The sequence below is a fragment of the Rhodanobacter umsongensis genome (genome assembly GCF_042654965.1).
Taxonomy (GTDB): Bacteria; Pseudomonadota; Gammaproteobacteria; order Xanthomonadales; family Rhodanobacteraceae; genus Rhodanobacter; species Rhodanobacter umsongensis.
Window position 1 is genome coordinate 343,518 of record NZ_JBHSMK010000004.1, and the last position, 49,339, is coordinate 392,856.

Below are 49,339 nucleotides of genomic sequence, written 5' to 3' on the forward strand. Positions count from 1 at the left end.
AAGGCGGCACCATGCACAACAAGGTGGTGACGATGGCCGAGCGGGCGCTGCGCGAGTCCGGCCTCGATACGCTGCGTTTCAACTTCCGCGGGGCAGGTAGCTCGCAAGGCGCCTACGACAAGGGCCAGGGTGAGAGCGACGACCTGGCCGCAGTCGTCGACTGGGTGCACCGCGCGCGTCCGCATGATGCGCTGTGGCTGGTCGGCTTCTCGTTCGGCAGCTACGTGACCATCCGCAATGCCGTGCGGCTGCACGCCGATGCGCTGATCAGCATCGCGCCACCGGTCGGGCGCTGGGAGTTCGAGGGCGTGACGGTACCGACCTGCCCTTGGCTGATCGTGCAGGGCGAGGCCGACGAGGTGGTCGAGCCGCAGGCGGTGTTCGACTGGGTCGATGCGCTGGAGCACAAGCCCGAACTGGTGCGCATGCCGGACACCAGCCATTTCTTTCATCGTCGGCTGATGGATCTGCGCGGAGCGATCAAGCATGCCGTGCGCGGCTGGTTGCCGCCGCTGCGGCATGGCTGAGCCCTGCGTTCGCCCCTCTTCAAGAACCATGCGCCATGAGTGAAACCCTCTCGCCTGCGCCCAGCGCGCGTTATCAGGAAGGCGTCGCCGCGCATCGCTGGGAATCCGATCCCGCTCAACTGGCGCTGCTGTCCGAGTTCGACCGCATGCATGCGGCGCTGTCTGCGCAACCGGCCAATGGCAACGGCCTGTTTGGACGGCTGAAAACCCTGCTCGGCAACGATCCGCCCGAAGCGGTGCCAGGGATCTATCTGTGGGGCACCGTCGGCCGCGGCAAGACCTTCCTGATGGATCTGTTCGTGGCGAGCCTGCCGCACGGCATCGCGTTGCGCCGGCACTTTCACCGCTTCATGGGCGAGGTGCACGATAGCTTGCGCACCCTGGGTGAGCGGCAGAGCCCGCTGATCGAAGTCGCCGCCGGTATCGCCGCGCGCTGCCGCGTGCTGTGCCTGGACGAGTTCCTGGTCAACGACATCGGCGATGCCATGATCCTGTCCGGCCTGCTCGACGAGCTGTTCAGGCGCGGCGTGAGCCTGGTCACCACCTCCAACACCGCGCCGGCAAACCTGTACCGGGACGGCCTGCAGCGCGCGCGTTTCCTGCCCGCGATCGCATTGATCGAACAGCGCTGCCGCGTGATCGAGATGGCGTCGTCGCACGACTGGCGCCTGCGCGCGCTGACCCAGGCGCGGGTCTATCTCACGCCGCCCGGCGCCGAGGCGCATCGCGCGCTGGAGCGCATCTTCGCCGGCCAGGCCAGCGGCACGGTGCAACAGGATGGCGTGCTGCAGATCAACGGCCGCGATATCCCGTTCCGCAAGCGCGCCGACGACATCCTGTGGTTCGACTTCGTGGCCCTGTGCGAAGGCCCTCGCGCCGTGGCCGACTACATCGCGCTGGCCAAGGCCGGCGCCACCATCATCCTTGCCAACGTGCCGCAGTTCACCCTCTACAGCGACGACGCGGCCCGGCGCTTCGTGCAGCTGGTGGACGAGTTCTACGACCATCGCGTCAAGCTGGTGCTGTCCGCGGCCGCACCGGTCACCGAGCTGTACGATGGCGAACGCCTGCGCGCCGAGTTCGGTCGCACCGAATCACGGCTGATCGAGATGCAGAGCGAGGAGTACCTCGCGCAGCCACATCGGACGCAGTGACGGCCCCGGCCAGCCCGTGCATGTATCGGCGGCGGTCCCCCGTACGCGCCGGACCTCCGGAAATCGACGAAATGACGGCGGCAGCTGCTAACGTGCGGACGCCCCCGCGCCGGAGTTCCGCATGTCCATCATCCTTGCCCTCGCCCTGCTTCTGGCTTCGCCGTCCGCTGCCCGGGACGACGGTTTCGGTGCACGCGTGCTGCGTGGCCGGCTGGTGGAAGCCGGCCCCACAGGTGCGGCCTACCAGAAGGCGCTGTGGCAGCAGATCAACGATCCCGCCGCCGCCGCGCTGAAGGGATGCATCGCCCGCCATGCCCCCGCGGACAAGTCACCCTTCACCGTGGTCGCCAACGTGCTGCCGGATGGAAAGCCCGACCAGGTGCAGGCCCAGCCGGGCACGCCGGTCGCCCAATGCTTCGCCGACTGGCTGGCCACGAACACCTTGCCGGCGCCGCCGGCACTGGCCAGCGAGCCGGCCTATCCGATCGAGATCGACGTCAGCATCGTGCCCTGAGCCGGCGACCCCGCCTCATGCCGGCTGCAGCCGGGCTTGCTGGAAACGGCGGTGATGGATCAGCAGGCCGCTGAAGTAGACAAGGTAATAGCCCACCAGCAGGCCGATCACCAGCATGGTCAGCGGACTGCTGGTGTAACCCGCCAGCGGCATGCCGGGGGCGGCGCCCGTTGCCGCCGGCGTAGCCTCCATCTGCGGCAGCAGCACCAGCAACCGCCAGCCCAGCCGGCCGAGCAGCAGCACCGTGAGCAGCGCGCCGATCCACGGATTGGGCACGTAGCAGTCGCCCCTGAGCGGATCGACCTCGAAGCGGGTCAGGCGCAGTCCGAGTAGGCCGAGCGCGCCGCCGATCAAGCTGCCACCTACCAGCCCTTCGGCCAGTTCGATCCGGTGGAACCCGCTGAGCGCGAACACGACACCGAGCACCGAGAACACCGCGATGCGGAAGATCATCCGCTTGCGCTGGATCGGCTGGCGGCCGAACTGGCGGCTCACCCGCCGCCAGACCACCCAGGCCAGCAGCGGCAGCATGACGAGGTATTGAGTCAGGTGGACAGGCATAGGCATCGCCGCATGGAGAACCGGGGGCAGCTTAGTCGAGTACCGGGCGATGCACGACTGGCGTTCGTCATGCGTCGGCCGGGCGGAACCGCTCAGTCTCTGGCCAGTTGCTCGGCCAGCGAACGCGTTCGGGCAGTCACCACGTTGCCCGTATGCAAGGTGGATTTGCGCTCGATCAACATCAGGCAGCACTCCTGCTCGGCAACCGGATTGTGCCTGACGCCCTTGGGCACCACGAACATCTCGCCTTCGGCAAGCTCGACCGGGCCGGCCTCCATCTCGATACGCAGCCGGCCAGCGAGGATCAGGAACATCTCGTCCTCGTCCTCGTCGTCGTGGCTGTGCCAGCCGAACGTGCCCAGCACCTTGGCGACCTTGATGTAGGAATCGTCCACCTCGCCCACGACTCGCGGCGACCAGTAGTCGGTCAGCGCGAAAGCGGCGTCTTTTGGAGAAATCGCCTGCGGCATGGGCACTCGGTGCTATTTCGCCTTGCCCTGGTTCGCCACCGCGGCCATCTTCGCGGCGATGTCGGCGGCGTCGCCCAGGTAGTAATGGCGCAGCGGCTTGAGGTGCTCGTCGAATTCGTATACCAGCGGAACGCCGTTGGGGATGTTCAACTCGACGATCGCCTCGTCGGAGATGCCGTCGAGATACTTCACCAGCGCGCGCAGCGAATTGCCGTGTGCGACCACCAGTACGCGCTGGCCGGCACGGATCGCTGGCGCCAGCACCTCATGCCAGTACGGCAGCACGCGCTCGACGGTGTCCTTCAGGCACTCGGTGTCGGGGATATCTTTCGGATCGAGCGTGGCGTATCGCGGATCGTGCACCGACTCGTTTTTGCTGCGCTCCAGCGGCGGCGGCGGGATGTCGTAGCTGCGGCGCCAGATCTTGACCTGCTCCTCGCCGTACTTCGTCGCGGTCTCGGCCTTGTTGAGCCCGGTCAACCCGCCGTAGTGGCGCTCGTTGAGGCGCCAGTCGGTAAGCACCGGCAGCCACATCAGATCCATGGTGTCCTGCACGCCCCACAGCGTGCGCACCGCGCGCTTGAGCACCGAGGTGTGCGCCACGTCGAAGCTCAAGCCGGCCGCCAGCAGCAGGCGGCCGGACTCGCGTGCCTCGGCCATGCCCTGCGCGGTGAGGTCGACGTCGGCCCAGCCGCTGAAGCGGTTGTCGAGGTTCCACTGGGACTGGCCGTGACGGATCAGAACGAGCTTGTGCATGGATGCGTCCAGCGCATGAGATGAACCGGGAATGGTGCAGGCACGCCGGGGCAGCGTCAAATGCGTCCCCTGCCACAGGTCATGCTAAACCCGCGGCACCGGGGCGGCATCCTAATGCGCACCACTCATCCGGAGATTGCCATGCGTCATTATTCGACGATTTTCATCCTCGCCGCTTTCACGCTCGGCCTGCCCCTGCGGGCGGCCGCGCAGGACAGTGATATCGACAAGATCAACGGCACCGCGCGCGTGGAAGCCGGCCAGCACGCCGGCGACGTCAGCTCGGTCAACGGCTCGGTGGACATCGGCGACAACGCCATCGTGCAGAAGGCCAGCACGGTCAACGGCTCGGTCGAGCTCGGCGACAAGGCGCAGGCCAGCGAACTGGGTACGGTCAACGGCGCCATCACGCTCGGCCGCGGCAGCCGTGTCCGCGGTGAGGTCGAAGCCGTCAACGGGCATATCCGGCTGAACGACGCCGCCGATGTCGGCGGCAAGGTCGACAACGTCAACGGCGGCATCGAACTCGACGCCGCACATGTCGGCGGCGGCATCGAGACCGTCAGTGGCGACATCACGGTGGGCGCCAACTCGCGCGTCGAAGGCGGCATCCTGGTCGACAAGCCGCACGGCTGGTTCAGCGGCAGCAGCCGCACACCGGAAGTGGTGATCGGCCCGCACGCGGTGGTCCAGGGCACGCTGGAGTTCCGCCGCGAGGTGGTATTGAAAGTCAGCGACAGCGCGCAGATCGGCCCGGTCAAAGGCGCCACGCCGGTGAAGTTCAGCGGCGCCATGCCGTAAGGCTTGCCGTGGAAGGCCGCCCGCCGGCGATGTTCTTCTTCCGGGACTCGGGAGAGCATCGTCCGCTGGCGGACTCCTACAGCCAGTCGCGCGGCTTCAGGTAGTCGGCCAGCTTCGCTTCGGCGGAGCCTTCATCGGGCTGGTAGGCGTACTCGAAGCGCACCCGCGGCGGCAGGCTCATCAGGATCGACTCGGTGCGTCCGCCGGACTGCAGCCCGAACAGCGTGCCGCGGTCGTAGACCAGGTTGAACTCCACGTAGCGGCCGCGCCGGTACAGCTGGAACTCGCGCTCGCGCTCACCGTACGGCGTGTCCATCCGGCGCCGGGCGATGGGCAGGTAGGCGTCGAGGAAGCCTTCGCCCACCGCGCGGGTGAAGGCGAAGCAGCGCTCGAAGCCACCCTCGTTCATGTCGTCGTAGAACAGCCCGCCCACGCCGCGCGTCTCGTCGCGATGCTTCAGATAGAAGTAGTCGTCGCACCATTGCTTGTAGCGCGGATAGACGTCCATTCCGTACGGCTCGCACAGGTCTCGCGCCACCGTGTGCCAGTGCCTCACGTCCTCGTCCACCGGATAGAACGGGGTCAGGTCGAAGCCGCCGCCGAACCACCACACCGGCTCCACGCCTTCCTTGCTGGCCTCGAAGTAGCGCACGTTCGCATGGGTGGTCGGCACGTGCGGGTTGTTCGGGTGCAGCACCAGCGAAACGCCGGTGGCAGTGAAGCTGCCACCGGCCAGCTCCGGCCGATGCGCGGTGGCGCTGGGTGGCAGCTGGGTGCCCGACACGCGGGAGAAGTTGACGCCGGCCTGCTCGAACACCGCGCCGCCACGCAGTACGCGGGTGCGTCCGCCACCGCCCGCCGCGCGCTGCCACGCGTCCTCCTCGAAATGCGCCGCGCCGTCGAGGCGTTCGATCGCCGAGCAGATGCGGTCCTGCAATCCGCGCAGGAAGGTTTCGGCGCGGTCGGCGTGTTCGCTCATCGTCAGACTCCTCGATTCGATGCCGAAAGCTTAGCAAGGCCAAGACCGCCGGCCCTGCGGCGCGGCGCCGCGGCGACGTGAGCCAGGTCAGCGCTCAGCGCAGTCGCGCCACCATCCGCCGATGCCCGACCAGCTGCGCCCAGCGCAAGCCCAGGTCGATCCACATCAGATAGCCGGACTCGAGCAGCAGTCGGCCAACATAGCGCGCGTGCCGCGGCAGCACCGGCTCGGCGGCCACCGGCAACCCGGTGAAGCCGAGCTGGCGCGCCAGCAACAGGCAACGCGCGAGATGGTAGCGGCTGGTCACCAGCGCCACCGGCGGCAGCTCGGCGCCGTCCGCCTGCAGCAAGAGCCGTGCATGGCGCAGGTTCTCCAGCGAGTCGGCCGAGTCCTGTTCCAGCTCCACCCGCACATGGTCCGGCAGGCCATGTTGCTGCAGCCAGGCGTGGCCGGCGGAGGCTTCGCTGCACTGTCCATCGCTGGAGCCGCCAAGCAGCAGCACGTGATCGACCTGCGATTGCTGCGCCAGCATCAGCGCGCGGCCGAGGCGCTGCTGATAATCGTGTTCCGGCGCATCGCCTTCGAGCCGCCGCCCGAACACCAGCGCGACCATCCGTCGCGGCGGCACCAGCGGGCTGCGCGCGGCGATCCGGCAGACGTGGACCAGGTAGGCCAGCCAGATCAACCCCGCGCTCAACACCAGCGCCAGCGCGGTGACCATCGCCGCTTGCTGCACGTCGCGGTCGCGCAGGTAGCGCCAGGTGCGTGGGTTCGATGGCATGCTGGCCGCAGCGTGATGGAGAGGCGCCAGTCTAGCCGGCGCGGCGGGTGTTCGCGGCACCTTCATGCCGCTGTCGGCACCATGCGGCACCGCTTGCGGGCCGGTCGGCCGCGGGCTAGGCAAGATATGGGGCGACCGCTAGGCTTTCTTGATGCCCATTCCAATGACACCACTCGCGGTCACCGCGTACACCGCCACGTCCGCCATCGGCGGTGGTCAGGCCGCGCAACTCGATGCGCTTCGGCGGGGCCGCAGCGGACTGCGCCCGAACGACATCAGCAGCGCGCCGCTGACCTGCTGGATCGGCCGCGTCGAGGGCGTCGAAGAGGCCACGCTGCCCGCCGCGCTGGCCAGCTGGGAGTGCCGCAACAACCGCCTGGCCTGGCTGGGCTTGAACCAGGACGGCTTCCTCGAACGGGTACGTTCGGCGCGCAGTCGTTACGGTCCAACCCGCGTGGCGTTGCTGCTGGGCACCTCGACTGCCAGCATCGGCGCCACCGAGGAGGCCTATCGACGGCTCGATGCCGATGGCGGATTTGCCGATGACATGCTGCGACCGCAGATCCATGCACCGCATTCGCTGGCCGCCTTCGTCGCCGCCGCCCTGGCGCTGGAAGGCCCATGCCTGACCATCTCCACCGCCTGCTCGTCCAGCGCCAAGGTGTTCGCCAACGCCGAGCGGATGATCCGGCTCGGCCTGGTCGACGCGGCGGTGGTCGGCGGCGTGGACACCTTGTGCGACAGCGTGCTGTTCGGCTTCAACGCACTGGAGCTGGTGTCGCCCTCACCCTGTCGGCCATTCGATGCGGCGCGCGACGGCATCTCGATCGGCGAGGCGGCCGGCTTCGCGCTGCTGGAGCGCGCCGCCATGGCGCCGGACGCGCCGCAGTTGCTGGGCTACGGCGAGGCCAGCGATGCGTATCACATGTCCACCCCGCATCCGGACGGGCTCGGTGCCGAACTGGCATTGAACGATGCGCTGGCCCGCGCCGGTCTGGACGCGGCGCAGGTCGACTACATCAACCTGCACGGCACCGCCAGCCAGAAGAACGACGAAGTGGAAGCCGCACTGGTCAGCCGCGCCTTTGCGCCGCATACCCGGGCGAGCTCGACCAAGGGTTTCACCGGCCACACGCTGGGCGCCGCCGGGATCGTGGAAGCGACCATCGCGTTGCTGGCGATCGAGCACGGCCTGATTCCCGCCAACCTCGGCGGCGACACGCCCGATCCGGTCTGCGGCACGCAGTTCGCCTGGACCGGCGAACAACAGCGCGTCGATGTGGCGCTCAGCAATTCGTTCGGCTTCGGCGGCAACAACGCCTGCCTCGCGTTTGCGCGCGCCGGGTTTGCCGCATGAGTGCATCGCCGCCGGGGGTGTCGCGCATCTACGTGGAGGGCGTCGGCCTGTGGTCGCGGCAATTGGCCGATTTCTCCAGCCTGCGGAGCCTGCTTGCCGGCGTTGCGCCAACGCCGCCGCCGGCCCGGCCAGCCGCCGCCACACTGCCGCCGAACGAGCGCCGCCGCGCACCGGAAAGCGTGCTGCTGGCGGTCGAGGTGGCGGCCCAGGCAGTCGCGATGAGCGGGCGCGATGCCGCCACGCTGGCGTGCGTGTTCGCTTCCTCGCATGGCGATCAGCCGATCACCGACTACATGTGCGCCACGCTGGCGCGGGCGCCGGCCGAACTATCACCGATCCGTTTCCACAATTCGGTACACAACGCGCCGGTTGGCTACTGGACGATCGCCACCGGCTGCCACGCGCCCTCCACCGCGGTAGCCGCGCAGCACGCCAGCTTCGGCGCCGGCCTGCTCGAAGCGGTGAGCCAGGTGCTGGCCGAACACCGTGCGGTGCTGCTGGTGTGCAGCGACACCGGCGGCAGCGGGCCGCTGGACGAAGTCACCGGCTGCCGGCAGCCTTTCGGTTGCGCGCTGGTGCTGGCGCCGCAGGCCGGTCCATCGACGCTGGCCCGGCTCGATCTGCAGCTGACCGCAGCCGGCGTCGACCCGCCGCTGGAGGAACCGCTGGCAGGATGGCGCGCAGGCAATCCCTCGGCGGCGGGCCTGCCCTTGCTGGCCCTGCTGGCCGGCGGGCCGGGCGGCTGCCAGCTGGCAGCCGCCGCTACACTGGGCGTGCGGATCGACAAGGAGAATGTCGCTTGAACACTGCTGTCGCGCGCTGGTGCGTGCTGATTCCCTGTCTGAACGAAGAAGCCGCCATTCGCTCGGTGGTCGAGTCCGTGCTCGCGCTGGGCGCACCGGTGATCGTGATCGACGACGGCTCCGACGACCGCACGCCGGAGATCGTCGCCAGCCTGCCGGTGACCCTGCTGCGCAACACCGAACGCTGCGGCAAGGGCGAAGCCCTGCGGCGGGGTTTTCGCGAGGCGCTGCGGCAAGGCTACGAGGCGGTGCTGACCATGGATGGCGACGGTCAGCACCTGGCCAGCGACATCCCGCGCATCGTGGCGGCCGCCGCGCAATACCCCGAGCACATCGTGATCGGCGCCCGCCTGCTCGATCGCGAACAGCAGCCCAAGGGTCGCCGCCGTGCCAACGCGGTGGCCGACTGGGGCATCTCCTGGGCGTGCGCGCAGCCGATCGCCGATACGCAGAGCGGGCAGCGCTGGTACCCGCGCCAGGCACTGGACCTGGTCGATCTGCCGGCGGAGAACTTCGTGTTCGAGGCGGCCATCCTGATCGCCGCCTCGCGCGAGAAGAAGCTTGGCGTGGTCTCGGTGCCGATCGCCTCGCGCTATCACGGCGAGTTCCGCCTGAGCCACTTCAATCCCGTCGGCGATGTCACCCGCATCAGCACGTATACCGTCGGCCGGGTCCTCCACTACGGCAACCTCATTGCCAGCTATCGCCGCTCGCGCGCCGCACCGATCGTCATCACCAACGCGACCGGCTGACGCCATGGGCCACGCGCTGCTGCTGGTGCAGCTGGTGGTGATCCTGCTCACCGCGCGCGGGCTGGCGTGGCTGTTGCGCTGGATCGGCCAGCCGCCGGTGATCGGCGAGATGATCGCCGGCCTCGCGCTGGGCCCGCTGGTGTTCGGCGCGCTGGCGCCGGCGTGGCAGGGCTGGCTGTTCGCACCGGCCAGCCTGCCGGCCCTGGACGGCCTGAGCCAGATCGGACTGGTGCTTTTCATGTTCATCGTCGGCGCCGAACTGCGCCTGCCGGGCGGCATGCGGCAGACCCTGCGCGCGGCCGGCGCGGTGGGCGGCCTCGCGGTGATGCTGCCGATCGGCCTGGCCCTGCTGATCACGCCGATGCTGCATGCGCGCTACGCGCCGGCCGGCATCGCGTACTGGCCATTCGCGCTGTTCATGGCCGGGTCGCTGGCGATCACCGCGATGCCGGTGCTGGCGCGCATCCTGAAGGATCGCCATCTCACGCACACACCGGTCGGCCAGCTCGCGCTCACCGCGGCCGCGATGGCCGACGTGCTGGCGTGGATCCTGCTCGCACTCACCGTCGCGCTGATTTCCGCACATGGCGACTGGAGCCCGTTCTGGCGCAGCGTGCTCGGCGCGGGCGCGGTGCTGGCGCTGTGCTTCGGTGTGCTGCGTCCGCTGCTGCGGCGCTGGCTGGCGCGGCATGCGACGGATGGCCGGCCGGCCGGCGGCGTGCTCGCCGTGCTGCTGATCGGCGCGCTTGGCTGCGCCGCCCTGACCGAGTGGCTGCATCTGCACGCGGTGTTCGGCGCGTTCGTGTTCGGCCTGTGCCTTCCGCGCGACGACACGCTGCTGGCCGGGCTGATCGAACGGCTCGAACACGTCGCGGTGATTGCGCTGATGCCGGTGTTCTTCGCGCTGACCGGTCTCAGCACCAGCGTCGATGCGCTCCATGGCGAGGCGCTCGGCGCGTTCGCACTGATCCTCGCCGTGGCCGTGATCGGCAAGGTGTTCGGCGGCGCGTTGGGCGCGCGCATGGGCGGCCACGGCTGGCGCGACAGTTTCGCGGTCGGGTCGCTGATGAATGCCCGCGGCATGGTCGAGCTGATCGTGCTGAAGATCGGCCTCGACGCCGGCGTGATCGGCCGCGAGATGTTCACCCTGCTGCTATTGATGGCGATCGTCACCACCATGATGACCACGCCGATGCTGCTGTGCTTCAGCAATCGCCAACGAGGTGCAACCCCGGCGAACTCACGCCACCCCAACCCGCGCTGAGTCACCATCCACTGCCTGCGACACCCCCAAACCGCACCCTGGAGCTGCGCCTGCATGAGCGAGACGACACACGAAGCGGTAATCCTCGGCGGTGGACTGGCCGGCCTGTGCCTGGCGCTGCAATTGCGCGGCGAGTTTCCGGACATGGACATCCTGGTGCTGGAGCGCAACCGCCATCCGCTGCCGGCCGCCGCGCACAAGGTCGGCGAGTCGACGGTCGAGATCGGTGCGCATTACTTCGATCACACGCTGGGCCTCCGCGAGCACATGGATACGGCGCACATCCGCAAGTTCGGGCTGCGCTACTTCTTCTCCGACGGGCGCGCGGATGTGCAGAACACCACCGAACTGGGGGTCAGCCGGATCCTGCCGATTCCCAGCTACCAGATCGACCGCGGCATTTTCGAGAACTTCCTCGGCGAGGAAGCGCGCCGACGCGGCATCGACTTCCGCGACGGCGCCACGGTCAAGGGCTTCGCCGTCGGCGAACACGGCGCGACGCACACGGTGCGCTTCATCGACGCAGACGGCGAGCACGCCGTCCGCGCGCGCTGGTTGCTGGACGCCTCGGGCCGCGCCGCGCTGCTGCGCCGCCGTTTCGACCTGACCCTGGACAACGGCCACCATGCCAACGCGGTGTGGTTCCGCATGGGCGCGAAGCTCGACATCGATAGCTGGAGCGACGATGCCGACTGGCGCGGCCGCGTTTCGCCACCGGAGCGCTGGCGCTCGACCAACCACCTGATGGGCGCCGGCTACTGGGCCTGGCTGATTCCGCTGGGCTCGGGCGCGCATTCGGTGGGCATCGTCACCGACGCGGCGATGCATCCGCTGGAAGGCATGCGCGATTTCGACCTCGCGCTGGCATGGCTGCATGCACGCCAGCCGGCGATGGGCCACGCGATCGCCGCCGAGCGCGACAGCCTGCTCGACTTCCGCTTCCTGCGTGACTACTCGCACAGCAGCAGGCAACTGTTCTCGGCCGACCGCTGGGCGCTGACCGGCGAGGCCGGCACCTTCCTCGACCCGTTCTATTCGCCGGGCAGCGATTTCATCGCCATCGCCAACACGTACATCGTGGCGCTGATCGGGCACGACCGCGCCGGCCGCAACATCGCGCCGTATGCGCACTTCTACGAGAAGCTGTACTTTTCGTTCTACGAGAACACCCTGGCCCTGTTCCGCGACCAGTACCCGCTGTTCGGCAACGCCGAAGTGCTGCCGGCCAAGGTGATCTGGGACTACGCGTACTACTGGGGCGTGCTGTGCCAGTTGATGTTCCAGCAGCGGCTGACCGACCTGAACCTGCTCGGCGACATGCGCCCCGAACTGGAGCACGCCCAGGCATTGAACACGCGCATGCAGCAACTGTTCCGCCAGTGGCATGCCGCCGGCGGCGGGCAGAGCCGGCGCGAAATGCTGGACCAGTGCGCATTGACGTGGTTCGCCGACCTCAACGCCACGCTGACCGACCCGCTGGACGATGCCGGCATCCGCTCGCGGCTGCGCGACAACGTGCGCCTGCTCGACGGCATCGCCGACGCACTCACCCTGCAGGCCGGCGGCGCCGACGCGCGGCTGCACGCGCCCCTGTCAGGCCAGCCGCGGCCGGCGCTGTTCACTGCGCTGGCATGACGCGTCAGCCCATGCCGCCGTTGACGCCGATCAGCTGACCGTTGATGTAGCCGGCCGCATCCGAGCACAGGAAGGCGACCAGCGCGGCGACTTCCTCCGGCTTGCCGGCGCGTTGCGCAGGCACCATCTCGCGAATGCGTTCGGGCGGAAAGGCCGCATCGGCCATGCGCCCTTCGATCACGCCGGGCGCGACCACGTTGACGGTGATCCCGCGCGAAGCCATCTCGCGCGCCAGCGACTTGCTGGCGCCGACCAGTGCGGCCTTCGCCGCCGCGTAGTTGGTCTGGCCGCGATTGCCCAATTGCGCCGCCGCCGAGCCGATCGAGACGATGCGGCCGAAACGCGCGCGCGCCATCGGCAGCAGCAGCGGCTGGGTGACGTGGAAGAAGCCGTGGAGCGAGACATCGATGACCCGGTGCCACTGCTCGTCGCTCATCCCCGCCATCGGCGCGTCGTCGTGGATGCCGGCGTTGTTGACCAGCGCGTGGATCGGCCCTTCGGACAGCAGTACGTCCAGCGCGGCGCGGGTCACCTCCGCATCGGTGACGTCGAATGCCAGCGCCTGTGCGCTGCCGCCGCCGGCGACGATCGCCGCCACGGTTTCCTCGGCCCGGGTCAGGCTGTGATGGCCGTGCACGAGGACGTGCCAGCCCGCCGCGGCAAGCGCATGGCAGATCGCCCCCCCGAGCTCGCCACTGCCGCCGGTCACCAGAGCGCGGCGCGGAACGGGTACTTCGGGCATGGCGGACCTCGCTGGAGGATCAGGGGGAAGAATGAATGACAGTGGCGCGGCCACTGGCGAGCAGACGGCCGCGATGCTCCACGCGGAACGCGTAGAGCGCACCACCGACGTCGGCGCTTACACACTCGGCATGGACGTCCAGACGGCCATCCGGATCGACGTATTCCATCTGCAGTTGCACGCTCCGCAGGCTCACCAGCATGCCGGGGCGCACCGTCTCGTCGCCGCGCGCACGCGCCCGCAGCGCGCCATGCACCGCCATCGCCTGGGCGCCGTATTCAGCCAGATGCACGGCGTGCAGGCCGCCCGGGCCACGCAACGGGTTGTCGGCGCGCGCGTGGCCCGCGCTGATCGCGTGGATGCGGTGTTCGTCCCACGTCAGCACCGCGTCGAGCAGGCACATCGCGCCCGCGTGCGGAATCAACGGCGCCCAGTCAGTCTTGTCGAGCATGCGGCGCCATCAGGATCGAAAGGCAAAAGTGGAAAGCCACGCCAAGGCTCACGGTGAGCCCGATCGCGCGCAGCACGGGAATGGTCGCCCACGCCAGCATGCCGAACACCAGCAGCGCGGACAGCACGCAGACGAGGGTCGCGTGCAGCGTGCGCCGCTGCTCGGCCGGATCGCCGGTGTCGCGCTCGAAGAACAGCGCGTAATGCAGGCCGAGGCCGCCAGCGAGGATCAGCGCGACCAGATGGAACAGCGAGATCTCGATGCCGGCCACACGCTCCACCGCCAGTACCAGGAAGGTCGCCAGCGTCATCGGCGCCAGCACGTGCCAGGCGCGGCGCAGGCTGCGCAATGCGAAGGTGATGGTCAGCACCAGCAAAACCGCAGCGGCCAGCAAGGCCTGCAGAATGCGCGTGCGGTAGTCGACCACCAGCGATTCGGAGGCCGCCTTCAGGTCGAGCAGGCGCACTGCGCCATTGCCGTTCCCGCCGAGCGACTGCAACGCCGCCACGTCGTGCACGCCGCTGACCGTACCCAGTCCCAGCCAGTGCCCATCGCGCTGCAACAGCATCGCGGCGAGCCGCTGGCCCAGCGGCGTCTGTGCGTAGCGTTGCGGCGTCAGGGGCGGCAACCGACGTGCGACCTCCACGTCGTCGACGAACGGCTGGAACAGCTCCGCGCGAAACGGCAGACCCTGCAGCGCGTTGGCGAGCTCGCGCTGCAGGCTGGCGCGATCGGGCAGCTTTGCCTGGCGCGCCTGCTGCAGCGCCACCGTCGGCAGGTAGCGCGACGGCAGCTCCAGCGCGTCCACCGCATGCTTCGCGACCAGCGCGTCGACGTGCGGCTGCAGCCTCTCCGACAGCGCCAGCACGCCCTGCTCGGTCGGCGCCTCCAGCACCAGCAGGTAGCGCACGTCGGGTGCGCCGAGCGCTTCGCGCAGGCGCGCGTCGTGCTGCAGCAGGTCCTGCGGCAGCGGGGTCAGCGCGGCGAGGTTGTTCTGCCAGAACGGCGCAGGTGCAAGCGCCAGCATCAGCACGATCGCCGCGGCGACCGCGGCGGGAATCCAGCGCGGCCGCGGCAGGCGGTCGACCATATCGCGCGCGCGCGCCAGCCAGCGCATGTCGGCGACGTCGCGCACGCGCCGCGGCAGCAGGTGCGGCAGCAGGTAGCGCGTGCTGAAGCCGGCCACCAGCAGGCCGACGATGGTGAACACTGCCAGCTGCTTCAGCCCGTTCACGCCGGAGGCGTAGAACGCCAGGTAGGCGATGCAGGCCGAGGCGATCGCGGTCAGCAGCAGCGGCCACAGGGCGCGCACGCTGTGCACCGCATCCTCGCCCGCGCGGCGGTGGCTCAGCACGCGGATCGGGTATTCCTGCGCCACGCCAAGCAGGGTGAAGCCGAACGCCAGGGTGATCCCGTGTACTTCAGGGAAGGCGAGCGTCAACGCGGCGATGCCGGCCAGCGCGGCGCTGGCGATCGGCAGCGCCGACAGCAGCAGCGAGCTGAAGCTGCGATACGCCAGCAGCAGCAGCGCGATGAAACCCACGGTGGAGACGCGCCCTATCCAGTCGGCCTGGTGCCGCGTCTGCGCGCCGACCACCACGCTGAAATAGCCCGGGCCACTGAGGTCGAACTTCGCGCCGGCACTGCCGGGCAAGGCGTGGAAGGCCTGGCGGATGCCGTCGATCGCCTGCTGCTGCGCGCCCGGATCGAAACCGGCGGCGACCGTCTGCACCAGCAGCAGGGCTTCGCCCTGCGGCGAAAACCAAACGCCCTCGCGCAGTTCCGGCGATTTCGCCGGCGCCCACAACTCGGCCAGCTTCAGCACTTCCAGCGTCGGGTCGCGCGGCAACAGGCCTTTCAGCAGACTGGCCGCCGGCGAGGAAAGGTCGTCCAGCCGCTGCTGCAGCTGGTCGGCGAGGTATGGCTCGTCCAGCGGCTGCGTGTCCAGCGTCGGCGACAGCAGGTAGCGATACGGCAGCAGGGTGGTGTCCAGCGCGCCGAGATCGAAGCTGCCATTGAGCACCTGGCTGTAGCGCCGATCATTCTTCAGCGCGGCGGCGAGGCCCTGGCTCAGCGCGGCCAGTTGCGCGTCGGGCTGGCCCGAGATCGACAACAGCAACAAGCGCGAGCCCGGACCTTCGCCGACCTGCTCCATCAGCAGGCGCTGGTCCGGCGTGGTCGGCGCGGGCATGAAGCTGCGCAGGTCGGTGCTGACGTGCAGCCGCTGGCTGACTACCCAGCCGAGTCCGGCCAGCGCCAGCAGCCATCCGATCAGCAGCGTGGCGCGTGCGCCCCGACCCATGTCAGGGCACGCTCTGGCACAGCGCCTGCAGCGCCTCGCGGGTGGGTTGCGCCGGCATCTTCGCGGCCAGCGGGCCGAGCAGGTCGACCGCCAGGTCGCCGTCGGCTTCCTGCATGTGCATGCAGCGCGATTCGTTGGCGTAGCCATCGATGCGGATGCTGGCCACGGTCTTCGCTACCTTCGCGTCGCGCGGGGTGAGGGCAAGTGTCCACGCGCCGGCGGCGGTACCCTCATGGCGGATCTCGAACGCCTGCTGCAATCGGGCGGGGTTGCCGCTGAGCAGCGCGACGAAGCTGTCCAGCAACACCTGCAGCTGCGGCGCGCGCTTCAGCGAGAAATGGCGCGGGCTTTTGCTTTCGCGCTGCTGGGTTACCTGGTCGCCGGCGATGGTGAAGGTTTCCGCATGCGGCCGGTCGACACGGCGCTGCAGCTCGTCGTCGCCCAGCCACGACAGCTCGCCGGAGACCACCAGCGGCTGCTCCAGCATCTGCAGGAAGCGCGCTTCGGCGAACGCCGTATGCGCGGGCGCCGGGCGGGCCAGCGACGCGATCAACGCCTGTGCCGACGACGAGGCGGTGGCCGGCTCAGACGCCGACGTGCTCGCGCACAGCGGCAACAGCAGGCCCAGCAGCAGGGGCGTCTTGCCAGAAATCATAGAAGTTGAACCAGTTGTAGGGGGCGACATGGACGTAATGCTCCAACCGTTGCGCGTACTGCGCGATCAACGCATCCAGTGCCGGGCCGCGGTTGTGGCGGGGAATCTCGACCCGATCGGCCAGCGGTTCGAAGATCAGGCGGTAACGATTGCCGCCGAGATACAAGCCGAAGCACAGTACCACCGGCACCTGCAGCGTATGCGCGAGCAGCCAGGGACTGACCGGAAACGGCGCCGACGCGCCGAGAAAATCCGTCCGCCGCAACACCTCATGGCCGCGGCCGCGATCGGCCAGCATCGCCACCACCGCGCCGTTCTGGCAGGCCTCGGCCATGGCCAGCGCGATCGAGGTGCCGTCCTGCGCCGCGTCGATCACGCACATGCCCACGTCCGGCGCCAGCGCCTCGAGCAGCTCGGTCATCGCCGGCGTTTTCTGCTTGTCCAGCACCACCCGCAGCGGCATGCCGGGACGGCGCGCGCCGATCGCCCGCAACGCTTCGAAGCTGCCCTGGTGCGAGCCGAACAGCAGCACGCCGCGGCCGGATGCCACCCGCTGGTCGAGCAGATCCAGCCCCTGTGTCTCGATCTGGAACGGCTGCTCGCCATGCGCCAGCAGAAAGATGCGGTCCAGGATCGTGGCAGCGAAGCAATGGATGTGCTTCAACACCTGCCACGTTGTCGCGGGGCGGCCGAACGCGCGTTGCAGATAACGCCGCGAGGCCAGCCGTTCGGGCCCGCGCCGCACGAAGAAATACAGCGTGATCGGATACAGGCACAGTCGGCCCACCCGGCGGCCGCCGTACAAGGCGATCGAACGGATCAGCCAGATCGCGAATCGGCCACCGCCTTCGGGACGGCTCTGCCAGTGTTCGTCGGTGCTCATGGCGCTCCCTCGACCACGCCGCGCGCCAGCAGCGTGCCGTCGCGCTCGATCTCGAAACGCACCCGCGCCCGGTCCGTCGCCGACGCGCTCAGGCGCAGCACGGCCGCTTCATCCGGCCGCAGGGGTGCCACGAACTTCGCTTCCAGCACGTGCGCAAGCCGCTGTCCGCGCCACGCACGCAGCGCCAGCGCCACCTGCTCCAGCAGGATCACCGCCGGCACCAGCGGTTGCGCCGGAAAGTGGCCGGGCAAAGCGGGATGATCGGGGTCGATGCGCAACGCCTGCTGGAAACCGGGAGCATCCATCATGTCGTTCCGCCGTGGCCGCGCAGCAACTGCGGCCAGTGCAGCGCCAGTTGCAGCAGCATGTCGTGGAGCCCGAGATGGCTGAGATGGCGCAGCCGCCAGCGGCGGTAGCCGTATTCGAGCAGGAACGCTGCGCCGAGCAGCGCGTAGCAACCCAGGTGGAGCCATGCCGCGGCCCAGCGTTCAGGCACCTGCAGCGGCGAGGTCACGCCGAAGCGCGCCAGCAGCCCGCTGTGTTCGGCGCCGAGCAGCAATACCGCCAGCAGCAGCGCCTGCGCGCCCAGCAACAGCGTCCAGAACCAGGTGAGTTGGCGGGCATAGCGGGCGATGCCGCGTTGCTGCAGACGCGCAGCCCCTTCGATGGCAACGATAAAACGCGCCACCAGCGGCTCGCCGGTGGCCAACGTATGGCCGAACCAGCACGCCAGCGCCGCATTGATCAACACCGGCACGGCCTCCAGCACCAGGCCGGAAAATCCGTACAGCGACAGCAACAACAGGGCGAGCAGCACGGCCGCCCAGACCGACCATGGCGCTAGGCGAAACGTCAGCAGGCGCGGCAACATCACCACGGTCAGCAACAGGACCAGCGCCAGCAGCGCGAAGATCTGTCGATGGGTGACCGCACCGGCCAGCGCCAGCAGCGGATAGGCCAGCAACAGCGGCAGCGCATATCGCCGCGTGGTGCTTTCCATCGGTGGGGAAACAGACGTCATACCAGGTTCCGCGAGGGCTCCGTGCAGGGCACGAGCGTGCCACGGCGTGCGGAATGCGGCGTGACGAATGCCGTGCAGGCGCCGCGCGCCGCAGGCCTCAGCTGACGCGGTTTTGCTCCACGTGGTCGGACAAGGTGCGCAGGCTGGTGAAGATCTGCCGGTTGTCCGGGTTGTCCGAACGCAGCTGGAAACCGTAGCGTTTGGATACGGCCAGGGCGATCTCCAGCGCGTCGATGGAATCCAGCCCCAGCTCGCCGCCGAACAACGGCGCATCCGGGTCGATCTGTTCCGCAGTCACGGTATCGAGATTCAGGCACTCCACGATCAACGTAGCCAGTTCGTATTGCGCCGATGTCTGTTCTGCCATGCTCGATTCCGTACTCAAGATTCATTGCCTCCCCCCCGGTGGCAGTGGGCGCGGAGTGTAACATAGCGCCCTTGTCGTTCCCGGTTGTACACGATGATTCAGGGATGTGAAAACCCGCAGCTCGACCCGCTGGCGCGCCGTGCACCGCGGGTGTTCTACCGCACGGCGGATGTCGCGACCCTGCTTGAAGAGCCTGGCTTGCTGGCCTTGTTCGGATTCGCCGGCCATGCCGCGCCCAGCGACGACCCGCGTTATCTGCAGGTGGCGCTGGACAGCCTTGAGACTCCCGCCCCGCTCGAAATGTGGCAGGTCGATGCCCCGGTCAGCAGCGGCACCGAAGGCGCTTTGCGCTGGTCGGCCGGCGGCGGCTGGCTGTTCGCGGCAATCGAGCTGGACGAGCGCGAACACGGCGGGCTGGAAGCCGGCGCCGCGCTCGCCTATGCGAGGCTGCGGCAATTCGTGGGCCAGCGCCCGGAAAGGCATGTGTTGCGCGTGTGGAACTATCTGGGCGCGATCAACCGCGGCTCGGGCGATACCGAACGCTACAAGCACTTCTGCGACGGTCGCGCACGGGGCATGGGGGCGTTCTTCGCCGAAGGCTTCCCCGCCGCCACGGCAATCGGCCATCGCGGCGCGGACCATCGCCTGCAGGTGTACCTGCTGGCCTGCGACCGGCCGGGCAGCCGGGTGGAGAACCCACGCCAGGTCAGCGCCTGGCGCTACCCGCGCCAGTATGGGCGCACGCCACCGAGCTTCGCCCGTGCGATGGCGCTGCCCGCGCGGGATGCCTTGGCGATCTCCGGCACCGCGGCCGTGGTCGGCCACGCCTCGGCGCACGAAGACGACCTCGGAGCACAGCTCGGCGAGACCCTGACCAACCTCGAAGCGCTGCTGGCCAGCGCCGGCATGGCCACCGTGTTCGACCGCGAATCGCCGCTCAAGACGTATGTGCGACACAGCGCCGACGCCGCGCAGGTGCGCGAGTTCCTGCACAGACGCCTGCCCGGCGTGCCGATGTTGCTGCTGCACGGCGACATCTGCCGCAGCGAGCTGCTGGTGGAGATCGACGGCTGGCGCTACGTCTGAAGTTCCGCAGCGCGCGACACGGCGGCGGCGAAGGTTATTCCGATCGCTTCTGTGGCCGATGCCAGCCCGGCAACGTGTGCTGGCGGCCGCGCGCCACGGTGAGTTCGCCCGCTGGCGCGTCATGCGTGATCACGGAGCCGGCGCCGATGGTGGCCTGTGCGCCGATGGTCACCGGGGCCACCAGTGCGCTGTTGGAACCGATGAAGGCGCCGTCATCGATGCGCGTGATGGACTTGTTCACGCCGTCGTAGTTGCAGGTGATGGTGCCGGCGCCGATGTTGACGCCGCGGCCCACCACGGTGTCGCCGAGGTAGCTGAGGTGGTTCGCCTTGCTGCCTTCGCCGAGACGGGTCTTCTTGGTTTCGACGAAGTTGCCCACGTGCACGCCGGCATCCAGCTCGGTGCCTGGGCGCAACCGCGCGAACGGGCCGATCGTGCAGGGGCCTTGGGTCACCACGCCATCCAGGTCGCAGTGCGATTGCACCACGGTGCCGGCGGCGAGTTGTACATCCTTCAGGCGGCTGAATGCGCCGATGCGCACGTCGTCGCCCAGCACCACGCGGCCTTCGAGGATCACGTCGACGTCGAGCTCGACATCGCGACCGGCTTCGACCGCGCCGCGCACGTCGATGCGCAGCGGATCGGCCAGACGCACGCCATCGGCCAGCAGCGCACGCGCGGCGCGCTGTCGAAACGCCGCTTCCAGTTCACTCAGCTGCAACGGATTGTTGGCGCCGGCCGCCTCGACCGGGTCGGCGCACTCCACACTGCGCGCCGCCCGCTGTTCGGCGGCGGCCATGCCGAAGATGTCGGTGAGGTAGTACTCGCCTTGGGCGTTGTTGCGATCGAGACGCTCGATCCAGCCGCGCAGCGCGTCGGCGTCAGCGACCAGGATGCCGGTGTTGACCAGGTTCACCGCACGCTGGGCGGCGTCGGCGTCCTTCTCCTCGACCACCGCGCGCACGCGGCCCTCGGCATCGCACAGCACGCGGCCGTAGCCGTGTGGATCGGCCAGCCGCGTGGTCAACAGGCTGAAGCCGCCGTCCGCCGCCAGCAACTGCTGCAGGGTCGCGGCGCGGGTCAGTGGCACGTCGCCGTACAGCACCAGCACGCGCACCTTGCCGGCGGGCACGCCGGCAAGCGCCTGATCGACCGCATGGCCGGTACCCAGCCGCTCCGCCTGCAGCGCCCAGCGCAGGTCGGGCTGGTCGGCAAACGCGGCTGGCACCTGCTCGCCGCCATGGCCGTAGACGACGTGGATCGCCGCCGGCTGCAGCGCGCGCGCCGTTGCGATCACGTGTGCCAGCAACGGCCGGCCGGCCAGCGGCATCAACACCTTCGGCCGGTTCGATTTCATCCGGGTGCCGGCGCCGGCGGCGAGGATGACGACGTGGAGGGGCGTTTGGTTCATGGGGGAGGACCTTGTCGCGTATCGATCAAAAGCATACCAGTGCGTCCTGGCCGGACGGCGATGGAGAAAGGCTCATGGCGTTGCCGCCGCGGCCGACACCGCCGACTTGCCCGCGTGGCACGCGAAGCGGAATACGTAGGCCAGGCTGAACGGTTTCGTCCCGCTGTCCACCACGTGGGTGTTGCCGTCGGCGTCGGCCGCCCAGCGGTCGATCTGCAGCGGGTTGAACCGCCATTGCAGCGCGGCCGTGCGCACGGCCGCGATGAAGGCACGCCGACTGGCAGCGGCCTGCGCTTCGCCCGTCACGCGCACTTCGTCGACCCTGCCGTTCACGCCGACGATCAGCAGCGCCGGCACTTCCTGCGGCGACGGGCAGCTGACGAGCAGATTCGATGGATACACCGGCGCCACGCGCTGGAACGGCGTGCCGCCGCTGAACACCTCGCCCAGTGCCAGCTGATAACGGGTGGTGTCTGCAGGCGCCACCATGTGCCAGGTGGCATCGCCCGTGGGCGGCGGTGGCGGAACGCGTTGCGTGGTGACGCAGCCGGCGAGGATCGGCAACAGCCCACTCCATGCGTATTTCAGCCGCATCGCCATCATCCCTGTCTGTCCCAAGCTGCATCGTGCCGATGCAAAAACGCCGGCACAAGGCCGGCGTCGTACTCCGCGATGTCCATCGAAGCAACCGCTTCATCCATGCGGGCGGCCACGGACGGCTGCCTTTCAATCTGGCTTTGCGCTCAAGGATGAGCGCACAAAGCTAATGCCTGAGGTTCTTGCGCAGCCGCTCCAGCGCCTGCAGCTGGGTCATCGCCTGGACCAGCTTGGCCTGCGCCTCGGCGATCTCCATCGCGTCGGTGCGGTTGGCCAGGGCGTCTTCGGCTTCCTTCTTGGCGCGTTGCGCCGACACCTCGTCCAGATCGGCAGCCCGCGCGGCGGTGTCGGCCAGCACGGTGATCACCTGCGGCTGCACTTCCAGGATGCCACCGGAAACCCAGAACTGCTGGCGCTCACCACCGGCCAGCACGACGTCGACATGGCCCGGCTTGAGACGGGTGATCAGTGGCGCATGGCGGGGCGTGATGCCCAGCTCGCCGAGCTCGCCGGTGGCAACGACCATCGTCGCGTCGCCGGAGAAGATCTCGGCTTCGGCACTGACGATGTCGACGCGAATGGTTTGGGTCATGGCTTGGTCTCGCTTTGCTCGACTGGATCAGGGAACGGGGGGCGGGAGCGGAAGAGTCCAGAGCGTTGACGCCGAGGCATCGCTGCTTTTGTTCCCCGTTCCCCGATCCCTGTTCCCGCCTTTGCAATCAGGCGGCCTTCTTGGCGCCCATGTCTTCGGCCTTCTTGACCGCCTCGTCGATGCCGCCAACCATGTAGAACGCCTGCTCCGGCAGATGGTCGACGTCGCCGTCGACGATCATCTTGAAGCCGCGGATGGTTTCCTTCAGCGGCACGTACTTGCCCGGCGAACCGGTGAACACTTCGGCCACGTGGAACGGCTGCGAGAAGAAGCGTTCGATCTTGCGCGCGCGCGACACGGCCTGCTTGTCTTCTTCGGACAGCTCGTCCATGCCGAGGATCGCGATGATGTCCTTCAGCTCCTTGTAGCGCTGCAGCGTGCCCTGCACGCGACGGGCGACGTCGTAGTGCTCCACGCCGATCACGTTCGGGTCCAGCTGGCGGCTGGTGGAATCCAGCGGATCCACCGCCGGGTAGATGCCCAGCGACGCGATGTTGCGGCTCAGCACCACGGTCGCGTCCAGGTGGGCGAAGGTGGTCGCCGGCGACGGATCGGTCAGGTCATCCGCGGGCACGTAGACGGCCTGGATCGAGGTGATCGAGCCGGTCTTGGTCGAGGTGATGCGCTCCTGCAGCACGCCCATTTCCTCGGCCAGCGTCGGCTGGTAACCCACCGCCGACGGCATGCGGCCGAGCAGCGCGGACACTTCGGTACCGGCCAGCGTGTAGCGGTAGATGTTGTCGACGAAGAACAGCACGTCGCGGCCCTTGCCGGAAGCGTCCTTCTCGTCGCGGAAGTACTCGGCCATGGTCAGGCCGGTCAGCGCCACGCGCAGGCGGTTGCCTGGCGGCTCGTTCATCTGGCCGTACACCATCGCGACCTTGTCGAGCACGTTGGAGTCTTTCATCTCGTGGTAGAAGTCGTTGCCCTCGCGGGTACGCTCGCCCACGCCGGCGAACACCGACAGGCCTTCATGCGCCTTGGCGATGTTGTTGATCAGCTCCATCATGTTGACGGTCTTGCCGACGCCGGCGCCGCCGAACAGGCCGACCTTGCCGCCCTTGGCGAACGGGCACATCAGGTCGATCACCTTGATGCCGGTTTCCAGCAGGTCGTTCGCGGCCGCCTGGTCGTCGTAGCTCGGCGCCTCGCGATGGATCACCCACTGATCCTGCTCGCCGATCGGGCCGGCTTCGTCGATCGGGTTGCCGAGCACGTCCATGATGCGGCCGAGCGTGGCCTTGCCGACCGGCACTTTGATGCCTTCGCCGGTGTTGCGGGCGATCAGGTTGCGGCGCAGGCCGTCGGTGGAACCGAGCGCGATCGTACGCACGATGCCGTCGCCCAGCACCTGCTGCACTTCCAGCGTGATCTCGGTGCCGTCGATCTTCAGTGCGTCGTACACCTGCGGCACCTGGTCGCGCGGAAACTCGACGTCGATGACCGCGCCGATGATCTGAACAACTTTACCCTGGCTCATGCTGATAGCTCCGGATGAATCTCTTGAAGATTTCGATTTGTACAAAGCGCCAATGAAACGTCGCTCTTACTTAGGAGTGCGGCCATGGATGGCCGCCTTTTGATCTTGCTCTGCGATCAGGGATCGATCGCACTTATACCGCCGCCGCGCCGCCGACGATTTCCGAAATTTCCTGGGTGATCGCCGCCTGACGTGCCTTGTTGTAGACGAGCGTCAGTTCACCGATCACCTTGTTCGCGTTGTCCGACGCGCTCTTCATCGCCACCATCCGCGCGGCATGCTCGCTGGCCAGGTTCTCCAGCGACGCCTGGTACACCACCGACTCGATGTAGCGGCCCAGCACGTGCTCCAGCACGGCCTGCGCATCCGGCTCGTAGATGTAGTCCCAGTCGTGGCTCGCTTCCAGCTTGACACCGGCGTAAGCCGATTCGCCGGCCGCCTGATGCGCTTCCATTTCCGACGCCACCAGCGGCAGCGGCAGCAATGCGTCGATGGTCGGCTTCTGCGTCATGGTGTTGACGAAGTCGTTGTAGGCGAGGAATACGCGATCCAGGCCGTTGGACGCATAGGCGTCCATCATCACCTTGATCACGCCGACCAGCTGTTCCAGCTTCGGCTTCTCGCCGAGATGGCTGACGCTGCCGATCAGGTTGACGCCCTTGAGGCGGCGGAAGAACGAGATGGCCTTCTGGCCCACCGCCACCACGTCCACCTGTACGCCCTGCTGCTGCCACTCGACGATCGCCGGCAACACGCGACGGAACAGGTTGGAGTTGAGGCCGCCGCAGAGGCCGCGGTCAGTCGACACCACGATGTAGCCGACCCGCGCCACGTTGTCGCGCTGGACCAGGAAAGGATGGCTGAAATCGGTGCTGGCCTGGGCCACGTGCGCGATCACCTTGCGCATCGAGCGGGCATACGGACGCGAGGCCTTCATCAGGTCCTGCGCGCGGCGGATCTTCGCAGCGGAGACCATTTCGAGCGCGCGCGTGACCTTGCGCATGTTCTGCGTGCTCTTGATCTTGGTTTTGATTTCGCGTCCGCTGGCCATGCTTTATCCGCTCGTTATGCTCGCTGGTGGGAAGGGAGAACGCTGTCCGCCCTTCCGATTCGCCTGCTCTGCCGCTTTACTGCAGCCGGTATTACCAGCTACCGGTTTTCTTGTACTCGTCCAGCGAGGCCTTGAAGGTGGCTTCGATGTCGTTGTTCCAGTCACCCGTGGCCACGATCCTGTTCATCAGCTCGGCGTGGTTCTGGTGCATGAACGCGTGCAGGCCCTTCTCGAACGGCAGCACCTTGTTGACCGCCAGGTCATCGAGGTAGCCCTTCTCGGCCGCGTACACCGACAGCGCCAGTTCGGCGATCGACAGCGGCGAGTACTGCGCCTGCTTCATCAGCTCGGTGACGCGCTGGCCACGGTCGAGCTGGGCGCGGGTGGCCGGGTCCAGATCCGAGGCGAACTGCGCGAACGCGGCCAGCTCACGGAACTGCGCCAGTGCCAGCTTCACGCCGCCGGACAGCTTCTTGACGATCTTGGTCTGCGCGGCACCGCCGACGCGGGACACCGAGATACCGGCGTTCACGGCCGGACGGATGCCGGCGTTGAACAGGTCGGTCTCGAGGAAGATCTGGCCGTCGGTGATCGAGATCACGTTGGTCGGCACGAACGCCGAAACGTCGCCGCCCTGGGTCTCGATGATCGGCAGCGCGGTCAGCGAACCGGTCTTGCCCTTCACCGCGCCGTTGGTGAACTTCTCGACGTATTCCTCGGACACGCGCGATGCGCGCTCGAGCAGACGGCTGTGCAGATAGAACACGTCGCCCGGATACGCCTCGCGACCCGGCGGGCGCTTCAGCAGCAGCGAGATCTGGCGATAGGCCACGGCCTGCTTGGACAGATCGTCGTACACGATCAGCGCGTCTTCGCCGCGATCGCGGAAGTACTCGCCCATCGCGCAACCGGAGTACGGCGCGACGTACTGCAGTGCGGCCGACTCGGACGCCGAAGCGACCACGACGATGGTGTTGGCCAGTGCGCCGTTCGCTTCCAGCTTGCGCACCACGTTGGCCACCGACGAACGCTTCTGGCCGATCGCGACGTAGATGCACTTAATGCCGGAATCTTTCTGCGCGATGATCGCGTCGATCGCCAACGCGGTCTTGCCGGTCTGGCGGTCGCCGATGATCAGCTCGCGCTGGCCGCGGCCGACCGGGATCATCGCGTCGACCGACTTGTAGCCGGTCTGCAGCGGCTGGTCGACGGACTTGCGCCAGATCACGCCCGGCGCGACCTTCTCGATCGCCGCGTTGAGCTTCGCACCGATCGGACCCTTGCCGTCGATCGGGTTGCCCAGCGCGTCGACGACGCGGCCGAGCAGTTCCGGACCGACCGGCACTTCGAGGATGCGGCCGGTGGTCTTGGCGGTATCGCCTTCGCGCAGGTGCTGGTATTCACCGAGCACCACCGCGCCAACCGAGTCGCGTTCGAGATTCAAGGCGAGGGCAAACGAATTCCCCGGCAGCTCGATCATTTCACCCTGCATCACATCGGCGAGGCCGTGGATGCGCACGATGCCGTCGGACACGCTGATGATCGTGCCTTCGTTGCGTGCTTCCGCGCCGAGCTTGAACTGCTCGATGCGGTTCTTGATCAGTTCGCTGATCTCGGAAGGATTCAAAGTGGTGCTGGACATGGTCGTTATCCCGGAAATTTGAAAATTAATGCGCTAAAGCGCTGGCCAGCTGCGCCAGGCGTCCGCGGGCGGAGCCGTCGATCACCTGTTCGCCGGTATCGATCACCACGCCGGCCAGCAGCGAGGCATCGACCTTGGTTTCCAGTTCGATCTCGCGCTTGAAGCGGCGCTTCAGCGACACCTTGAGCTGCTCGGCCTGCGCCGCGTCCAGCGCCATCGCGCTGGTCACCTTCACCAGCAGCTGCGACTCGGACTCACGTTTGAACGCCTCGTACAGATCGGCCACCTCCGGCAACAGCGCCATGCGGCGCTGCTCGGCCATCTCGGCGAGGAACTGCGCGAACGGTGCATCGGCGGCCACATCGGTCGGCAGATGCAGCGCCACCAGCTGAGCCGACAGCACCCGAGGGTCGTTGCCGAGGCCGGCCACGCGCGGATCCTTCGCCACTTCGGCGGCAAAGGCCAGCGCCTGGGACCATGCAGCCAGCGAACCGGCCGCATGCGCCACTTCGAAAGCAGCGCGGGCGTACGGACGGGCGAGGGTGATTGCCTGGGCCATGGATCAGATCTCGGCCGCGAGCTGGTCGAGCAGGGCCTTGTGCGTCGACGCATCGACTTCGCGCTGCACGATCTTGCTGGCGCCTTGCACGGCCAACGCGCCCACCTGCTCGCGCAACTGGTCACGGGCGCGCTGCGCCATCGACGCGATGTCATCCTGTGCGCTCGCCTTCAGGCGATTGATCTCGACGACGGCTTCGCCGCGCGCCTTCTCGATGATCTGATTGGCCTGCTGCTGGGCCTTGTCGATGATCTCGGAAGCCTGCTGACGGGCCACCTTGATCTCGGCCGCGACCTTGTGGTCGGCGTCCTTCAGCTCGGCATGCGCGCGCTCGGCCGCATTGAGGCCTTCGGCGATCTTGATTTGCCGATCCTCGATGGCCTTGTTGATGTGCGGCCAGATGAAGTGGACACAGAACCAGATCAGGATGGCGAAGGAAAGCATTTCGCCAATCAAGGTCGCGTTGAAATCCATCGCTGCGTTACCTGTAAATTCGGAATGAAACAGACACGGGCATCAGATACCCGTGTCGAACAGACGGCGGCGCCATGATGACGCGCGCCGAGAGAACGACTCTTACTGGCCTGCGCCGGCAGCGGCCAGCACCTTGCCCAGCAGCGGGTTCGCCACAGCGAAGTACATCGCCAGTGCCACGCCGATCAGGAACGCCGCGTCGATCAGACCGGCCAGCAGGAACATGCGGCCCTGCAGCAGCGGCACCAGCTCCGGTTGACGGGCAGCAGCTTCGAGGAACTTCGAACCCATGATGCCGATACCGATACAGGCGCCGAGTGCACCAAAGCCGATGATCAGGCCGAGCGCGATGGCGGTGAAGCCCTGGATTTGTGCAAACTGAACGAGATGTTCCACGGTGATCTCCTGGATATGAAACTGAAAGGTAAATTGACTGAAACGGGTTACGTGAAAACGGTGGTTCAGTGGTGATCGTGCGCCATCGAGATGTACACAATCGTCAGCACCATGAAGATGAAGGCCTGGATGCCGATGATCAGGATGTGGAACAGACCCCACACGGTGTAACCAATGATCCCGGCACCATATAGCGCCCAGCCAACGGCGCCAGCCCCGGCACTGAACAAACCGGCGATCAGCATGAAGACCAGCTCGCCAGCGTACATATTGCCGAACAGTCGCATCGCCAGGCTGACCGGCTTGGACAGCAGCTCGACGATGTTCAATGCGAAATTGGGAATCCAGAGCAGCGGGTGCGCGCCGAACGGCGCGGTGAACAGCTCATGCATGTAGCCGCCAAAGCCCTTGGCCTTGAAGCTGTAGAAGATGATCAGCACGAACACCGTCAACGACATCGCGAAGGTCATGTTGATGTCTGCGGTGGGCACGGCGCGGAAATGGCCGACGCCGAATTTCTCGGTGATCCACGGCAGCAGATCGACCGGCAGCAGATCCATCGCATTCATCAGGAAGACCCAGAGGAATACGGTCAGTGCCAGCGGTCCGAGGATGCGCCGGTCACCATGGAACACATCCTTGACCTGGCCATCGACGAATTCCAGCACGATTTCCACAAATGCCTGACCACGACCGGGCACGCCAGCCGTGGCTTTGCGTGCTTTCAGCCAGAACCACAGGCAGAACAGCATGCCCAGCGCCAGCGACACGGTGATCGAGTCGACGTGTACCGCCCAGAATCCACTCTTGCTCGCTTGCGGCGTGAGGTGGGTCAGGTGGTGCTGGATGTATTCGGTGAGTCCGCCTTGTGGCTCGCTTGCCATGTCTCAACCCTTGAATCTGAACGCCAGCAGATAGACCGCGTAGGCAGCCACCAGCCCCGTGATGGCGGCCAGCGGCGGCAGCTTGAATTGGAACAGGATCACGAACAGCCCCCCGACGATCACGATCCATTTCAGGAACATGCCCGTCAGCAAGCGGCCCAACGCCATGCCAGCACTGCTGCTCAGGCCGCTGAAGAAACGCGCCGACAGGAGCGCGGTACCCAGCGCCACGATCACCGCGCCCGCGGCGGCCGATATGGCTTCACGACGCCCCAGCGCCAGAAACACCAGACCAGCCAGCGCCGCCACAGCGAGCTGCAGCAGCATGATGCGCAAGGCGAGACGTCGACCAGAGGCAAGGCTGTTGAGCATGTACGTCTCCGCGCGGTCTGCACCAGGCGGCACCAATACAGCTACGGGCCACGATCCAATCCGCAAAAGTATATCAGTGCGGTGATTGCAGCGACAACCCGCGCGGCCTGCGACATCCTGTCCTGCCGGGTGTGAATTCAGGCTGGCGCCTCGCCACCGCTTGGTCGCACAAGCAAACAGGGCCGAACGAGAGTTCGGCCCTGTTTGCTTGTGCGGTTTGAAGCACGTGCCGCGTAATTACTTGGCAGCACCCTTCTTGGCGGTTGCCGGTGCAGCGACCGCGTCATTGGCGGCCTGGCGCTGCTCCTGCACGAGGGCATTCAGCGACTCGGCGGTCTTCTGCGTGATCGCGAGAATCTCCTGCGAGACAGCCACCGAACGCTCGGCGTTGTCGCGGCTCAGGCTGGTGCCCTTCTCCCACAGGCTGCGCAGGCCATTGACGTCGCGCGTTTCCAGCGCTTCGGCGACGAACTCCGCGGAAACCTTGGCCTGCTGCTCGAGTGCCTTGAGCTGCAGCTCGGCGACCGTCTCCAGGCCCTTCAGTGCCAGCGACTGGGCGCGGAAGGCGCTATCGGTGAACTGCTTGGTGAAAGCGAAAAGCTGGTTGTTGAGTTGCTGCGTCATGAGGCTGTCCTCGCTGAGGATGGGGTAGTGGCAGCTACTCTATCAACCATTTTTGTGCAGTGCAATATATATTTTCTGAGAGAAGCAGACCATTCTGAAAATGTTCATGTAAAACCAATGCTTGACCGCTGCGATGAATTATCGCGACGCGTCAAAAACTGTCCCGGCTGCAGCTTGCCCCGGAGGTGCAGGTTTCATGCACCACGACCTTGTCGAGTCCGGCAAGGCGCGGCTGCAGGCGCTGCCATATCCATCGCGCCAACATCTCGCTGGTCGGGTTCTCCAGTCCTTCGATGTCGTTGAGATAGTGATGGTCGAGTTGCTCGTACAACGGTGCAAAAGCGGACTTCACGTCCGCGAAATCCATCACCCAACCCAACTGGGGATCCGGCTCGCCGGCCACGTGGATCTCGACCCGGAACGAATGCCCGTGCAACCGTGCGCACTTGTGGTCGGCGGGTACATTCGGCAGCCGATGCGCTGCCTCAAGCTGGAATACTTTGAAAATGTGCATGACGGATGCCTGCGTTCGGCTGTTCGGCGGAGCAGACACGCCGGAAGGAGGTATGCATGTAAGGGATCGTGTCGTATTCAGTGGCAGGGGTTCTCCCCCGTTTTCGCGAACAATTGCGTCAAGGCCGTGAAGGCCCAAGCCCGGACCTCAATTCTGCGTTGCATCCGCGGAATGTGGAAGCGTTCGATGGGCACGCTCCGGGGGTACTTTCCAAGCGAAAATTTGCCGAAAACCTACGTGCCCAGAGACTGCCCCACCGGCAAAGGGCCTCAATGGGCAATGGGTCGGGTCGGGACGCCCAAGGCATCAAGAAAACCCGTTGCCAGGGGAGCGCGGGAGATTCCTGGGTCTTACCGGGATGCCTTGAAACAGGCGATTGGTGGCTATGGGTGGACTCGAACCACCGACCCCAGCATTATGAGTGCTGTGCTCTAACCAGCTGAGCTACATAGCCTTGAGGAGACCCGCCATGCCGGATCAGAACGATACGGGCGGGGCGCGGAAGTGTAGTCGGCTAGCTCGATGGGTTCAAGTCTGCGGCTTGCCGCTGCTTCGGTCGCCGTGGTTGAATCGGTCGCAGGACCGGTGGCGGATTCGCGCGACGACGCGCGCCGCACGGCCCGGGAGGCGACATGATTGATGTTGATGGCTATCGTCCGAACGTCGGCGTCGTGCTGCTGAACGCAGCAGGCCAGCTGTTCTGGGCGCGCCGGGTCAATCGTGACGGCTGGCAGTTTCCGCAGGGCGGCATGCGCTCCGACGAGACTCCGCTGGAAGCGATGTACCGCGAGCTGGAGGAGGAAACCGGGCTCGCTGCGCATCACGTGGAAGTCCTGGCCGCGACCCATGGCTGGCTGCGTTACCGCTTGCCTAGCCGCTATGTGCGCCATCATCAGCGACCCACCTGCATCGGCCAGAAGCAGGTGTGGTTTCTGCTCAAGTTGATCGGCGGCGAAGACGCCTTGAAGCTCGATGCCTGCGCCAAACCGGAGTTCGATCTGTGGCGATGGGTCGATTTCTGGTACCCCGCGGTGCACGTCGTGCATTTCAAGCGGCAGGTGTACGAAAGGGCGCTGCGGCAGTTTGCACCGCTGGTGGAGGGCCTTTTCAGCGTGAAACTTGGCAGCTTGCCGCCCAGGGATAACGGGGAACTGCCGCCCGGCCCACGCTCCGGTCGCGAGGCGGCCTGAGCGGGTTCCACCATTCCCGGCCAATTGTTGACAATCATTCGCATTCGCGTTCTTATACGCGCCATGTACATTTGTCTGTGCAATGCCGTCACCGATCACGACATCCGCCGCGTAGCGGCCGATGGGGTGCATTCGTTCGCCGAGCTGCAGGCGCGCACCGGCTGCTCCGATTGTTGTGGCAGCTGCGAACAGGAAGCGCGCAGCACACTCGACAAAGCTGTATCGCAGGTGCTTGGTCGGTTGCCGCTGGCCGCGGGCTAAGCACCTCCGTCGTTCGCGTTGTCCCCTCCCGCCCCGAAGACCGAGCCGCGGTGCCGCGCGAGCGCGTCAGTCCCATTTTCTCGGCGCCGCGGCGGGTTTTGTATAGTCGCCGCTGTCCATTGCTGGGAGAAGGCCATGAAAGGCGATGCCAAGGTCATCGAGTTCCTCAACAAGGTGCTTTACAACGAGTTGACCGCGATCAACCAGTACTTCCTGCATTACCGCATGCTCAAGGATTGGGGCTACATCGAGCTGGCCGAGCACGAGTACAAGGAATCCATCGAGGAGATGAAGCACGCCGATCATCTGATCGAACGTATCCTGTTTCTCGATGGGCTGCCCAACCTGCAGCACCTGGGCAAGCTGCGCATCGGCGAGAACGCGCTGGAGTCAATGCAGGGAGATCTCGACCTGGAGCTGGCTGCCGTGGTGGATCTGCGCGCCGCGATCGCACACAGCGAAGGCATCGCCGATTACATCAGCCGCGACCTGTTCAAAGACATCCTGCAAGACGAGGAGGAGCACATTGACTGGCTGGAGACGCAGTTCAGCCTGATCAAGGACATCGGCGCGGAACGCTACCTGCAGAGCAAGATGAGCAGCTGAGCCGTCGCCGCATGCGTGCGTTCCAGGGCACACCGGCACGCTGAAGCGTGCAGCCGTTCCTTGACGCTTCATTCGTGACAGGGCTATATCTTCCATTTTCCCCCGGATTGGTCCGATGGCTTCACGACCACCGCCGCGACTCGTGGTGCGCCGGCATGACGATACCGGCCCCAGCCGGCGCCGCTTGTGGTTCGGTCTGGCGTGGCTGAGCAGCCTGCTGCTGCTGGGCCTGATCGTTGGTGGGCTGGGGCGGCGTAGTGCGCCGGCAGCGGTCGATCATCGTCAGCAAAGGGCCTTGCTGGGCCAGATCGATGGCCTCAAGCAGCAGATCGCGAATCTGCAGCGGGCCGCCCAGGTCAATGATGTCGCGACGCGCTCGCTGCGCGGCACGCTAGCGCAGCGCGAGGAAGAACTCAGCGGCTTGCGCGCCGATCTGGATTTCTACTCGCGCCTGGTCGGCGGCGATGCCCAGCGCCAGGGCTTGCGGCTGCAGGAGGTCAAGCTGCAGCCGATCACCGGTTCGCGCGGCTGGAACCTCACCCTCAGCCTGACCCAGAACGCGAAACGCGGCGAGGAATCCACCGGCAACGCGACGGTCAGCGTGGAGGGCCTGCGCAACGACAAGGTGGTGAGCCTGGACTGGCCGGCGCTGGGCAACGCCGCGCAGAAGGACGGCATGCCGTTCCGCTTCATGTATTTTCAACAGCTGCACGGCACCATTGTGCTGCCCCCCGATTTTCGCCCGACGCGACTGCGCATTGATGTTCGGCCCGCCAGCGGCGAACCGGTCAATCGCGCCATCGCCTGGGGCGCCGCCCTGAGCGGCAACATCATCACCGCCCAAGGGGATCACGATGCTCAACCGTAGACGCAACGATCGCAACAACATCAGCCACGAAACCAGCCTGATCGCCCGGGGTACGGTAATCCGTGGCGACCTGCGTTTCAGCGGCGCACTGCATCTGGATGGCCGCATCGAAGGCACGGTGCTGGGCGAAGGCGACGACGCCATGTTCACGCTCAGCGAGCATGGCCAGGTGCACGGCGAGATCCGTGTGCCGCAGGCGGTAATCAACGGGCACGTGACCGGCGACGTGCACGTCAGTGCACGGCTGGAGCTGGCGCCGCTGGCACGTATCGACGGCGACCTGCGTTATCACACGCTGGAAATGGCCGCCGGCGCGCAGGTCAACGGGCGCATTTCACGGCAGGCCGGCGATGCACAGCATGAACTCCCCGCGCCGGATGCGGAGCTCGACGAAGCCGTGCTGGCCTGAGGCGGGTATGCTTGCGCTTGTCTGTCACGACCCCATCTAGATGTCCATGGAAACCATCGTTGCCATTCCCGACTATCGCAGCAGCGGCGCGCCACTGCTGTTCACCGCCGCTGCCGCGCACAAAGTGCATGAGCTGATCGCCGAGGAGGGCAATCCGGCATTGAAGCTGCGCGTGTATATCAGCGGTGGCGGTTGCTCGGGGTTCCAGTACGGCTTCACCTTCGACGAGGCCCAGGCCGAGGACGATTTTGCGGTTGAGCGCGAAGGGGTGACCCTGCTGTGCGACCCGCTGTCGCTGCAGTACCTCACCGGTGCGCAGATCGACTACGCCGAAAACCTCAGCGGCTCGCAGTTCGTGATCAGCAACCCGAACGCCAAGACGACCTGCGGCTGCGGCTCTTCGTTCTCCACCTGAGAGGCCTCCGATGGATCGGGCCAAATTGCCTCGCCTCAACACCTTTGCCGGACTCAGCCTGACTCTCGACCGGATCGCCGAACGGCGCGATGAATCCGCCTGGCTCATCGAGCAGGCGGGTTCGGCCGATGCACGCTATCTGCTGCTGGATGCCGCGGGCGAAGCCTTCATGCGGCGCGATCAGGACGAGTTGCGCTGGCTCGATCATGTCGAGCGCGAGCGATGGCTGTCCGGCATTTCACCCACCTTGTTGGGTATGGCCGGTCAACGTCCGCATTTTCTGCTGGTGCTGGGCGATGACGCCGACGCCGACATCATGGAACAGTCCCTCGACGCGCGCCGCATGAGCCTGCGCAGCGCCGGTCTGCAATTGGCCACGGAGGAAGCGGGCCTGTTCGCCTATGCCAAGGGCCTGTCGCATTGGCAACGCGAGACGCGCCACTGCGTCGGTTGCGGCGCGACGCTGCGCCTGGTTGCCGCCGGCCATCGCGCGCAATGCACCAATCCCGATTGCGCGCGCCTGCATTTCCCGCGCACCGATGCCGCGGTGATCATGCTGGTCGAGCACGACGGCGCCTGCCTGCTTGGTCGCCAGACAGGCTGGCCGCCGGGCCGGTATTCCACCTTGGCAGGCTTCGTCGAGCCCGGCGAATCGCTGGAGGATGCCGTGCGTCGCGAGGTGGCTGAAGAATCCGGCGTCATCGTCGATGAGGTGCGCTATCACTCTTCGCAACCATGGCCGATGCCCTCTTCGCTGATGGTCGGCTTCATCGCCACCGCGGCGTCGCGCCGGATTGCCATGCGCGATCACGAACTGGAAGACGTACGCTGGTTCACGCCCCGGCAGATCGTAGATGGCATCGCCAACGGCAGCTTCGTGCCGTCCACGGCGCTGTCGGTGTCGTACCAGCTGCTCGCGCACTGGCTGGAGCTACGGGCCGGGCTGGATCTGGACGCCCTGGTCGTCGGGCGTTCCGCGCACTGAGCCGGCTGCCGCGCACGCCGGGGTCGGCCAACTGCCGCCACCTGCTGGCTCGGACCGCAGTGGTCAGCCGCCATCATCTGCGGCCCGCGCGCAAAGGCGATCAACGGCCACCAGGTCGCTTCCCGGCGACACAGATCCCTGGGGCAATGCCCGATTCGTACAGGTGATTGGCCGGGCGCATCCTTGGGAATGTCGACGGCGAAGATTCGGTCGCAATACCCGAGCTGCCAAAGGATCTGGATGCATCGTCGACTCGCGGCCACCAGCTCGTCGGTGCAGCATCCTGCCAGCGGCATGACGTGCGAGGTCGGTCCGCGCGCCGGTCGCTCGCTTACAATGGCGCCACTGTCCGCGGGTTTCTGCCATGGCTATCGGTCTGCTTGTCGCCCTCATCGCTCTTGGTTTGCTGCACGTTCTTCCCCAGCTGGCGCGCTGGCGCTCCGATAGCGCGTTCCGGCGCTGGGTCGCAGAACTGGCCGACATCAGCGGCGGGGGCCGGGTTGCGCTGGCCTTGTTGGTGCCGCTGGCGCTATGCGCGGTGCTGTGGTGGCTGCTGGGGCGTTCGCCGGCCGGCGTGCTGCTGCAGCTGCTTTTTTCTCTGGTCGTGCTGGTGTATTGCCTGGGGCCAAGCGAATTCGAGAGCGATCTCGAAGCCATTCTGCAGGCACCCGATGAGACCAGCCGTGAAGCCGCCGCCCAGGCGTTCGCGGTCGACGACGCGCCGGTGGCCTGGAACGCTCCGGCGCTGGGCGTGGCAATCGTCTACGCCGCATTGCGCCGGCGCTTTGGCGTGCTGTTCTGGTTTTTCGTGCTGGGCCCGGTCGGCGCACTGCTGTACCGGCTGGGGCAGATGCTGGGCCGCGACGACTCGTTGCGGCTTGATCCGGGCTGCCGCACGACTGCCCGGTATGTCGCCAACATGCTGGATTGGCCCGCTGCGCAGTTGCTGACTTTCACGCTTGCGGTAGTCGGTCATTGGGAGGCGGTGACCGGCGCCTGGCGCCGCTGGCACGCCCAGGCCAGACCCACCAGCTGGTATAGCGATGGCCCGGGATTTCTCGGCGCCGCCGCCCAGGCCGACATACTGATCGACATCGAGGCTGGCGACGGTTACGCCGAGGAGCACAGCGACCCCCTGGTCGAACTGCGGCGCCTGCGCAGCGCCTTGTTGCGCGCCTTGCTCGCCTGGCTGAGCGTCGTGGCGCTGATGGTACTGGGCGGGTGGGTCGGCTGAGGCATCGCCCGCACCAGGCTTGTCTCCCTTCTAAGCCAGGTCACCGCGCAATTCGCGCACTCGCGTTTCCAGCGAGGCCGCCGTAGGCAGCCCCGGCGCGAGCGGCGCGTCCACCAGCAGCTCGACGCGGGCGCGAAACCGTCGCGGCAGGCGCGCCCGGCCCAGGCGTGTATCGCGCCGGCTCCAGATGCTGCCCCACAGGCCGCGCAACGCCATGGGCACCACGGGCACCGGTCGGCGCGCCAGTATTTTCTCCACGCCCGTGCGAAATGGCGCGATCTCGCCATCGGCAGTCAAGCCACCTTCCGGGAAAATGCACACCACTTCACCTGCCGCCAGCGCGGCGTCGATCGCATCGTAAGCCTGCTGCAGCACGCGCGGGTCTTCCTTGTGACCGGCAATGGGTATGGCCTTGGCGGTGCGAAACACGAAGCTGAGCAGCGGCACATTGAAGATTTTGTGGTACATCACGAACCGCACCGGTCGGCGCAGGTTCGCCATCAACAGCAGAGGATCCATGAAGCTGACGTGGTTGCACACCAGCAGCGCCGGTCCTTCCTCAGGCACCAGCCTGGCGCCGGCGGCGCGCACCCGGTACAGCGTATTCACCAGCACCCAGGTGATGAAACGCATCACGAACTCGGGCACCAGGGTGAAGATGTACCAGGCCACCAGCACGTTGAGCAGGGCGGCGGCGAGGAAGATCTGCGGCGCATCCATGCCCAGCGCGCCCAGTCCCAGGCCGAAACCGGCCGCTGCCACGATCAGCAACGCGTTCAGGATGTTGGTACCGGCGATGATCCGCGACAGCTTCTCGCGCGGCGCGCGAGCCTGCACGAACGCGAACAGCGGCACCACGTAGAAGCCGGCGAACACGCCGATCAGGGCGAGGTCGAGCGCAACGCGCCAGCTGCCCGCGCCGTGCAGGAAGGCCAGCCAGTCCAGCCCGCGCACGGCCGCCGCGCCGTGCCGCGCGAAGTACAGGTCCACGCCGAACGCGGTCAGCCCGAACGCGCCCAGCGGCACCAGGCCGATCTCCACCCGCCGGCCCGACATCCGCTCGCACAGCAGCGCGCCGACGCCGGTGCCGATCGAGAACAGGGTGAGTACGAGCGTGTTCACCGAACCGTCGCCGCCTAGCGTCTCGCGCGTATAGATCGGCAACTGCGCAATCAGCACCGTGCCGAAGAACCAGAACCACGAGATGCCCAGCACCGCATTGAACACCGGGCGATCGGCCCGGGTAATCGCCAGCACCCGCGCGGTCTCGCTGAACGGGTTCCAGTTGAACTTCAGTTCCGGCGCAGTCGCCGGCGCGGGCGGAATACGGCGGGAAGCCAGGTAACCAGCCACCGCCACCGCGATGGTGGCGCCGGACGCCAGCAGCGGCCCCACGCCGGCCACCAGCATCAACGAATTGCCGGCGATCATGCCGACCAGCATCGCCATCTGCGTGCCCATCTCGACCAGCCCGTTGCCGCCGACCAGTTCGTCCGGTTTCAGTGCCTGCGGCAGGATCGCGTACTTGATCGGCCCGAACATGGTGGAGTGCATCCCCATCATGAACAGCACGACCAGCAGCAGCGTTGTGTGGTGCGTGTAGAAACCGTACGCGGCCAGCGCCATCGCGCCGATCTCGAACAGCTTCACGTAGCGGATGATCCGGCTCTTCTCGTACTTCTCGGCCAACTGACCGGCAGTCGCGGAGAACAGGAAGAACGGGATGATGAACAACGCCGGCGCCAGGTTGGTGTACAGCGACACCGTGCGGTCGCCCAGCCCCATCTGGAACGCCACCAGCATCACCAGCGCATTGCGGAATGCATTGTCGTTGAAGGCCCCGAGCGCCTGCGTCCAGAAGAACGGCGCGAAACGCCGCTTGCCCAACAGTGCAAATTGGCTCATGCGTCGACCTGAGTGTGTGTTGCAGCCGCAGCGGCTCATGAGCCACAACGCTCGATGTTGGCCATTATGGCCGGTGATCGGGGATGGCGAAAGCGCAGACCCGGACAACCGGTGCTCGCCATTCGTTGGCCCAGCATGGAAAAAGGCCGCCGGTTTTATCCGGCGGCCTCTTTTTGCAGCAGTAACGGCACGCGTACTACTTCAGTTCATCAGAAGTCGTACGAAACACCGAAGCGGACATAACGCGGCGTCATGGAGCTAAACGGACGCAGGTAGCTGGAGCTCAACTGACGCGGGTAGAGCTGCGTGGTGGTCTGCTTATTGAACACGTTGTAGACCATGGCGTTGAAGGCCAGCTTGTTGCCCGCCCACTCCGGTCGGTACTCGGCGCTGAGATCCAGACGGTAGGTCCACGGATTGCGCCTGGTGCCTGGCGGGAACGGCTTGCCGCCGTCGCAGAAGTGGTAGTAGCCACCGTTGTATGCCAGGCCCGGATTGGTCTGGGCGGTGCCGTACAGGCTCAGGCAGGTGACCGGCGAACCGGAGGCGATTGCGAGGTTGCCGGACACCATCCACTCCGGGGCGATCTGGTACGAGCCGTACGCCTTGATCTGGTGACGACGATCGTTGGCCAGCGCGCCATTGGCATAGTCCATGACCTGGGCGTAGTCCCAGTCCACCGTCGCCGACACGTCGGCCTGGCCGATGTCAGAGCGGACCTGGCCTTCGCTGTTGCCGTAGCTGCGTGAGAACAGATAGTCGACCTTGCCGAACCACTTGCCGTCGAACGGATGCTCCAAGTACATATCCAGGCCGTAGTACTTGCGCTTCATGGTGGTGTTGAAGCCGAAGTCACCCTTCCAGCTCATCGGTACGTCGTAGTAACCGCCGCCGATCTTTGCGATCGAGTACACGGCGTCCTTGCCCGGATTCATCAGGAAGCTGCCCGGAATCTGGCCCGGATCGTAGGTCGTCGGATCGATACCCATCTTGTTCATCTTGGCGATGATCGAGGGAGCGTCGCCGATATCGTCGATCGCGTTGCGCAGGTTGCGATAGGTTGCCTTGGCGCCGTAGACCCACGCGTCGTTCAGCTTCTTGTCGAAGCCGAGGATGTACTCATCCTGATACTCCGACTTGAGGTTGTGGGTGGCGCCGACCTTGGGATCGCGCGGCTGGCCGTACTCGCCGTTAGCCGAGAACGGATTGCCCGCGCCCACGCTGGTGTCGAGCGGGCTGAGGCCGGTCGGCACACCGTTGGCGTCGATGCCGGTGTAGGTGTAATAGGTGCGGGTGTACAGCGACGAGCCGGCCGAGCGCAGCGCCACGCTGGTAGGCAAGGCGAGGTAGTAGCGACCGGCGTTGCCGTAGACCTTGAAGCTGGAGTCGCCGTTCACGTCCCAGCTGAAGCCCACGCGGGGCGCCCACTGCGGCGAAGTCAGACGCAGGTACGGCTTGGCACCGGCGTTGTAGTTGGTGAACTGATCGTTGCGCAGGCCCAGCTTGACCAGCCAGCGGTCGGTGACCTGCCAGCTGTCCTCGATGTACTGCGCCCGTTGTGCCACGCGCACCGAGGCGTTGTCATGGTAGTGGTACTGGGCCACGTAGTAGCCGGTCTGGCCGCCCGGCTGCGAGCCGGTGTTGCTTACCCAGGGCCGGTTCTCCCAGCCTGCACCCGTATCCGGGCCACCAGCCACATAGGAATTGGGGTCGCCCTGATTGTTGTACTCCCAAGCGTAGCCCAAGCTGCCGTCAGGGAATTTGGTGCCGGCGTCGATGTTCTTCACATCCTGGTTGTCGATACCAGCGGTCAGCGTGTGATCGCCCAGCTTGTAGCTCACGTCGACGCGCAGGTTGGTGTTCGTGGAGCGATGACCCGGCAGCGCAACCGTCGAGATATTCTGGCTGTTGGTGATCGGACTGCCGCCGTTGAGGCCCGGGTTCTGATCCTGGGCACCGAAGATGTAGGGGTAAGTCGGGTCGTAGCCCGGAGTGTTGCTGTACCAGGTGCCCTTCATCTTGCCGTACAGCGCAGATACCGTCAGGTCGTCGGTGATGTAGCTGGTGAACTTGGCTGAATAGACGTCGGCACCGTTCTTGGTGCTGGTGTCGTAGCTGTTGAACGCGCCCTCCGTCTGGGTGGCGTAGTCGAAATCGTTCAACGTGCCCGCGTAGGAGGACTTGTTGGAGGCACCGGTCACTTCGAGGATGTTGCTGTCGGTGATGTTCCAGTCCAGCTTGCCGTACCACTTCGGATTGTCGTAGCGGTAATGGGTCGTGAATGGCGCCACGTTGGAACCGGTGGACTGGCCCTGGCGACGCTCAGCTTCCACGGCCGCGAACAGGAACAGCTTGTCCTTGATCAGCGGGCCGCCGACGTAGGCGTCCACGGTGGTGATCGAGTCCTTGTTGTCATGACGGTACTGACGGATCGCGCCCTGGGAACCGTCCTTCTTGACGTAGTAGTAGTCCTTCGGATCGCTCTTCAGGTTCTTCGGGGTCCACTGGATCGCGGCACCGAAATGCCAATCATTGGTACCGCGCTTGCCGATCTGGCTGATCACGCCGCCATCGGAACGGCCGTAGGCAGCACCATAGCCGCCGCTCAGGATTTCCTGCTGGTCAATGGCACCGTACGGCAAGGTAATGCCGCCGAAACCGCTCAGCGGATCGGTGGTGTTGAAACCGTTGAGATAGTAAGCATTCTCGGTCGCCGAGGCGCCGCCGAACGTCACCACCGAGCCACCGGTCAGGTTGGTGAACAGGCCGCTGCCCTGAACCACGCCAGGAGCCAGCAATGCAATGGCTTCAGCGCTGCGAGCCAGCGGCAACTTGGCCAGCTGCTCGGCCGTGATGACCGTGCGGGAGTCGACACCGCTGACGTCGATGGTCGGCAGGGCGTTGGCCTGCACCGTCACCGCCGACAGGTTCTGGGCGTTCTGCGAACCGAAAGAAACTTCGGTGCCGGAACCCACGCGCAAGGTGACGTTCGAACGCGAATCGGTAGCCTGTCCGTTGTGCTGCAGGGTTACCGTGTAGCTGCCCAGCGGCAGCGCGTCGACCGTATAGCGACCCGTCGAGTCGACGGCAACCTGGCGGGTGATACCCGAGGAGCTCTTGACCAGCACGGATTCGCCGCTGCCGGGCTGAACCTGACCGAAAATACTGCCCGTGGTCGACTGCGCCAAAGCGCCGGTGCCGACCAGGCACAAACCAAGTCCGATCGCCAGAGATGTACGGCGCAACTGCCCCGTCGTGAAATTTTTACGCGAACTCATAAGTGTTAACTCCCCGAGGTTCAGCCCGAAATTTCCGGGCATATGAAACTTTCTTGTGTGTGTTTGTACATCCAGGGGCGGCATCCGGCCCGGCTGTACCTGGCATGCAGATCCCACGTTAAAACGTGCGGCCTTGCGCAAACTCTTGCACAAGTTATCGTGACGTTAATTCAACAAAACGCGAAGGTCAACACTTTCATAACCATAATTTTCCTTGGTGTGGCTTGACTTTTGCGGTTATCTTGCGATAGGTAACCCAAACCGCCTCTCTCGGCCTTCCCATGAACTCGCAAAAACTATCAACTCCTGTTGCCGGCAGTTTTGCAGAGCGCATTAACTTGCTGATTCAGCGCGTCGGCAGCGCGACGGAGATCGCCCGGAAGTGCGGGTTCTCAGAAGGCGTGGTCCGCAGCTGGCGCGACGGCAACACTGATCCCTCGCGGGCGCGTTGCGTCACCCTGGCTCGTACTCTGGGCATCTCGCTGGTCTGGCTGGTCGCGGGCGAGGGCGCTTTGCAGGCGGACCCGGGGGCACGCAATCTGGATGATCAGTACAATTCTGAAAAGATGACCCCGCACCGGGCTCGCCCCGACGACAAGCCGCCCGCCAGCACGGCGGTCGATGCCCAGCGACTGAACGCGGCGATGCGGATCCTGCAGTCGGAGCTGAGTCTGGCCGGCAGCCAGCTTTCCTTGTCCGACAACACGGATTTGCTGACCCAGCTCTATGAGATCCTGGCGCCAGGTGGTTCGCATGTGGATCCGCTGGCCATGGTGACGTTCAATGATCAGTTGGCCGAACGGATCCGCCGGGAACGCAGCACCGCCTGAGAGTTCCTCCGGTGACCCCATCGCCCATCGAGAAGCAATCGACCGACACTCCGGTTCGCCAGATCAGAGCAGGGCGATGTCGGCGATGGCGCTGAACTGGGCTTTCAGTTGTCCGAGCAATGCCAACCGGTTGGACCGCACCGCGGGGTCGTCGGCATTGACCAGCACGTTGTCGAAGAACATGTCCACTGGGGCCTGCAGTTGCGACAAGCGGGTCAACACGGCGGCATAGTCGCCGGCTCCCAGCGCCTCGGCGGTATCCCGTTGGGCCGAGGCCAGCGCATCGGCCAGCTCGCGCTCCGCCTCCGCCTCGAAATGCACGGGGTCGACAACGCGACTCGGAACGGAGGCGCCCTCCTCCATCTGCTTGCGCAGGATATTGGCGACTCGCTTGTTGGCGGCCGCGAGGCTGGCAGCCTCCGGGCGGCGACCAAACTCCGCGACCGCGCGCAGGCGACGGTCGAAGTCCAGCAGACTGGCCGGCCCCACGGCCAGCACGGCTTCGAATTGCGCATTGTCGAAGCCCTGTTCGGCGTAATAGCCGCGCAGGCGATCGAGCACGAAATCGCACAGCTCATCGACCAGAATCGCGCGCCGTTGGCCGGCATCGAGCGCTGGCGGTTTGCCGCCCTTGCCCGGCTTCAGGCCCGCTGCCAGGGCGGTGTCCGGCAGCTGCTGCAACGCCTCGAGGAAGCTGCCACGCAGGTCCAGTTCCAGTGCGCCTTCGATCAGCGTGCGCGCCAGACCCAGCGCGGCGCGGCGCAGGGCGAACGGATCCTTGTTGCCACTTGGCTTCATGCCGACCGCGAAAATGCCGGCGAGGGTGTCCAACCGCTCCGCTATTGCCAACACCTGGCCGAGCCTGTCGGCGGCGATTGCATCCCCGCCGAACCGTGGCTGGTAGTAGCTGTCGAGAGCCTCGGCCACATCGGCCGGCTCACCATCGTGACTGGCGTAGTAGCGACCCATCACGCCCTGCAATTCGGGAAATTCGCCGACCATGCGGGTCAGCAGATCACATTTGCCAAGGCTTGCAGCGCGCGTGGCGCCAGCGGCATCGGCGCCCACCCGGTTGGCGATGACACGGGCCAGTTCGGCCACTCGGATGCTCTTGTCCCACAGGCTGCCCAGCGCCTGCTGGTAGGTGACGCCCTTGAGCTGCTCCTGATAGGCGGCCAGCGGCGTCTTCAGATCCTCGTCCCAGAAGAACTTGGCGTCGGCGAAGCGCGGCCGGATCACCCGCTCGTAACCCTTGCGGATCTCGACGGGGTCGCTGCTGACGATGTTCGCGATGCCAATGAAGTGCTCGGTGAGTTTGCCGTCCGCGTCGAACACCGGCACGAACTTCTGGTTCGCCACCATGGTGGTCACCAGGGCCTCGGGCGGCACACTGAGGAATTCGCGCTCGAAGGTGCAGGCGATCGCCACCGGCCATTCGGTGAGGTTGGCCAGTTCATCCAGCAACGCGTCGTCCAGCCGCGGAACGCCGCCGGTTGATCCGGCCGCGTGTTCGATCTGATCGCGTATACGCTGGCGCCGCTCCAGTGGGTCGGCGAGCACCTTGCTGGCGCGCATCGCATCCAGCCAGCCATCAGCATCGGCCACGTGCACGGGTTGCGGATGCATGAAACGGTGGCCGCGCGATTTGCGGCCGCTTTTCAGGCCCAGCACCTCGCCGTCGATGATCTCGGCACCGTGCAGGATGACCAGCCAGTGCACCGGCCGTACGAAGCTGTAGTCGTGATCGGCCCAACGCATGGGCCGGGGAATCGGCAAAGCCTTCAGTGCTTCGTCGACGATGCCCGGCAGCAGCGAGGCTACCGCCTGGCCGCGAGTGATGGAGCGCCAGACGAACCACGCGCCTTTGTCAGTCCTCAGCTCCTCCAACCGCTCGACCGGAACCCCGCAGGATTGCGCAAAGCCGAGCAGCGCCTTGGACGGTCGACCTTCGGGATCGAGCGCGGCGCTCAGTGCCGGCCCCCGCCGTTCGACCGCCTGCTCGGGCTGGGTCGCGACTACGCCGGGAATGTGTACGGCCAGGCGGCGCGGCGACGCGTAAGCCTGGGCCAGATCGAGTTCCGCCACCACGCCACGCCTGGCGAGCCCATCGCAGATACCGCGCAGAAATGCGGCGGACAGCTCGTCCAGCGCCTTCGGCGGCAGTTCTTCGGTGCCCAGTTCGATCAGCAGCGATCTGGTGGCGCTCATGCGGCCTGCTCCTTCGCACTCAGGGAACGCGTGTGCCTCAGGCCTGGAAAGCCGAGGTTCTCGCGCTGCGCCACATATGTTTCGGCCACGCCGCGCGACAGCGTACGCACGCGCAGGATATAGCGCTGACGCTCGGTGACGCTGATCGCCCGGCGCGCGTCGAGCAAGTTGAACGTATGACTGGCCTTCATGACCTGCTCATAGGCCGGCAGCGGGAGGTTCGCCGCGATCAACTGGTTGGCGGTTGCCTCGCACACGTCAAACCAGCGCAGCAACTCGGCCACGTTGGCGAATTCGAAATTGTAGGTGCTCTGCTCAACCTCGTTCTGATGGAAAACGTCGCCATAGGTGACGGTGCCGCGCGGGCCGTCGGTCCAGATCAGGTCGTACACGTTGTCCACGTTCTGGAGGTGCATCGCCAGGCGTTCCAGGCCGTAGGTGATTTCGCCGGTCACCGGGCGGCACTCGATCCCGCCGGCCTGCTGGAAGTAGGTGAACTGGGTGACTTCCATGCCGTTCAACCAGACCTCCCAGCCGAGCCCCCAGGCGCCGAGCGTCGGCGACTCCCAGTTGTCCTCGACGAAGCGCAGGTCGTGTACCAGCGGATCGAGGCCGAGTTCCTTCAACGACCCGATGTACAACTCCAGGATGTTTTCCGGATTCGGCTTCATCACCACCTGATACTGGTAGTAGTGCTGCAGACGATTGGGATTCTGCCCATAACGGCCGTCGGTAGGCCGCCGGGATGGCTGCACGTAAGCGGCGGCCCAAGGCTCGGGCCCTAGCGCACGAAGGAACGTGGCTGGATGGAATGTGCCAGCGCCGACCTCGGTGTCGATGGGCTGCAACAACACGCAACCCTGTGCCGCCCAGTAGCGGTTGAGGGTCTGGATCACATCCTGGAAGGTGCGCGCGGACATGGCTTTCCGTGACCTTGGGTAAAGCGCGTTAGTATAGCTGCAGCTTGCTTTCCCACTGACTTTGCGCGCAAGCACTGGCACCGCGGGGATAGATCCGGATGGCCGCATCACCACAAATCGCATCCCTGCTCGGTCGCCGTGGTCGACTGGAGCTTGATGACCTGCTGGCGGCGCTGGTGGTTGACGGCTACCTGCTTGCCGAAGATGCCAAGCAGGTACGCATGGGCGCACGGGCCGGTCGCAGCATGGTGGAGCTGCACCCAATGGTATTGATCGCCAACGCCAAACTGGCGAATCAGAACGGAACGGGCCGTCCATTGAGTCTGGAAAACCTGACCGAATGGCTGGCAGGCCACGCGGGGTTGCCCTACCTGAAGATTGATCCGATGAAGATCAATGTCGCCTCGGTGACCCAGGTGGTGAGCCACGCCTATGCCAAACGCCATCGCATCCTGCCGATCGCGGCCGCCGCTGGCGAAGTGACCTTCGCCACCAGTGAGCCGTTCGACGCGGATTGGGCCCCCGATCTGGCGCAGATGCTGCGGCGGGACATCAAGCGTGTCGTGGCCAGCCCGATCGACATCAACCGCTACCTGCAGGAGTTCTACGGGGTCCAGCGATCGATCCAGCTGGCGCAGGATGCCAAGACCGGTAGCGATGCCTCCTCGGCCATCCTCAACTTCGAGCAGTTGGTCGAACTGGGCAAGAGCGGCGAGGTCGGCGCCGACGACCGCCACGTAGTACACATCGTCGACTGGCTGCTGCAGTACGCGTTCGAGCAACGCGCATCGGACATCCACCTGGAACCACGCCGCGAAACCGGGCATATCCGCTTCCGCATCGACGGCATCATGCAGAAGGTATTCGAGTTGCCGGCGCCGGTGATGACCGCGGTGACCGCGCGCATCAAGATCCTGGCGCGCATGGACGTCGCCGAGAAACGTCGACCCCAAGACGGCCGCATCAAGACTCGTTCCGCCTCCGGCCGTGAAGTGGAACTGCGCATTTCGAACATGCCCACCGCATTCGGCGAAAAGGTGGTGATGCGCATCTTCGATCCGGACCTGGTGGTCAAGGATTTCGCCCAGCTCGGCTTTGCCCCAGGCGAAGCCGCCAACTGGCGCAGCATGGTCGAGCGCCCGCACGGCATCGTACTGGTCACCGGCCCGACCGGCTCGGGCAAGACCACCACGCTGTACTCCACGCTGAAGCATCTTGCCACGCCGGAACTCAACGTCTGCACGGTGGAAGACCCCATTGAAATGGTCTCGCCGGAGTTCAACCAGATGCAGGTCCACGCCGCCATCGATCTGGATTTCGCCGCGGGGGTGCGCACGCTGCTGCGGCAGGATCCGGACATCATCATGGTCGGCGAGATCCGCGATCTGGAAACCGCCCAGATGGCCGTGCAGGCCTCGTTGACCGGCCATCTTGTTCTGTCCACGCTGCATACCAACGACGCGCCAAGCGCGGTCACCCGCCTGCTCGATCTGGGCGTGCCGCACTATCTGATCCAGTCGACCCTGACCGGCGTGGTCGCGCAGCGGCTCGTTCGCACCCTCTGTCCGCATTGTAAAAGGGCGGCGACGCAGGAACCGCAGGCATGGACCGTGCTCACCCACGGCTGGGCCGTCCCGATACCGGATCGCGTGTTCGAACCGGTCGGTTGCCTGGAATGCCGCAATACCGGGTTCATGGGCCGTACCGGCATCTACGAAATGATGAAACTGTCGCCCCGGCTGCGAGGATTGATTTCGGCGCAGCTCGACCTCAGCGGTTTTGGCCAGGCGGCGCTGTCCGAAGGCATGCGCCCATTGCGCATCTCGGCGGCTGACCAGGTAGCCGCCGGGCTCACTACAGTGCAGGAAATTCTCACCGTATTGCCGCCAATCGACGCGTTCGACGATACTCAGCCGTAAAGACGGCCAAACCGTACACACTATATATATCTCGCATGAAACCTGTATTGATCATCCGGACCGGTCGGGCGCCGGATACCATCCGCGCCCGCCATGGCGATTTCCCGCACTGGTTTCGGCTTGGCGCAGGGCTGCGTCCGCAACAGCTTCAGGTAGTGGACGTGGCCGCAGGTGAAGAGCTGCCAGCGCCCCGTGAAGTTGCGGGGGCCATGATCACCGGGTCCGCCGCCATGGTGACCGAGCGCGCCGCTTGGAGCGAACGCGTCGCCGGCTGGATCCGAGGCGCCATGGATGCTGAACTCCCGTTGTTCGGCGTGTGCTATGGCCATCAGTTGATGGCGCATGCGCTGGGCGGGCGAGTCGGGTACCTGCCGGGTGGCCGCGAGATCGGCACTCAGCCGATAGAACTCTCGCATCACGCCATGCACGACCCGCTGGCGGCCACGCTACCGGCGACTTTCCGCGCGCACACGACGCACGAACAAAGTGTGCTCGAGCCGCCTGTCGGCGCCACCGTGCTGGCTCGCTCAGTGCGCGATCCGCATCAACTGCTGCGCTATGGCCCGCATGCGGTCAGCACCCAGTTCCACCCTGAATTCAATGCCGAAGTGATGCGTGCCTACATCACGCGCAAACATGTCGACATGCTGGGTGAGGGCACGGACCCGCGCCAGATCTTCAGCGCCGTGGCGGCAACGCCCATGGCCCGCCGATTGCTGCGGCAATTCTCCCGGCGGCACGGCTGGGATGCCGTCATGGCGTGAAGTCTTGCGCCTCAACCACGCAAGCGGCGGGCGATCGCATCGCGTGAAAACAGGGCAAATATTAGACCGAACACGAATCCGCCTATGTGCGCCCACCACACATAGGCGCCATAACTCGGCCCTGCATAGCTGAACAGCAACTGCAACAGCACCCAGATGCCGATCAGCAGGAACGCCGGTACCCGCACAAACTCCAGGTACAGGCCCAGCGGCAGCACCAGGCCCAACCTGGCCCGGGGGAATAGCGCCACGTATGTACCCACCACGGCAGAAACCGCGCCACTGCAGCCAATGATCGGCAAGCGCACACCTGCCAGCGATAATGCGCCGATCAGGTTCGCGGCCACGCCGCCGATCACGAACAGCAACAAAAAGCGCAACGAACCCAGAGCTCGTTCACCAGGCAAGCCAAAGATCACCAGGAACAAAAGGTTGCTCAGCAGATGCAGCCAGGTCACATGGATGAACAGTGCGGTGAACAACCGCAGCAAGGCCGGGTCCGTCAGCTGTGGCAGCAATGCCTCGTGCGAGTCGAAAATATTCGCCGGCACGGTGCCCCACTCCAGCAGCAGCGAAATTCGCTGCGTTGGCGGCGTCAACGCCAAGCCGACGAAACACACCACGCATATCGTCACCACCAATAACGTGGCCCAGTTCCACCGGGGCCGGCGACGTGCTTCAACGTGAACAAACAATAGCCCGCTCCCTCAGACACGCCGGTGCGGCGACTCATGCATCATAGGCGATGGGAGATCTCCAGCAATGCTGCGTCCGGCGCCGCCCATGAAGGATGACTGCTTGGAGGCGCGCGACCTGCAACGCTGCAGCGGCTCCGTCACTCGGCATCACCGTCGACTCCCAAGGTGCTTGATGCTCTTGCCGGATAGCAAAACCAGAGAAACCCCACCGCTCAGGGCGGCGGTTGACATAAGACCCTGGCATAGACCTGTTGCAGCCGGCGGTCTTGGTCGCAGCCGCCGCATCCGACGGGCAAAAAAAACCCCCACCGGTCAGGGTGGAGGTTTTGGGA

At 66.0% G+C, this 49,339-nt stretch carries 52 protein-coding genes and 1 tRNA gene (1 of these 53 running past the window's edge); 21 read left to right on the plus strand and 32 right to left on the minus strand.

Features of this window, described 5'->3' with window-relative positions:
* The 3 genes from ACFPME_RS08885 to ACFPME_RS08895 all read left to right on the plus strand — a co-directional run.
* Positions 1–527 carry the 3' portion of an alpha/beta hydrolase gene (locus ACFPME_RS08885; RefSeq protein WP_377304397.1) on the plus strand. 163 nt of this gene lie to the left of the window's left edge, so 527 of the gene's 690 nt are visible here — the last part of the coding sequence; the start codon falls outside the window, past its left edge; its stop codon occupies positions 525–527.
* Between the two features lie 35 nt (positions 528–562).
* On the plus strand, positions 563–1,681 hold the full coding sequence (gene zapE, locus ACFPME_RS08890; RefSeq protein ID WP_377304286.1) for a cell division protein ZapE: 1,119 nt from the start codon (positions 563–565) through the stop codon (positions 1,679–1,681).
* A gap of 121 nt (positions 1,682–1,802) precedes the next feature.
* Entirely contained in the window at positions 1,803–2,195 is a 393-nt protein-coding gene (locus tag ACFPME_RS08895; protein ID WP_377304287.1) for a peptidase C13, read from the plus strand.
* 15 nt (positions 2,196–2,210) lie between these two features.
* On the opposite strand, the gene ACFPME_RS08900 is transcribed toward ACFPME_RS08895, so the two are convergent.
* From ACFPME_RS08900 to gpmA, 3 genes are all read right to left on the minus strand, one after another.
* Positions 2,211–2,756 carry a CcdC protein domain-containing protein gene (locus ACFPME_RS08900; RefSeq protein WP_377304289.1) on the minus strand — a complete coding sequence of 182 codons (546 nt, stop codon included), beginning with the start codon at positions 2,754–2,756 and terminating at the stop codon, positions 2,211–2,213.
* A gap of 92 nt (positions 2,757–2,848) precedes the next feature.
* Positions 2,849–3,226 (minus strand): cupin domain-containing protein, encoded by a 378-nt coding sequence (locus ACFPME_RS08905; protein WP_377304291.1) that lies wholly within the window; start codon positions 3,224–3,226, stop codon positions 2,849–2,851.
* Between the two features lie 12 nt (positions 3,227–3,238).
* Positions 3,239–3,982, minus strand: a complete 744-nt coding sequence (gene gpmA, locus ACFPME_RS08910) for a 2,3-diphosphoglycerate-dependent phosphoglycerate mutase (protein ID WP_377304293.1) — start codon at positions 3,980–3,982, stop codon at positions 3,239–3,241.
* A 141-nt stretch (positions 3,983–4,123) separates the two neighbouring features.
* On the opposite strand from gpmA, the gene ACFPME_RS08915 reads away from it, so the two are divergent.
* Entirely contained in the window at positions 4,124–4,783 is a 660-nt protein-coding gene (locus tag ACFPME_RS08915; protein ID WP_377304295.1) for a DUF4097 family beta strand repeat-containing protein, read from the plus strand.
* Between the two features lie 76 nt (positions 4,784–4,859).
* Here the strand turns inward: ACFPME_RS08915 and hemF are convergent, their stop codons facing one another.
* The gene (gene hemF / locus ACFPME_RS08920; RefSeq protein ID WP_377304297.1) at positions 4,860–5,762 is read right to left on the minus strand and encodes an oxygen-dependent coproporphyrinogen oxidase; all 903 of its coding nucleotides are present in this window, start codon (positions 5,760–5,762) and stop codon (positions 4,860–4,862) included.
* 94 nt (positions 5,763–5,856) lie between these two features.
* A complete protein-coding gene (locus tag ACFPME_RS08925) occupies positions 5,857–6,543 on the minus strand; it encodes an ElyC/SanA/YdcF family protein (protein ID WP_377304299.1) in 687 nt (228 codons plus the stop codon).
* Between the two features lie 151 nt (positions 6,544–6,694).
* On the opposite strand from ACFPME_RS08925, the gene ACFPME_RS08930 reads away from it, so the two are divergent.
* From ACFPME_RS08930 to ACFPME_RS08950, 5 genes are read left to right on the plus strand one after another with little or no spacing between them, the layout of a single operon-like run.
* Positions 6,695–7,900 carry a beta-ketoacyl-[acyl-carrier-protein] synthase family protein gene (locus ACFPME_RS08930; RefSeq protein ID WP_377304301.1) on the plus strand — a complete coding sequence of 402 codons (1,206 nt, stop codon included), beginning with the start codon at positions 6,695–6,697 and terminating at the stop codon, positions 7,898–7,900.
* Positions 7,897–8,703, plus strand: coding sequence for a beta-ketoacyl synthase chain length factor (locus tag ACFPME_RS08935; RefSeq protein ID WP_377304303.1), 807 nt, complete (start codon positions 7,897–7,899; stop codon positions 8,701–8,703). The genes ACFPME_RS08930 and ACFPME_RS08935 overlap by 4 nt, the downstream gene beginning before the upstream one ends.
* Positions 8,700–9,455, plus strand: a complete 756-nt coding sequence (locus tag ACFPME_RS08940) for a glycosyltransferase family 2 protein (RefSeq protein ID WP_377304305.1) — start codon at positions 8,700–8,702, stop codon at positions 9,453–9,455. The genes ACFPME_RS08935 and ACFPME_RS08940 overlap by 4 nt, the downstream gene beginning before the upstream one ends.
* 4 nt (positions 9,456–9,459) lie before the next feature.
* Entirely contained in the window at positions 9,460–10,719 is a 1,260-nt protein-coding gene (locus ACFPME_RS08945) for a cation:proton antiporter (RefSeq protein ID WP_377304307.1), read from the plus strand.
* 54 nt (positions 10,720–10,773) lie between these two features.
* Entirely contained in the window at positions 10,774–12,354 is a 1,581-nt protein-coding gene (locus ACFPME_RS08950; RefSeq protein WP_377304309.1) for an NAD(P)/FAD-dependent oxidoreductase, read from the plus strand.
* A gap of 4 nt (positions 12,355–12,358) precedes the next feature.
* Here the strand turns inward: ACFPME_RS08950 and fabG are convergent, their stop codons facing one another.
* The 8 genes from fabG to ACFPME_RS08990 all read right to left on the minus strand — a co-directional run bounded on the left by fabG (position 12,359) and on the right by ACFPME_RS08990 (position 18,775).
* Entirely contained in the window at positions 12,359–13,096 is a 738-nt protein-coding gene (gene fabG / locus ACFPME_RS08955; RefSeq protein ID WP_377304311.1) for a 3-oxoacyl-ACP reductase FabG, read from the minus strand.
* Positions 13,097–13,115: 19 nt separating this feature from the next.
* Positions 13,116–13,547 (minus strand): hotdog family protein, encoded by a 432-nt coding sequence (locus ACFPME_RS08960; RefSeq protein ID WP_377304313.1) that lies wholly within the window; start codon positions 13,545–13,547, stop codon positions 13,116–13,118.
* A complete protein-coding gene (locus tag ACFPME_RS08965) occupies positions 13,531–15,849 on the minus strand; it encodes an MMPL family transporter (protein WP_377304315.1) in 2,319 nt (772 codons plus the stop codon). Before ACFPME_RS08965 ends, ACFPME_RS08960 begins: the two co-directional genes overlap by 17 nt.
* Before the next feature lies 1 nt (position 15,850).
* Positions 15,851–16,504 carry a LolA-related protein gene (locus ACFPME_RS08970; protein ID WP_377304317.1) on the minus strand — a complete coding sequence of 218 codons (654 nt, stop codon included), beginning with the start codon at positions 16,502–16,504 and terminating at the stop codon, positions 15,851–15,853.
* On the minus strand, positions 16,434–17,387 hold the full coding sequence (locus ACFPME_RS08975) for an LpxL/LpxP family acyltransferase (protein WP_377304319.1): 954 nt from the start codon (positions 17,385–17,387) through the stop codon (positions 16,434–16,436). Before ACFPME_RS08975 ends, ACFPME_RS08970 begins: the two co-directional genes overlap by 71 nt.
* On the minus strand, positions 17,384–17,692 hold the full coding sequence (locus ACFPME_RS08980; RefSeq protein WP_377304399.1) for an ApeI family dehydratase: 309 nt from the start codon (positions 17,690–17,692) through the stop codon (positions 17,384–17,386). Before ACFPME_RS08980 ends, ACFPME_RS08975 begins: the two co-directional genes overlap by 4 nt.
* Positions 17,692–18,408, minus strand: coding sequence for a COG4648 family protein (locus ACFPME_RS08985; RefSeq protein ID WP_377304321.1), 717 nt, complete (start codon positions 18,406–18,408; stop codon positions 17,692–17,694). The genes ACFPME_RS08980 and ACFPME_RS08985 overlap by 1 nt, the downstream gene beginning before the upstream one ends.
* A 97-nt stretch (positions 18,409–18,505) precedes the next feature.
* Positions 18,506–18,775 (minus strand): phosphopantetheine-binding protein, encoded by a 270-nt coding sequence (locus ACFPME_RS08990; protein WP_377304323.1) that lies wholly within the window; start codon positions 18,773–18,775, stop codon positions 18,506–18,508.
* Positions 18,776–18,868: 93 nt separating this feature from the next.
* Between ACFPME_RS08990 and ACFPME_RS08995 the strand changes: the two genes are divergently transcribed.
* Positions 18,869–19,861, plus strand: coding sequence for a chorismate transformation FkbO/Hyg5 family protein (locus tag ACFPME_RS08995; protein WP_377304325.1), 993 nt, complete (start codon positions 18,869–18,871; stop codon positions 19,859–19,861).
* A 34-nt stretch (positions 19,862–19,895) separates the two neighbouring features.
* Here ACFPME_RS08995 and glmU read toward each other — a convergent pair whose 3' ends face one another.
* The 14 genes from glmU to ACFPME_RS09065 all read right to left on the minus strand — a co-directional run bounded on the left by glmU (position 19,896) and on the right by ACFPME_RS09065 (position 30,971).
* Complete coding sequence (gene glmU / locus ACFPME_RS09000) at positions 19,896–21,272, minus strand: bifunctional UDP-N-acetylglucosamine diphosphorylase/glucosamine-1-phosphate N-acetyltransferase GlmU (protein WP_377304327.1); 1,377 nt, start codon at positions 21,270–21,272, stop codon at positions 19,896–19,898.
* Between the two features lie 72 nt (positions 21,273–21,344).
* Positions 21,345–21,866, minus strand: coding sequence for a hypothetical protein (locus ACFPME_RS09005; protein WP_377304329.1), 522 nt, complete (start codon positions 21,864–21,866; stop codon positions 21,345–21,347).
* A 169-nt stretch (positions 21,867–22,035) separates the two neighbouring features.
* Positions 22,036–22,461 (minus strand): F0F1 ATP synthase subunit epsilon, encoded by a 426-nt coding sequence (locus tag ACFPME_RS09010; protein ID WP_377304332.1) that lies wholly within the window; start codon positions 22,459–22,461, stop codon positions 22,036–22,038.
* Between the two features lie 127 nt (positions 22,462–22,588).
* Complete coding sequence (gene atpD / locus ACFPME_RS09015; RefSeq protein WP_377304334.1) at positions 22,589–24,001, minus strand: F0F1 ATP synthase subunit beta; 1,413 nt, start codon at positions 23,999–24,001, stop codon at positions 22,589–22,591.
* Positions 24,002–24,134: 133 nt separating this feature from the next.
* Positions 24,135–25,052: a F0F1 ATP synthase subunit gamma gene (atpG, locus tag ACFPME_RS09020; protein ID WP_377304336.1), complete on the minus strand. Its 918-nt coding sequence runs from the start codon at positions 25,050–25,052 to the stop codon at positions 24,135–24,137.
* Positions 25,053–25,143: 91 nt separating this feature from the next.
* A complete protein-coding gene (gene atpA, locus ACFPME_RS09025) occupies positions 25,144–26,694 on the minus strand; it encodes a F0F1 ATP synthase subunit alpha (protein ID WP_377304338.1) in 1,551 nt (516 codons plus the stop codon).
* A gap of 25 nt (positions 26,695–26,719) precedes the next feature.
* Positions 26,720–27,253 carry a F0F1 ATP synthase subunit delta gene (locus ACFPME_RS09030; protein ID WP_377304340.1) on the minus strand — a complete coding sequence of 178 codons (534 nt, stop codon included), beginning with the start codon at positions 27,251–27,253 and terminating at the stop codon, positions 26,720–26,722.
* 3 nt (positions 27,254–27,256) lie between these two features.
* Positions 27,257–27,727, minus strand: a complete 471-nt coding sequence (locus tag ACFPME_RS09035) for a F0F1 ATP synthase subunit B (protein ID WP_377304342.1) — start codon at positions 27,725–27,727, stop codon at positions 27,257–27,259.
* 102 nt (positions 27,728–27,829) lie between these two features.
* Complete coding sequence (gene atpE / locus ACFPME_RS09040; protein WP_068096202.1) at positions 27,830–28,123, minus strand: F0F1 ATP synthase subunit C; 294 nt, start codon at positions 28,121–28,123, stop codon at positions 27,830–27,832.
* A gap of 65 nt (positions 28,124–28,188) precedes the next feature.
* Positions 28,189–29,007, minus strand: a complete 819-nt coding sequence (gene atpB / locus ACFPME_RS09045) for a F0F1 ATP synthase subunit A (protein WP_377304345.1) — start codon at positions 29,005–29,007, stop codon at positions 28,189–28,191.
* Positions 29,008–29,010: 3 nt separating this feature from the next.
* Positions 29,011–29,379, minus strand: a complete 369-nt coding sequence (locus ACFPME_RS09050; protein WP_377304347.1) for a hypothetical protein — start codon at positions 29,377–29,379, stop codon at positions 29,011–29,013.
* Positions 29,380–29,616: 237 nt separating this feature from the next.
* Positions 29,617–30,003, minus strand: coding sequence for a phasin family protein (locus tag ACFPME_RS09055; RefSeq protein ID WP_377304349.1), 387 nt, complete (start codon positions 30,001–30,003; stop codon positions 29,617–29,619).
* Between the two features lie 151 nt (positions 30,004–30,154).
* Complete coding sequence (gene queD, locus ACFPME_RS09060) at positions 30,155–30,517, minus strand: 6-carboxytetrahydropterin synthase QueD (RefSeq protein ID WP_377304351.1); 363 nt, start codon at positions 30,515–30,517, stop codon at positions 30,155–30,157.
* A 377-nt stretch (positions 30,518–30,894) separates the two neighbouring features.
* Positions 30,895–30,971 (minus strand) — tRNA-Met (locus ACFPME_RS09065).
* 178 nt (positions 30,972–31,149) lie between these two features.
* Here ACFPME_RS09065 and ACFPME_RS09070 point away from each other — a divergent pair.
* The 8 genes from ACFPME_RS09070 (at position 31,150) to ACFPME_RS09105 (ending at position 36,485) form a co-directional block, all read left to right on the plus strand.
* Complete coding sequence (locus ACFPME_RS09070; protein ID WP_377304353.1) at positions 31,150–31,707, plus strand: RNA pyrophosphohydrolase; 558 nt, start codon at positions 31,150–31,152, stop codon at positions 31,705–31,707.
* Between the two features lie 63 nt (positions 31,708–31,770).
* Positions 31,771–31,968 (plus strand): (2Fe-2S)-binding protein, encoded by a 198-nt coding sequence (locus ACFPME_RS09075; protein ID WP_377304401.1) that lies wholly within the window; start codon positions 31,771–31,773, stop codon positions 31,966–31,968.
* Between the two features lie 135 nt (positions 31,969–32,103).
* The gene (gene bfr / locus ACFPME_RS09080) at positions 32,104–32,574 is read left to right on the plus strand and encodes a bacterioferritin (protein ID WP_377304355.1); all 471 of its coding nucleotides are present in this window, start codon (positions 32,104–32,106) and stop codon (positions 32,572–32,574) included.
* Between the two features lie 115 nt (positions 32,575–32,689).
* A complete protein-coding gene (locus ACFPME_RS09085; protein WP_377304358.1) occupies positions 32,690–33,442 on the plus strand; it encodes a DUF6776 family protein in 753 nt (250 codons plus the stop codon).
* Positions 33,429–33,851, plus strand: a complete 423-nt coding sequence (locus ACFPME_RS09090) for a bactofilin family protein (protein WP_377304360.1) — start codon at positions 33,429–33,431, stop codon at positions 33,849–33,851. The genes ACFPME_RS09085 and ACFPME_RS09090 overlap by 14 nt, the downstream gene beginning before the upstream one ends.
* 46 nt (positions 33,852–33,897) lie before the next feature.
* Entirely contained in the window at positions 33,898–34,266 is a 369-nt protein-coding gene (gene erpA, locus ACFPME_RS09095; RefSeq protein ID WP_377304403.1) for an iron-sulfur cluster insertion protein ErpA, read from the plus strand.
* Positions 34,267–34,276: 10 nt separating this feature from the next.
* A complete protein-coding gene (nudC, locus tag ACFPME_RS09100) occupies positions 34,277–35,251 on the plus strand; it encodes an NAD(+) diphosphatase (RefSeq protein WP_377304362.1) in 975 nt (324 codons plus the stop codon).
* 364 nt (positions 35,252–35,615) lie between these two features.
* On the plus strand, positions 35,616–36,485 hold the full coding sequence (locus ACFPME_RS09105; protein WP_377304364.1) for a beta-lactamase induction protein: 870 nt from the start codon (positions 35,616–35,618) through the stop codon (positions 36,483–36,485).
* Positions 36,486–36,515: 30 nt separating this feature from the next.
* On the opposite strand, the gene ACFPME_RS09110 is transcribed toward ACFPME_RS09105, so the two are convergent.
* Both ACFPME_RS09110 and ACFPME_RS09115 read right to left on the minus strand, forming a co-directional pair.
* Positions 36,516–38,390 carry an MFS transporter gene (locus ACFPME_RS09110; RefSeq protein WP_377304366.1) on the minus strand — a complete coding sequence of 625 codons (1,875 nt, stop codon included), beginning with the start codon at positions 38,388–38,390 and terminating at the stop codon, positions 36,516–36,518.
* Between the two features lie 209 nt (positions 38,391–38,599).
* Positions 38,600–41,668 carry a TonB-dependent receptor gene (locus tag ACFPME_RS09115; RefSeq protein ID WP_377304368.1) on the minus strand — a complete coding sequence of 1,023 codons (3,069 nt, stop codon included), beginning with the start codon at positions 41,666–41,668 and terminating at the stop codon, positions 38,600–38,602.
* A 281-nt stretch (positions 41,669–41,949) separates the two neighbouring features.
* On the opposite strand from ACFPME_RS09115, the gene ACFPME_RS09120 reads away from it, so the two are divergent.
* Positions 41,950–42,498 carry a helix-turn-helix domain-containing protein gene (locus tag ACFPME_RS09120; RefSeq protein ID WP_377304370.1) on the plus strand — a complete coding sequence of 183 codons (549 nt, stop codon included), beginning with the start codon at positions 41,950–41,952 and terminating at the stop codon, positions 42,496–42,498.
* Positions 42,499–42,561: 63 nt separating this feature from the next.
* Here the strand turns inward: ACFPME_RS09120 and glyS are convergent, their stop codons facing one another.
* Both glyS and glyQ read right to left on the minus strand, forming a co-directional pair.
* The gene (gene glyS / locus ACFPME_RS09125; protein WP_377304372.1) at positions 42,562–44,706 is read right to left on the minus strand and encodes a glycine--tRNA ligase subunit beta; all 2,145 of its coding nucleotides are present in this window, start codon (positions 44,704–44,706) and stop codon (positions 42,562–42,564) included.
* Positions 44,703–45,626 carry a glycine--tRNA ligase subunit alpha gene (gene glyQ / locus ACFPME_RS09130; protein WP_377304374.1) on the minus strand — a complete coding sequence of 308 codons (924 nt, stop codon included), beginning with the start codon at positions 45,624–45,626 and terminating at the stop codon, positions 44,703–44,705. Before glyQ ends, glyS begins: the two co-directional genes overlap by 4 nt.
* A gap of 98 nt (positions 45,627–45,724) precedes the next feature.
* Between glyQ and tfpB the strand changes: the two genes are divergently transcribed.
* Both tfpB and ACFPME_RS09140 read left to right on the plus strand, forming a co-directional pair.
* Positions 45,725–47,545: a type IV pilus assembly ATPase TfpB gene (tfpB, locus tag ACFPME_RS09135; protein WP_377304377.1), complete on the plus strand. Its 1,821-nt coding sequence runs from the start codon at positions 45,725–45,727 to the stop codon at positions 47,543–47,545.
* A 35-nt stretch (positions 47,546–47,580) separates the two neighbouring features.
* Complete coding sequence (locus ACFPME_RS09140) at positions 47,581–48,309, plus strand: glutamine amidotransferase (protein ID WP_377304379.1); 729 nt, start codon at positions 47,581–47,583, stop codon at positions 48,307–48,309.
* 11 nt (positions 48,310–48,320) lie between these two features.
* Here the strand turns inward: ACFPME_RS09140 and ACFPME_RS09145 are convergent, their stop codons facing one another.
* Positions 48,321–49,004, minus strand: coding sequence for a rhomboid family intramembrane serine protease (locus ACFPME_RS09145; protein WP_377304381.1), 684 nt, complete (start codon positions 49,002–49,004; stop codon positions 48,321–48,323).
* Between the last annotated feature and the right edge of the window lie 335 nt (positions 49,005–49,339).

What these genes read in the sequence shown, in the direction of transcription:
- glyS (WP_377304372.1), bottom strand. Translation starts at nt 44,706, where the DNA reads ATGAGCGCCACCAGATCGCTGCTGATCGAACTGGGCACCGAAGAACTG.
- queD (WP_377304351.1), bottom strand. Translation starts at nt 30,517, where the DNA reads ATGCACATTTTCAAAGTATTCCAGCTTGAGGCAGCGCATCGGCTGCCG.
- ACFPME_RS08995 (WP_377304325.1), top strand. Translation starts at nt 18,869, where the DNA reads ATGATTCAGGGATGTGAAAACCCGCAGCTCGACCCGCTGGCGCGCCGT.
- tfpB (WP_377304377.1), top strand. Translation starts at nt 45,725, where the DNA reads ATGGCCGCATCACCACAAATCGCATCCCTGCTCGGTCGCCGTGGTCGA.
- gpmA (WP_377304293.1), bottom strand. Translation starts at nt 3,982, where the DNA reads ATGCACAAGCTCGTTCTGATCCGTCACGGCCAGTCCCAGTGGAACCTC.
- ACFPME_RS09085 (WP_377304358.1), top strand. Translation starts at nt 32,690, where the DNA reads ATGGCTTCACGACCACCGCCGCGACTCGTGGTGCGCCGGCATGACGAT.
- ACFPME_RS09075 (WP_377304401.1), top strand. Translation starts at nt 31,771, where the DNA reads ATGTACATTTGTCTGTGCAATGCCGTCACCGATCACGACATCCGCCGC.
- ACFPME_RS09115 (WP_377304368.1), bottom strand. Translation starts at nt 41,668, where the DNA reads ATGAGTTCGCGTAAAAATTTCACGACGGGGCAGTTGCGCCGTACATCT.
- ACFPME_RS09110 (WP_377304366.1), bottom strand. Translation starts at nt 38,390, where the DNA reads ATGAGCCAATTTGCACTGTTGGGCAAGCGGCGTTTCGCGCCGTTCTTC.
- ACFPME_RS08935 (WP_377304303.1), top strand. Translation starts at nt 7,897, where the DNA reads ATGAGTGCATCGCCGCCGGGGGTGTCGCGCATCTACGTGGAGGGCGTC.
- ACFPME_RS09090 (WP_377304360.1), top strand. Translation starts at nt 33,429, where the DNA reads ATGCTCAACCGTAGACGCAACGATCGCAACAACATCAGCCACGAAACC.
- ACFPME_RS08975 (WP_377304319.1), bottom strand. Translation starts at nt 17,387, where the DNA reads ATGAGCACCGACGAACACTGGCAGAGCCGTCCCGAAGGCGGTGGCCGA.
- zapE (WP_377304286.1), top strand. Translation starts at nt 563, where the DNA reads ATGAGTGAAACCCTCTCGCCTGCGCCCAGCGCGCGTTATCAGGAAGGC.
- bfr (WP_377304355.1), top strand. Translation starts at nt 32,104, where the DNA reads ATGAAAGGCGATGCCAAGGTCATCGAGTTCCTCAACAAGGTGCTTTAC.
- ACFPME_RS08965 (WP_377304315.1), bottom strand. Translation starts at nt 15,849, where the DNA reads ATGGGTCGGGGCGCACGCGCCACGCTGCTGATCGGATGGCTGCTGGCG.
- ACFPME_RS08945 (WP_377304307.1), top strand. Translation starts at nt 9,460, where the DNA reads ATGGGCCACGCGCTGCTGCTGGTGCAGCTGGTGGTGATCCTGCTCACC.
- ACFPME_RS08930 (WP_377304301.1), top strand. Translation starts at nt 6,695, where the DNA reads ATGCCCATTCCAATGACACCACTCGCGGTCACCGCGTACACCGCCACG.
- fabG (WP_377304311.1), bottom strand. Translation starts at nt 13,096, where the DNA reads ATGCCCGAAGTACCCGTTCCGCGCCGCGCTCTGGTGACCGGCGGCAGT.
- ACFPME_RS09055 (WP_377304349.1), bottom strand. Translation starts at nt 30,003, where the DNA reads ATGACGCAGCAACTCAACAACCAGCTTTTCGCTTTCACCAAGCAGTTC.
- ACFPME_RS09140 (WP_377304379.1), top strand. Translation starts at nt 47,581, where the DNA reads ATGAAACCTGTATTGATCATCCGGACCGGTCGGGCGCCGGATACCATC.
- ACFPME_RS08900 (WP_377304289.1), bottom strand. Translation starts at nt 2,756, where the DNA reads ATGCCTGTCCACCTGACTCAATACCTCGTCATGCTGCCGCTGCTGGCC.
- ACFPME_RS09030 (WP_377304340.1), bottom strand. Translation starts at nt 27,253, where the DNA reads ATGGCCCAGGCAATCACCCTCGCCCGTCCGTACGCCCGCGCTGCTTTC.
- ACFPME_RS09070 (WP_377304353.1), top strand. Translation starts at nt 31,150, where the DNA reads ATGATTGATGTTGATGGCTATCGTCCGAACGTCGGCGTCGTGCTGCTG.
- ACFPME_RS08980 (WP_377304399.1), bottom strand. Translation starts at nt 17,692, where the DNA reads ATGGATGCTCCCGGTTTCCAGCAGGCGTTGCGCATCGACCCCGATCAT.
- atpA (WP_377304338.1), bottom strand. Translation starts at nt 26,694, where the DNA reads ATGTCCAGCACCACTTTGAATCCTTCCGAGATCAGCGAACTGATCAAG.
- glyQ (WP_377304374.1), bottom strand. Translation starts at nt 45,626, where the DNA reads ATGTCCGCGCGCACCTTCCAGGATGTGATCCAGACCCTCAACCGCTAC.
- ACFPME_RS08895 (WP_377304287.1), top strand. Translation starts at nt 1,803, where the DNA reads ATGTCCATCATCCTTGCCCTCGCCCTGCTTCTGGCTTCGCCGTCCGCT.
- ACFPME_RS09010 (WP_377304332.1), bottom strand. Translation starts at nt 22,461, where the DNA reads ATGACCCAAACCATTCGCGTCGACATCGTCAGTGCCGAAGCCGAGATC.
- ACFPME_RS08950 (WP_377304309.1), top strand. Translation starts at nt 10,774, where the DNA reads ATGAGCGAGACGACACACGAAGCGGTAATCCTCGGCGGTGGACTGGCC.
- ACFPME_RS08925 (WP_377304299.1), bottom strand. Translation starts at nt 6,543, where the DNA reads ATGCCATCGAACCCACGCACCTGGCGCTACCTGCGCGACCGCGACGTG.
- nudC (WP_377304362.1), top strand. Translation starts at nt 34,277, where the DNA reads ATGGATCGGGCCAAATTGCCTCGCCTCAACACCTTTGCCGGACTCAGC.
- ACFPME_RS08915 (WP_377304295.1), top strand. Translation starts at nt 4,124, where the DNA reads ATGCGTCATTATTCGACGATTTTCATCCTCGCCGCTTTCACGCTCGGC.
- atpB (WP_377304345.1), bottom strand. Translation starts at nt 29,007, where the DNA reads ATGGCAAGCGAGCCACAAGGCGGACTCACCGAATACATCCAGCACCAC.
- hemF (WP_377304297.1), bottom strand. Translation starts at nt 5,762, where the DNA reads ATGAGCGAACACGCCGACCGCGCCGAAACCTTCCTGCGCGGATTGCAG.
- ACFPME_RS08970 (WP_377304317.1), bottom strand. Translation starts at nt 16,504, where the DNA reads ATGATTTCTGGCAAGACGCCCCTGCTGCTGGGCCTGCTGTTGCCGCTG.
- ACFPME_RS09005 (WP_377304329.1), bottom strand. Translation starts at nt 21,866, where the DNA reads ATGCGGCTGAAATACGCATGGAGTGGGCTGTTGCCGATCCTCGCCGGC.
- ACFPME_RS08905 (WP_377304291.1), bottom strand. Translation starts at nt 3,226, where the DNA reads ATGCCGCAGGCGATTTCTCCAAAAGACGCCGCTTTCGCGCTGACCGAC.
- ACFPME_RS08985 (WP_377304321.1), bottom strand. Translation starts at nt 18,408, where the DNA reads ATGACGTCTGTTTCCCCACCGATGGAAAGCACCACGCGGCGATATGCG.
- ACFPME_RS09050 (WP_377304347.1), bottom strand. Translation starts at nt 29,379, where the DNA reads ATGCTCAACAGCCTTGCCTCTGGTCGACGTCTCGCCTTGCGCATCATG.
- atpD (WP_377304334.1), bottom strand. Translation starts at nt 24,001, where the DNA reads ATGAGCCAGGGTAAAGTTGTTCAGATCATCGGCGCGGTCATCGACGTC.
- ACFPME_RS08960 (WP_377304313.1), bottom strand. Translation starts at nt 13,547, where the DNA reads ATGCTCGACAAGACTGACTGGGCGCCGTTGATTCCGCACGCGGGCGCG.
- glmU (WP_377304327.1), bottom strand. Translation starts at nt 21,272, where the DNA reads ATGAACCAAACGCCCCTCCACGTCGTCATCCTCGCCGCCGGCGCCGGC.
- atpG (WP_377304336.1), bottom strand. Translation starts at nt 25,052, where the DNA reads ATGGCCAGCGGACGCGAAATCAAAACCAAGATCAAGAGCACGCAGAAC.
- ACFPME_RS09120 (WP_377304370.1), top strand. Translation starts at nt 41,950, where the DNA reads ATGAACTCGCAAAAACTATCAACTCCTGTTGCCGGCAGTTTTGCAGAG.
- ACFPME_RS09105 (WP_377304364.1), top strand. Translation starts at nt 35,616, where the DNA reads ATGGCTATCGGTCTGCTTGTCGCCCTCATCGCTCTTGGTTTGCTGCAC.
- erpA (WP_377304403.1), top strand. Translation starts at nt 33,898, where the DNA reads ATGGAAACCATCGTTGCCATTCCCGACTATCGCAGCAGCGGCGCGCCA.
- ACFPME_RS09035 (WP_377304342.1), bottom strand. Translation starts at nt 27,727, where the DNA reads ATGGATTTCAACGCGACCTTGATTGGCGAAATGCTTTCCTTCGCCATC.
- ACFPME_RS08990 (WP_377304323.1), bottom strand. Translation starts at nt 18,775, where the DNA reads ATGGCAGAACAGACATCGGCGCAATACGAACTGGCTACGTTGATCGTG.